At 63.6% G+C, this 55,587-nt stretch carries 56 protein-coding genes and 2 tRNA genes (2 of these 58 running past the window's edge); 34 read left to right on the top strand and 24 right to left on the bottom strand.

The window, feature by feature from the left end:
* Nucleotides 1–544 carry the 3' portion of a hypothetical protein gene (locus AB7535_RS00800; protein ID WP_085399319.1) on the top strand. The gene continues 77 nt to the left of window position 1, outside the view, so 544 of the gene's 621 nt are visible here — the last part of the coding sequence; its start codon lies off the left edge, out of view; it ends in the stop codon at nt 542–544.
* 125 nt (nt 545–669) lie between these two features.
* Here the strand turns inward: AB7535_RS00800 and AB7535_RS00795 are convergent, their stop codons facing one another.
* Complete coding sequence (locus AB7535_RS00795) at nt 670–1,806, bottom strand: alpha-hydroxy acid oxidase (RefSeq protein WP_014492050.1); 1,137 nt, start codon at nt 1,804–1,806, stop codon at nt 670–672.
* Between the two features lie 119 nt (nt 1,807–1,925).
* Between AB7535_RS00795 and AB7535_RS00790 the strand changes: the two genes are divergently transcribed.
* The 12 genes from AB7535_RS00790 (at nt 1,926) to AB7535_RS00735 (ending at nt 15,047) form a co-directional block, all read left to right on the top strand.
* Nucleotides 1,926–2,093: a hypothetical protein gene (locus AB7535_RS00790; protein WP_166103414.1), complete on the top strand. Its 168-nt coding sequence runs from the start codon at nt 1,926–1,928 to the stop codon at nt 2,091–2,093.
* A 218-nt stretch (nt 2,094–2,311) separates the two neighbouring features.
* Nucleotides 2,312–3,655, top strand: a complete 1,344-nt coding sequence (glmM, locus tag AB7535_RS00785) for a phosphoglucosamine mutase (RefSeq protein WP_439037203.1) — start codon at nt 2,312–2,314, stop codon at nt 3,653–3,655.
* A 297-nt stretch (nt 3,656–3,952) separates the two neighbouring features.
* Nucleotides 3,953–5,203 (top strand): MFS transporter, encoded by a 1,251-nt coding sequence (locus tag AB7535_RS00780; protein WP_063985527.1) that lies wholly within the window; start codon nt 3,953–3,955, stop codon nt 5,201–5,203.
* A gap of 229 nt (nt 5,204–5,432) precedes the next feature.
* The gene (locus AB7535_RS00775) at nt 5,433–6,269 is read left to right on the top strand and encodes an outer membrane protein (RefSeq protein ID WP_028151808.1); all 837 of its coding nucleotides are present in this window, start codon (nt 5,433–5,435) and stop codon (nt 6,267–6,269) included.
* Nucleotides 6,270–6,437: 168 nt separating this feature from the next.
* Nucleotides 6,438–7,247: an outer membrane protein gene (locus tag AB7535_RS00770; protein ID WP_193560917.1), complete on the top strand. Its 810-nt coding sequence runs from the start codon at nt 6,438–6,440 to the stop codon at nt 7,245–7,247.
* 72 nt (nt 7,248–7,319) lie between these two features.
* Complete coding sequence (locus AB7535_RS00765) at nt 7,320–7,910, top strand: glutathione S-transferase family protein (RefSeq protein WP_085399312.1); 591 nt, start codon at nt 7,320–7,322, stop codon at nt 7,908–7,910.
* Nucleotides 7,911–7,940: 30 nt separating this feature from the next.
* Entirely contained in the window at nt 7,941–8,405 is a 465-nt protein-coding gene (locus AB7535_RS00760; protein ID WP_085399313.1) for a GNAT family N-acetyltransferase, read from the top strand.
* Nucleotides 8,406–8,578: 173 nt separating this feature from the next.
* Nucleotides 8,579–8,770 carry a hypothetical protein gene (locus AB7535_RS00755; protein WP_014492058.1) on the top strand — a complete coding sequence of 64 codons (192 nt, stop codon included), beginning with the start codon at nt 8,579–8,581 and terminating at the stop codon, nt 8,768–8,770.
* A gap of 79 nt (nt 8,771–8,849) precedes the next feature.
* Nucleotides 8,850–10,022 (top strand): phosphoserine transaminase, encoded by a 1,173-nt coding sequence (locus AB7535_RS00750; RefSeq protein ID WP_085399314.1) that lies wholly within the window; start codon nt 8,850–8,852, stop codon nt 10,020–10,022.
* A gap of 238 nt (nt 10,023–10,260) precedes the next feature.
* Nucleotides 10,261–11,850, top strand: coding sequence for a phosphoglycerate dehydrogenase (gene serA, locus AB7535_RS00745; RefSeq protein ID WP_085399315.1), 1,590 nt, complete (start codon nt 10,261–10,263; stop codon nt 11,848–11,850).
* Between the two features lie 201 nt (nt 11,851–12,051).
* Complete coding sequence (locus tag AB7535_RS00740) at nt 12,052–13,224, top strand: thiolase family protein (protein ID WP_085399316.1); 1,173 nt, start codon at nt 12,052–12,054, stop codon at nt 13,222–13,224.
* Nucleotides 13,225–13,499: 275 nt separating this feature from the next.
* Entirely contained in the window at nt 13,500–15,047 is a 1,548-nt protein-coding gene (locus tag AB7535_RS00735) for an FAD-dependent monooxygenase (RefSeq protein ID WP_085399317.1), read from the top strand.
* Between the two features lie 79 nt (nt 15,048–15,126).
* Here AB7535_RS00735 and AB7535_RS00730 read toward each other — a convergent pair whose 3' ends face one another.
* Nucleotides 15,127–18,579, bottom strand: coding sequence for a PAS domain-containing protein (locus AB7535_RS00730; protein WP_354080188.1), 3,453 nt, complete (start codon nt 18,577–18,579; stop codon nt 15,127–15,129).
* A 737-nt stretch (nt 18,580–19,316) separates the two neighbouring features.
* Between AB7535_RS00730 and AB7535_RS00725 the strand changes: the two genes are divergently transcribed.
* The 6 genes from AB7535_RS00725 (at nt 19,317) to AB7535_RS00700 (ending at nt 24,432) form a co-directional block, all read left to right on the top strand.
* Nucleotides 19,317–19,751: a phasin gene (locus AB7535_RS00725; protein ID WP_063985516.1), complete on the top strand. Its 435-nt coding sequence runs from the start codon at nt 19,317–19,319 to the stop codon at nt 19,749–19,751.
* Between the two features lie 191 nt (nt 19,752–19,942).
* A tRNA-His gene (locus tag AB7535_RS00720) sits at nt 19,943–20,019 on the top strand.
* A gap of 96 nt (nt 20,020–20,115) precedes the next feature.
* The gene (locus AB7535_RS00715; RefSeq protein WP_135216031.1) at nt 20,116–20,925 is read left to right on the top strand and encodes a hypothetical protein; all 810 of its coding nucleotides are present in this window, start codon (nt 20,116–20,118) and stop codon (nt 20,923–20,925) included.
* A gap of 584 nt (nt 20,926–21,509) precedes the next feature.
* The gene (locus tag AB7535_RS00710; protein WP_439037204.1) at nt 21,510–21,947 is read left to right on the top strand and encodes a hypothetical protein; all 438 of its coding nucleotides are present in this window, start codon (nt 21,510–21,512) and stop codon (nt 21,945–21,947) included.
* Between the two features lie 36 nt (nt 21,948–21,983).
* The gene (locus tag AB7535_RS00705; RefSeq protein ID WP_144030685.1) at nt 21,984–23,450 is read left to right on the top strand and encodes a tetratricopeptide repeat protein; all 1,467 of its coding nucleotides are present in this window, start codon (nt 21,984–21,986) and stop codon (nt 23,448–23,450) included.
* Nucleotides 23,451–23,622: 172 nt separating this feature from the next.
* Complete coding sequence (locus AB7535_RS00700; RefSeq protein ID WP_439037205.1) at nt 23,623–24,432, top strand: hypothetical protein; 810 nt, start codon at nt 23,623–23,625, stop codon at nt 24,430–24,432.
* 170 nt (nt 24,433–24,602) lie between these two features.
* On the opposite strand, the gene AB7535_RS00695 is transcribed toward AB7535_RS00700, so the two are convergent.
* The 4 genes from AB7535_RS00695 to AB7535_RS00680 are packed head-to-tail and all read right to left on the bottom strand — an operon-like array spanning nt 24,603 to nt 26,359.
* Nucleotides 24,603–25,250 carry a hypothetical protein gene (locus tag AB7535_RS00695; protein WP_135215184.1) on the bottom strand — a complete coding sequence of 216 codons (648 nt, stop codon included), beginning with the start codon at nt 25,248–25,250 and terminating at the stop codon, nt 24,603–24,605.
* Entirely contained in the window at nt 25,247–25,465 is a 219-nt protein-coding gene (locus AB7535_RS00690) for a hypothetical protein (protein ID WP_085400407.1), read from the bottom strand. Before AB7535_RS00690 ends, AB7535_RS00695 begins: the two co-directional genes overlap by 4 nt.
* 51 nt (nt 25,466–25,516) lie before the next feature.
* The gene (locus tag AB7535_RS00685; protein ID WP_085400409.1) at nt 25,517–25,921 is read right to left on the bottom strand and encodes a nuclear transport factor 2 family protein; all 405 of its coding nucleotides are present in this window, start codon (nt 25,919–25,921) and stop codon (nt 25,517–25,519) included.
* A 21-nt stretch (nt 25,922–25,942) separates the two neighbouring features.
* Nucleotides 25,943–26,359, bottom strand: coding sequence for an AEC family transporter (locus AB7535_RS00680; protein ID WP_244623201.1), 417 nt, complete (start codon nt 26,357–26,359; stop codon nt 25,943–25,945).
* Nucleotides 26,360–26,430: 71 nt separating this feature from the next.
* On the opposite strand from AB7535_RS00680, the gene AB7535_RS00675 reads away from it, so the two are divergent.
* Nucleotides 26,431–27,018 carry a DUF4126 domain-containing protein gene (locus AB7535_RS00675; protein ID WP_085400412.1) on the top strand — a complete coding sequence of 196 codons (588 nt, stop codon included), beginning with the start codon at nt 26,431–26,433 and terminating at the stop codon, nt 27,016–27,018.
* Nucleotides 27,019–27,038: 20 nt separating this feature from the next.
* Here AB7535_RS00675 and AB7535_RS00670 read toward each other — a convergent pair whose 3' ends face one another.
* Nucleotides 27,039–27,983 (bottom strand): AEC family transporter, encoded by a 945-nt coding sequence (locus AB7535_RS00670; protein ID WP_038932208.1) that lies wholly within the window; start codon nt 27,981–27,983, stop codon nt 27,039–27,041.
* A 372-nt stretch (nt 27,984–28,355) separates the two neighbouring features.
* Between AB7535_RS00670 and AB7535_RS00665 the strand changes: the two genes are divergently transcribed.
* Together AB7535_RS00665 and AB7535_RS00660 are read left to right on the top strand one after the other, a co-directional pair.
* Nucleotides 28,356–28,691 carry a hypothetical protein gene (locus tag AB7535_RS00665; protein WP_085400415.1) on the top strand — a complete coding sequence of 112 codons (336 nt, stop codon included), beginning with the start codon at nt 28,356–28,358 and terminating at the stop codon, nt 28,689–28,691.
* Between the two features lie 432 nt (nt 28,692–29,123).
* Nucleotides 29,124–29,801: a ParA family protein gene (locus AB7535_RS00660; RefSeq protein WP_028150667.1), complete on the top strand. Its 678-nt coding sequence runs from the start codon at nt 29,124–29,126 to the stop codon at nt 29,799–29,801.
* A 75-nt stretch (nt 29,802–29,876) separates the two neighbouring features.
* Here the strand turns inward: AB7535_RS00660 and AB7535_RS00655 are convergent, their stop codons facing one another.
* The 5 genes from AB7535_RS00655 to trxB all read right to left on the bottom strand — a co-directional run bounded on the left by AB7535_RS00655 (nt 29,877) and on the right by trxB (nt 33,870).
* Nucleotides 29,877–30,023, bottom strand: a complete 147-nt coding sequence (locus AB7535_RS00655) for a hypothetical protein (protein ID WP_014492080.1) — start codon at nt 30,021–30,023, stop codon at nt 29,877–29,879.
* A 294-nt stretch (nt 30,024–30,317) separates the two neighbouring features.
* Nucleotides 30,318–30,488, bottom strand: coding sequence for a hypothetical protein (locus AB7535_RS00650; protein WP_161495798.1), 171 nt, complete (start codon nt 30,486–30,488; stop codon nt 30,318–30,320).
* Nucleotides 30,489–30,603: 115 nt separating this feature from the next.
* Nucleotides 30,604–31,512 (bottom strand): 4-hydroxy-tetrahydrodipicolinate synthase family protein, encoded by a 909-nt coding sequence (locus AB7535_RS00645; protein ID WP_085400417.1) that lies wholly within the window; start codon nt 31,510–31,512, stop codon nt 30,604–30,606.
* Between the two features lie 463 nt (nt 31,513–31,975).
* Nucleotides 31,976–32,899 (bottom strand): LysR family transcriptional regulator, encoded by a 924-nt coding sequence (locus tag AB7535_RS00640; RefSeq protein ID WP_027534296.1) that lies wholly within the window; start codon nt 32,897–32,899, stop codon nt 31,976–31,978.
* Nucleotides 32,900–32,904: 5 nt separating this feature from the next.
* A complete protein-coding gene (gene trxB / locus AB7535_RS00635) occupies nt 32,905–33,870 on the bottom strand; it encodes a thioredoxin-disulfide reductase (RefSeq protein ID WP_028150669.1) in 966 nt (321 codons plus the stop codon).
* A gap of 265 nt (nt 33,871–34,135) precedes the next feature.
* Between trxB and AB7535_RS00630 the strand changes: the two genes are divergently transcribed.
* On the top strand, nt 34,136–34,615 hold the full coding sequence (locus AB7535_RS00630) for an Lrp/AsnC family transcriptional regulator (protein WP_028150670.1): 480 nt from the start codon (nt 34,136–34,138) through the stop codon (nt 34,613–34,615).
* 119 nt (nt 34,616–34,734) lie between these two features.
* Here AB7535_RS00630 and greA read toward each other — a convergent pair whose 3' ends face one another.
* The 3 genes from greA to AB7535_RS00615 all read right to left on the bottom strand — a co-directional run bounded on the left by greA (nt 34,735) and on the right by AB7535_RS00615 (nt 40,197).
* Complete coding sequence (greA, locus tag AB7535_RS00625; RefSeq protein ID WP_007596674.1) at nt 34,735–35,208, bottom strand: transcription elongation factor GreA; 474 nt, start codon at nt 35,206–35,208, stop codon at nt 34,735–34,737.
* A 210-nt stretch (nt 35,209–35,418) separates the two neighbouring features.
* Nucleotides 35,419–38,883 carry a carbamoyl-phosphate synthase large subunit gene (gene carB, locus AB7535_RS00620; RefSeq protein WP_038942752.1) on the bottom strand — a complete coding sequence of 1,155 codons (3,465 nt, stop codon included), beginning with the start codon at nt 38,881–38,883 and terminating at the stop codon, nt 35,419–35,421.
* A 144-nt stretch (nt 38,884–39,027) separates the two neighbouring features.
* Nucleotides 39,028–40,197: an MFS transporter gene (locus AB7535_RS00615; RefSeq protein ID WP_085400419.1), complete on the bottom strand. Its 1,170-nt coding sequence runs from the start codon at nt 40,195–40,197 to the stop codon at nt 39,028–39,030.
* Nucleotides 40,198–40,309: 112 nt separating this feature from the next.
* Between AB7535_RS00615 and AB7535_RS00610 the strand changes: the two genes are divergently transcribed.
* Nucleotides 40,310–40,681 (top strand): ArsR/SmtB family transcription factor, encoded by a 372-nt coding sequence (locus AB7535_RS00610; RefSeq protein WP_135215185.1) that lies wholly within the window; start codon nt 40,310–40,312, stop codon nt 40,679–40,681.
* A 132-nt stretch (nt 40,682–40,813) separates the two neighbouring features.
* On the opposite strand, the gene AB7535_RS00605 is transcribed toward AB7535_RS00610, so the two are convergent.
* Nucleotides 40,814–40,889: transfer RNA gene (locus AB7535_RS00605), tRNA-OTHER, on the bottom strand.
* A gap of 54 nt (nt 40,890–40,943) precedes the next feature.
* Nucleotides 40,944–41,645, bottom strand: coding sequence for a class I SAM-dependent methyltransferase (locus AB7535_RS00600; RefSeq protein WP_085400422.1), 702 nt, complete (start codon nt 41,643–41,645; stop codon nt 40,944–40,946).
* Nucleotides 41,646–41,760: 115 nt separating this feature from the next.
* Here AB7535_RS00600 and AB7535_RS00595 point away from each other — a divergent pair, with 115 nt between their 5' ends.
* Complete coding sequence (locus AB7535_RS00595) at nt 41,761–42,285, top strand: Dps family protein (RefSeq protein ID WP_063985503.1); 525 nt, start codon at nt 41,761–41,763, stop codon at nt 42,283–42,285.
* 119 nt (nt 42,286–42,404) lie between these two features.
* Here AB7535_RS00595 and AB7535_RS00590 read toward each other — a convergent pair whose 3' ends face one another.
* Together AB7535_RS00590 and carA are read right to left on the bottom strand one after the other, a co-directional pair.
* Nucleotides 42,405–42,932 (bottom strand): cupin domain-containing protein, encoded by a 528-nt coding sequence (locus tag AB7535_RS00590; protein ID WP_085400424.1) that lies wholly within the window; start codon nt 42,930–42,932, stop codon nt 42,405–42,407.
* A gap of 155 nt (nt 42,933–43,087) precedes the next feature.
* A complete protein-coding gene (gene carA, locus AB7535_RS00585) occupies nt 43,088–44,278 on the bottom strand; it encodes a glutamine-hydrolyzing carbamoyl-phosphate synthase small subunit (RefSeq protein ID WP_063985501.1) in 1,191 nt (396 codons plus the stop codon).
* A 146-nt stretch (nt 44,279–44,424) separates the two neighbouring features.
* Between carA and AB7535_RS00580 the strand changes: the two genes are divergently transcribed.
* The 7 genes from AB7535_RS00580 to AB7535_RS00550 all read left to right on the top strand — a co-directional run bounded on the left by AB7535_RS00580 (nt 44,425) and on the right by AB7535_RS00550 (nt 50,110).
* Entirely contained in the window at nt 44,425–45,153 is a 729-nt protein-coding gene (locus AB7535_RS00580; RefSeq protein WP_085400425.1) for an alpha/beta fold hydrolase, read from the top strand.
* A gap of 33 nt (nt 45,154–45,186) precedes the next feature.
* Nucleotides 45,187–45,642: a GatB/YqeY domain-containing protein gene (locus tag AB7535_RS00575; RefSeq protein ID WP_085400427.1), complete on the top strand. Its 456-nt coding sequence runs from the start codon at nt 45,187–45,189 to the stop codon at nt 45,640–45,642.
* A 214-nt stretch (nt 45,643–45,856) separates the two neighbouring features.
* Nucleotides 45,857–46,999: an epoxide hydrolase family protein gene (locus AB7535_RS00570; protein ID WP_085400429.1), complete on the top strand. Its 1,143-nt coding sequence runs from the start codon at nt 45,857–45,859 to the stop codon at nt 46,997–46,999.
* 124 nt (nt 47,000–47,123) lie between these two features.
* Nucleotides 47,124–48,734 carry an acyl-CoA synthetase gene (locus tag AB7535_RS00565; RefSeq protein WP_085400430.1) on the top strand — a complete coding sequence of 537 codons (1,611 nt, stop codon included), beginning with the start codon at nt 47,124–47,126 and terminating at the stop codon, nt 48,732–48,734.
* Nucleotides 48,735–48,747: 13 nt separating this feature from the next.
* Complete coding sequence (locus AB7535_RS00560; protein WP_028159428.1) at nt 48,748–49,215, top strand: MarR family winged helix-turn-helix transcriptional regulator; 468 nt, start codon at nt 48,748–48,750, stop codon at nt 49,213–49,215.
* Nucleotides 49,216–49,295: 80 nt separating this feature from the next.
* Nucleotides 49,296–49,664 (top strand): YybH family protein, encoded by a 369-nt coding sequence (locus AB7535_RS00555; RefSeq protein WP_085400432.1) that lies wholly within the window; start codon nt 49,296–49,298, stop codon nt 49,662–49,664.
* Between the two features lie 2 nt (nt 49,665–49,666).
* On the top strand, nt 49,667–50,110 hold the full coding sequence (locus AB7535_RS00550; RefSeq protein ID WP_028159430.1) for a hypothetical protein: 444 nt from the start codon (nt 49,667–49,669) through the stop codon (nt 50,108–50,110).
* Between the two features lie 2 nt (nt 50,111–50,112).
* On the opposite strand, the gene AB7535_RS00545 is transcribed toward AB7535_RS00550, so the two are convergent.
* Nucleotides 50,113–52,344: an ATP-binding protein gene (locus AB7535_RS00545; protein ID WP_085400434.1), complete on the bottom strand. Its 2,232-nt coding sequence runs from the start codon at nt 52,342–52,344 to the stop codon at nt 50,113–50,115.
* Between the two features lie 299 nt (nt 52,345–52,643).
* Between AB7535_RS00545 and AB7535_RS00540 the strand changes: the two genes are divergently transcribed.
* Nucleotides 52,644–53,417, top strand: coding sequence for a DUF2189 domain-containing protein (locus AB7535_RS00540; RefSeq protein ID WP_085400435.1), 774 nt, complete (start codon nt 52,644–52,646; stop codon nt 53,415–53,417).
* Nucleotides 53,418–53,445: 28 nt separating this feature from the next.
* On the opposite strand, the gene AB7535_RS00535 is transcribed toward AB7535_RS00540, so the two are convergent.
* The gene (locus AB7535_RS00535; RefSeq protein ID WP_085400437.1) at nt 53,446–53,631 is read right to left on the bottom strand and encodes a hypothetical protein; all 186 of its coding nucleotides are present in this window, start codon (nt 53,629–53,631) and stop codon (nt 53,446–53,448) included.
* A complete protein-coding gene (locus AB7535_RS00530) occupies nt 53,631–54,437 on the bottom strand; it encodes a transglutaminase-like domain-containing protein (RefSeq protein WP_085400438.1) in 807 nt (268 codons plus the stop codon). The genes AB7535_RS00535 and AB7535_RS00530 overlap by 1 nt, the downstream gene beginning before the upstream one ends.
* Before the next feature lie 394 nt (nt 54,438–54,831).
* On the opposite strand from AB7535_RS00530, the gene AB7535_RS00525 reads away from it, so the two are divergent.
* Nucleotides 54,832–55,011: a hypothetical protein gene (locus tag AB7535_RS00525; RefSeq protein ID WP_063985493.1), complete on the top strand. Its 180-nt coding sequence runs from the start codon at nt 54,832–54,834 to the stop codon at nt 55,009–55,011.
* Between the two features lie 18 nt (nt 55,012–55,029).
* Here AB7535_RS00525 and AB7535_RS00520 read toward each other — a convergent pair whose 3' ends face one another.
* Both AB7535_RS00520 and AB7535_RS00515 read right to left on the bottom strand, forming a co-directional pair.
* Nucleotides 55,030–55,542, bottom strand: a complete 513-nt coding sequence (locus AB7535_RS00520) for an SRPBCC family protein (protein WP_085400442.1) — start codon at nt 55,540–55,542, stop codon at nt 55,030–55,032.
* Nucleotides 55,539–55,587, bottom strand: the final stretch of a protein-coding gene (locus AB7535_RS00515) for an SRPBCC family protein (protein ID WP_085400444.1). Its footprint extends 422 nt past the window's final position; the window shows 49 of its 471 coding nt (coding positions 423–471); its start codon lies off the right edge, out of view — the gene reads right to left on this strand; its stop codon occupies nt 55,539–55,541. Before AB7535_RS00515 ends, AB7535_RS00520 begins: the two co-directional genes overlap by 4 nt.

The raw sequence follows: 55,587 nt of genomic DNA, 5'->3' as shown, positions 1-55,587 counted from the left end.
GCAGTCGCCGACGGTCCGCATCCGCGGCACCATCGAGAGCGTCGACGGCAACACCCTCGGCATCAAGACGCGCGAAGGCAGCGACGTCAAGGTGCGCATGACCGACAACGTCGCGGTCTTCGCCGTGGTGAAGACCTCACTGTCGGAGATCAAGGAAGGCTCCTATATCGGCGTCACCGGCATGCCCCAGCCCGACGGCACGCAGAAGGCGATCGCGGTGCACATCTTCCCCGAGAACCAGCGCGGCGCGGCCGAAGGTTTTCGTCCCTGGGATGCGCGCGCCAACTCGACCATGACCAACGCGACCGTGGCGCAGACGGTGGAAGGCACCGACGGCCAGAACATCACCGTCAAGTACAAGGACGGCGAGAAGAAAGTGGTGGTGCCGCCGGATACGCCGATCGTCACCTTTGTCGCCAGCGACAAATCCGAGATCAAGCCCGGCGCCAAGCTGATCATCTTCGGCGCGGCGAAGAAGGAGGACGGCTCGCTCGAGGCCAACCGGGTCAATGTCGGTCGCGACGGGATTACGCCGCCGATGTGAGGGACTAGCGCTGAACTCGTAGGGTGGGCAAAGGCGCACTTGCGCCGTGCCCACCACTTTCCCGCGTTTCGCGAAATTGGTGGGCACGCTTCGCTTTGCCCACCCTACGGCGCTGCCGCTACGCCTCACACCGCAATGATGTGATCGTCGATCTCGTCGATCCTGTTGACGCCGCACAGGCCCATGGTCGTGAGCAGCTCCTTCTGGATGATGTCGATCGCCTTGGCGACGCCGGCCTGGCCGCCGGCACCGAGGCCATGGGCGTAGGCGCGGCCGATCATGCAGGACTTTGCGCCGAGCGCGAGCGCGCGCATCACGTCCTGGCCGGAGCGGACACCGCCGTCGAACATGATCTCCATCTGCGAGCCGACTGCGTCGACGATCTCCGGCAGCGCCTCGATCGAGGACGGTGCGCCGTCGAGCTGACGGCCGCCATGGTTGGAGACGACCAGCGCCTGGGCGCCCGTCTTCGCAGCGAGCTCGGCGTCCTCGACGTCGAGGATGCCCTTCAGGATCAGCTTGCCCGGCCAGATGCTGCGGATCCACTCGATGTCGTTCCAGTTCAGCGAGGTGTCGAACTGCGAGTTGATCCAGGTCGACAGCGAGGTGATGTCGTCGCTGACCTTCAGATGACCGGCGAGATTGCCGAAGGTGCGGCGCTTGCCCTGCAGCACGCCCGACACCCAGGCCGGCTTGGTGGCGAAATCGATCAGCTTCGACAGCGACCATTCCGGCGGCACCGTCATGCCGTTCTTGATGTCCTGGTGGCGCTGGCCGATCACCTGGAGATCGACGGTCAGCACGAGCGCGCTGCATTTCGCCGCCATCGCGCGCTGGATCAATTCCTTGATGAAGCCGCGGTCCTTCATCACGTAGAGCTGGAACCAGAACGGCTTCTCGACATTGGCGGCGATGTCCTCGATCGAGCAGATCGACATCGTCGACTGCGTGAACGGGATGCCGGCGGCCTGCGCGGCGCGGCAGGCGTGAATCTCGCCGTCGCCATGCTGCATGCCCAGGAGGCCGACGGGCGCCAATATCAACGGCATGGTCGAGGACTCGCCGAGGATCATGGTCGAGGTGTCGCGCCTGGAGACGTCGACAAGGACGCGCTGGCGGAACTTGATCGCCTGCATGTCCTCGCGGTTGGCGCGCAGCGTTTCCTCGGCATAGGAGCCGCGGTCGCAATAGTCGAAGAACGCCTTCGGCACGCGGCGCTGATGCAGCGTGCGAAGATCGTCGATACAGGTGATGTGCTTCATGAACGTTTCCCCGGCCCGTCTTGCATCAGAAGTCTTGCTTCAGAAGTCTTGCATCGGAAGATCGAGGGGTCATCTAGCATGGTTGGATGCACAGCCAAATCGTTTGGGAGGAGGGCGCCATGAGCAAACCGCGCGGCCAGCCGACACCGGAAGAGATCAAGGAGAAGCAGGATCTCGACGACGCGCTGGAGGAGGGTCTGGAAGAGACCTTCCCGGGGTCCGATCCCGTCAACGTCACCCAGCCGGCGCCGAGCCGCCAGGACGGCCATGTGAAGCGCTCCGACTAGGGGCGGGTTCCGCTCCGTTCCGCCCTGTCGGCCGGAAATATAGTGCTAACTATAAGTTACCGGGGCGCCTTGGGCCCGGTCCCGTAATGATTAATCACATTTTTTGAAGCCAAGTTGGCCGCGAAGGCATTATAACGTCTCAGCAAATCAGGGATGCGGGTCCCTTTCGGGCATCCCGTAGTTGTAGAGGGGTCCCTGGTTGTTGCGTGGGGGACGATATGAGCCGCAAATATTTCGGGACGGACGGGATCCGGGGCCGCGCCAACGGACTGATCACGCCGGAGCTCGCGCTCAAGGTCGGCCAGGCCGCAGGCCTTGCGTTTCAGCGTGGTGACCATCGCCACCGGGTCGTGATCGGCAAGGACACGCGTCTGTCCGGCTACATGATCGAATATGCGATGGTCGCGGGTTTTACCTCGGTCGGCATGGACGTGCTGCTGGTCGGCCCGATGCCGACGCCGGCGGTGGCGATGCTGACCAAGTCGATGCGCGCCGATCTCGGCGTGATGATCTCGGCCTCGCACAATCTGTTCGAGGACAACGGCATCAAGCTGTTCGGCCCGCAGGGCTTCAAGCTCTCCGACGACGTCGAGAAGCAGATCGAGCAGCTGCTCGACGAATCCCTCGACAAGCGGCTCGCTCAGAGCGCGAGCCTCGGCCGCGCCCGCCGTATCGACGGCGTGCATGACCGCTACATCGAATTCGCCAAGCGCACGCTGCCGCGCGATCTCTCGCTCGACGGCCTGCGCGTCGTGGTCGATTGCGCCAACGGCGCCGCTTACAGGGTGGTGCCGGAAGCGCTGTGGGAATTGGGCGCCGACGTCGTGCCGATCGGCGTCGAGCCCGACGGTTTCAACATCAACAAGGAATGCGGCTCGACCTCGCCGGAAACGCTGTCGAAGAAGGTGCGCGAGATGCGCGCCGACATCGGCATCGCGCTCGATGGCGACGCCGATCGCGTCATCCTGGTCGACGAGCGCGGCCACACCGTCGACGGCGACCAGCTGCTCGCGGTGATCGCGCAGAGCTGGAAGGAAGACGGCCGGCTGTCGCGGCCGGGCATCGTCGCCACCGTGATGTCCAATCTCGGCCTCGAACGCTTCCTCAAGGGGCAGGGGCTCGATCTCGTGCGCACGCCGGTCGGCGACCGCTACGTGCTCGAGCAGATGCTGAAAGGCGGCTACAATCTCGGCGGCGAGCAGTCCGGCCACATCATCCTGTCCGACTATGCCACCACCGGCGACGGCTTCGTTGCGGCGCTGCAGGTGCTGGCCGTGGTGCAGAAGCTGCGCCGGCCGGTGTCGGAGGTCTGCCACCGTTTCGACCCGCTGCCGCAGATCCTGAAGAACGTCCGCTACAAGAGCGGCAAGCCGCTCGAGGATTCCGACGTCAAATCGGTGATCTCCGACGGCGAGAAGCGGCTCAACGGCCACGGCCGCCTTCTGATCCGCTCGTCCGGCACCGAGCCCGTGATCCGCGTCATGGGCGAGGGCGAGGACCGCCTGCTGGTCGAGGACGTCGTCGACACCATCGTCTCCGCGCTCGGACAGGCGGCGGCCTGAGGCGCATCGCTACGCGAAGCACGATCGTAGCCCGGATGGAGCGCAGCGAAATCCGGGGATCGCGCCCGCGGACATAGACGTCCCGGATTACGCTTCGCTCCATCCGGGCTACGAAATCCCCGGACCCTGATGGTGAGGAGCCCGCCAACGGCGGGCGTCTCGAACCAAGCGGGGCGTGTCGCCTCGCAGTGAAACCGGCACGTGCATTCCAGCCATCGACGATTGGCGGTGGTTCGACTGCAGAGAGCATCGTAGTTAGGCGGTGCGGCAATCTGCCGTGCCCGCCGGGATGCTCCATTGAACAAGCCTGTCGTCGTCTCCGAGGAAACGCTGACCGAACCGGTCGTCGTCAGCGACGTGGCGCCCGCCGCCCGGGCTGCCGCCGGGCCGGCCTATGTCGTGCTTGCCGGCATCAGCTTCTCGCACTTCCTCAACGACACCATGCAATCGCTGATCGCCTCGGTGTATCCGATCCTGAAGGACACCTACGCGCTCGACTTCGCGCAGATCGGCATGATCACGCTGGCCTTCCAGTTCACGGCCTCGCTGCTCCAGCCGGTGGTCGGGCACTACACCGACAAGAAGGCGCAGCCCTATTCGCTGTCGATCGGCATGGCCTCGACCTTCTTCGGCCTGCTGCTGCTCAGCGCCGCGCACCAATATCTCGTCATCCTGATTGCTGCCGCGCTGGTCGGCCTCGGCTCGGCGGTGTTTCATCCTGAATCCGCGCGCATCGCGCGGCTCGCCTCCGGCGGTCGCTACGGTTTTGCGCAATCGGTGTTCCAGCTCGGCGGCAGCTTCGGCACGTCGATGGGACCGGTGCTGGCGGCGCTGATCGTGGTGCCGTTCGGGCAGGGCAGCATCGCATGGTTCTCCTCGATCGCGTTCCTCGCGATCCTCATCCTCTGGCGCATCGGCCGCTGGTACGAGCCGCAGATCAAGGCGAAGAAGACGGCGACGGTTCAGGCCCATCCCGACGCGCCGAGCTCGCGCCGCGTCGCGGTCGCGCTTGCCGTGCTGGTGGCGCTCTTGTTCTCGAAGCAGCTCTACGTCTCGAGCCTGTCGAGCTACTACATCTTCTATCTGATCGACCGCTTCGGCGTGTCGACGCAGGCGGCGCAGATCTATCTCTTCATCTTCCTCGCCGCGAATGCGGTCGGCGCGTTCTTCGGCGGTCCGCTGGGCGATCGCTTCGGCCGCAAGATCGTGATCTGGATCTCGATCCTCGGCGCGCTGCCGTTCACGCTGGCGCTGCCTTATGCCGGGCTCTATGCGAGCGCGGTGCTGTCGGTGATCATCGGCCTGATCATCTCCTCGACGACGTCGTCGATCATCGTGTTCGCACAGGAGCTGGTGCCGCACCGCTTCGGCATGATCTCGGGCGTGTTCTTCGGTGTTGCCTTCGGCATCGGCGGCTTGGGTGCCGCCGTGCTCGGCAAGCTCGCCGATCACACCTCGATCGAGTTCGTCTACCAGGTCTGTGCCTGGCTGCCGGCGATCGGCCTGCTTGCGGTGTTCCTGCCCAAGCTGCCGCGGCACCTGCGTTAACAAATCCTGTCTCGCTGCATTGCGGCTTCATCAATCGTTAGCAATTGGGGGCGCCGGGGCGCCGCATTTTTGCAACGCTTCTGCTGCATGCGCGCGAGTGGTGAGAAAAAATCAACCTTAAAAATTAGGGTTAAGTGGCGCTTAAACATTTGGTGCCATCGTCCTCCCGTGAGTTTCCAGAACGTGGGGCGTCAGCATTTTGCCTCACCGGCCATAAGGACGAAGCCAAATGCGTAGCGTTAAGTCTCTCCTTGCCGCAGGTGCGGCGACCCTCATCTCGTCGATGGCGTTCGCCGCCGATATGCCGATCGCCGCTCCGCCTCCCATGTACGCGCCGCCGGCTCCGCCCGCCGACTTCGGCGGCTGGTATCTCCGCGGCGACATCGGCATGACCAACCAGAGCGCCAAGCGGATCGACAGCGCGACCGCGCAGACGTTCCCGACCCAGACCGTGGGCCTCGGCTTCGACAGCTCGCCGCTGTTCGACCTCGGCGTTGGTTATCGCTTCAACAACTGGTTCCGCACCGACGTGATCGGCCAGTATCGCGGCAAGGCCAATCTGCACGGTTCGGACAATGTCACGCTCAGCGCGACCGACTTCGAAGCCAACAACTACTCCGGCAGCAAGTCCGAGTGGGTCGTCATGGCCAACGCCTATGTCGATCTCGGCACCTGGTGGTGCATCACCCCCTTCATCGGCGCCGGTGTCGGCGGTTCCTACAACAAGCTCAGCGGCTTCCGTGACGACGGCACCCGGATCAATCCCGGCGGGCTCTCCAACAGCGTGACCTACTTCGCCGACAACGGTAAGTGGAATTTCGCCTGGGCCGCCCATGCCGGTCTCGCCTACAAGGTCAGCCCCGGCCTCACCGTCGAACTCGCCTACAGCTACATGGATCTCGGCGACGCCAATCCCGGCAACTTCCGCGCCTACGACAACAGCATCTCGGGCCCGTCGACGATCAAGGTCAAGGACATCACCTCGCATGACGTGAAGCTCGGCGTGCGTTGGGATCTGAGCAGCCCGCCGGCCTACATGCCGCCGCCGCTCGTCACCAAGGGCTGATCGTCAGCTCCATCGCTTAACGTCTCTTAACGGCGCGGGATCATCCCGCGCCGTTTTGCTTTGCATATTTTTCATGGCGGGCGGCGACGAAAACGTCAGACGCAACCATTGGTTAAGGTTAACGAGCCATGATCACGAGTGAAAGTTCGAGTTCGATGGAGCGTTGCAATGCGTAGGCTGATGTTGGCGGCGGCGATGTTGGGGACGGCGTCTGCCGCGCAAGCGGCCGACATGCCGGATCTGCCCATCCTGCGCGGCTCGTTCACCGACGGCCTGACCAACTCGCGGCCGAATTGGGAGGGCGGCTACGTCGGCGCCCAGGCCGGTTACGGGGCCTCCGACGAGAACTTCAACGGTTCGACCAACAACATGATGGCGGCGCTGCTGGCCGACACGTTGATCGAGTCGGAAATGGGTGTCTCGCAGTGGAATCTGGGCCTCGGCAAGGCCTCCCGCCGCACCACCGGATACGGCTTCTTCGCCGGCTACAATGCCCAGTGGGACGATGTCGTCCTCAGCCTGGAAGCAAGCTACCTCCACGGCTCCTTCGGCGGATCGGCCACGGCCAGCGAAGCCCGCAGCAACCAATTGTCCGACGGTAACGTGCACTCGGTCACGGCGAGCTCGACGTCTTCGATCGCGATCAAGGATATGGCAACATTCCGCGGCAGGGCCGGTTATGCGTGGGGATGCTTCCTGCCCTACATGTTCGCCGGACTCGCGCTCGGAAATGCCGACATCACGCGGTCTGTGAGTGCGCAGGATTTCGTGACCCCGGCCGGCGTTCTGCAGGGGCCGATCTCCTCGACCGACGTGCAGCACAACCATCTGATCTACGGCTACAGCGCCGGTCTCGGCGTGGACATCAATCTCGTGGGCGGTCTCTTCATGCGCGCCGAGTGGGAATATATCCGCTTCGCCGCCCAAGTGGACACCAACATCAACACCGTTCGCGCGGGCCTCGGCTACAAGTTCTGATCTTGTGCGCCGGGGCAATTGACAGGCCCGGTCAGTCCTGATGCTCTGTCGCTCCAAAACGGGGCGACGGCGATGAAGATCTACGGCGACACGAATTCCGGCAATTGCCTCAAGGTGAAGTGGGTCTGCGACAAGCTCGCGCTGCCTTACCAATGGATCGAGATCGACACCCGCAAGGGCGAGACGCGCACGCCGCAATTCCTTAAAATGAACGGCGCCGGCCAGGTGCCGACCGTCGAACTCGACGACGGCCGCACGCTGGCGCAGTCCAATGCCATCATCCGCTATCTCGCCCGCGACAGCGCGCTCGTTCCGCGCGATGCCTTCACTGCGGCCAAGATGGACGAATGGCTGTTCTGGGAACAGTACAGCCACGAGCCCTATATCGCGGTGTGCCGCTTCCAGCTGGTCTATCTCGGCAAGGATGCGTCCGAGCTCGATCCTGACAAGGTCAAGCGCGGCTATGCGGCGCTCGACCGCATGGAGCAGCATCTTGCGGCGAGCCGCTTCCTCGCCGGCGACCTGATTTCGCTCGCCGACGTCTCGCTGCTCGCCTATACCCGCCTCGCGCATGAAGGTGGCTTCGATCTCGGCCGCCATGCCGCCATCCGCCGCTGGATCGGCGAGGCCGAAGCCTGGCTCGGCCTTCCACCGGCGCGCTGAGAGTCGCGCTGATTCTTGGAGTTTCCCGACATGAACGAGAAGTCCGTCTCCATCCGTCCCGCGCGCCGCGAGGACGTTGCGGCGATCGTCGCCATGCTTGCCGACGATCATCTCGGGCGTGCCCGCGAGCGCGTCGAGGATCCCTTGCCTGAGTCCTATTACCAGGCGTTCGAGCAGGTCGCGCGCGATCAAAATCTCACGCTCGTGGTGGCAGAGAGCGAGGGCAGGGTGGTCGGCTGCCTGCAGCTCGCGATCTTGCCGGGCATCAGCACGCAAGGCGGCATCCGCGGTCTGCTCGAAGATGTCCGCGTTGCTTCCGATTGTCGCAGCCGCGGCATCGGCGAGCAGCTGGTGCAATGGGCGGTCGCGGAAGCGAAAGCGCGCGGCTGCAATCTGGTCGAACTGCTGACGCATCAGACGCGAACAGATGCGCAGCGCTTCTACAAGCGGCTCGGGTTCGCTGCGAGTCACGTCGGCATGACTGTCCGCTTTTGACGCAGCTCGTCGCGAGCCTTGCGCGATCAGCAAATTCGGATCGCGCATTCGTTCATATTAAGAGCCGGTAAACTACCCAGCCGTCGTTCACGTTGAGCCGGGAACGAACGGTGCTACGGCAGCGTCAGACACCGGGCTCGGTCGGTTCGGGGATTTCGATGACAAGCTATTCCATGATCAAGGTCGGCAACGATTACGTCGTGCAGGCCAATGACAAATGCATTTTGAAAGTCGGCAGCCGCCGTCGTGCAGCGCAATTGATCAGCGATGCCACGGACTTGCTGAACGCGCTTGCCGTGGTGGAATCCCCCAAGATTGCGCCGGAAGCGCCTTCACTCCAGCGTGAGACGCCGGAACTTCCTTGACGACTCTTCCCGTTTCCCGTATCAGCCGCGGCGGGACACCTCCCCCCAACGGGAGGCTTACTATCTGGAAGGGTAGATCATGACTGTAGCGAAGCCCGCTTCGCGGCCGAACGTGCCGCATTTCTCCTCCGGCCCCTGCGCCAAGCGCCCCGGCTGGAACGCCCAAAATCTCAAGGACGCAGCGCTCGGCCGCTCGCATCGCGCGAAGGTCGGCAAGACCAAGCTCAAGCTCGCGATCGATCTGACGCGCGAAGTGCTTGAAGTGCCCGCCGATTATCGCATCGGCATCGTGCCGGCCTCCGACACCGGCGCGGTCGAGATGGCGCTGTGGTCGCTGCTCGGTGCACGGCCCGTCACCACGCTCGCCTGGGAATCCTTCGGCGAAGGTTGGGTCAGCGACATCGTCAAGGAATTGAAGCTTAAGGACGTCACCAAGCTCAACGCTGCTTACGGTGAGATCCCCGATCTCTCGAAGGTCGATCCCAACAGCGACGTCGTCTTCACCTGGAACGGCACCACCTCCGGCGTACGCGTGCCGAACGCCAACTGGATCAGCGCGACCCGCGAAGGCCTGACCATTTGCGACGCGACCTCGGCCGCGTTTGCGCAGCCGCTCGACTGGGCCAAGCTCGATGTCGTCACCTTCTCCTGGCAGAAGGCGCTCGGCGGTGAAGCCGCGCACGGCATGCTGATCCTGTCGCCCCGCGCAGTGGAGCGGCTCGAGACCTACAAGCCGGCCTGGCCGCTGCCAAAAATCTTCCGCATGACCAAGGGCGGCAAGATCAACGAAGGCATCTTCGTCGGCGAGACCATCAACACGCCGTCGATGCTGTGCGTCGAGGACTATCTCGATGCGCTGAACTGGGCCAAGTCGATCGGCGGCCTGAAGGCGCTGATCGCGCGCGCCGATGCCAACACCAAGGTGCTGGCCGACTGGAAGGCGAAGACGCCCTGGATCGACTTCCTGGCCAAGGACGCCGCCATCCGCTCCAACACCTCGGTGTGCCTGAAGTTCACCGATCCCGCGATCACCTCGCTCTCCGAGGACGCGCAGGCCGACTTCTCCAAGAAGCTGGTCGCGCTGGTCGAGAAGGAAGGCGCGGGCTACGACTTCGCCTACTACCGCGATGCACCGGCCGGCCTGCGCATCTGGTGCGGCGCCACCGTCGAGGCGAAGGACGTCGAGCTGCTCACGCAGTGGATCGACTGGGCGTTTGCCGAGACCAAGGCGCAGCTCGCCAAGGCGGCTTAGTTTTTTTCACCTCTCCCCGTTCTTGCGGGGAGAGGTCGGATCGCGCCTGGCGATGCGAACCATCGTCCAGCAGCAGTCCGGGTGAGGAGCTCTCTCCGCTTGCACCTTCGCCTGTGGCTGCCGCTCACCCCAACCCTCTCCCCGTAAGAACGGGGAGAGCGGGAAGACAAAGCTTCTTCACTCAATTCCGGCCGTCGCAGGCCGATCCTCCCGTTAGGGAAGGCGAAGGATCATCCCCATGACCAAACCCAAAGTTCTCATTTCCGACGCGCTCTCTCCCGCTGCCGTGCAGATCTTTAGGGATCGCGGCGTCGAGGTCGACTTCCAGCCCAATCTCGGCAAGGACAAGGACAAGCTTGCCGAGATCATCGGCAATTACGACGGTCTCGCGATCCGCTCCGCGACCAAGGCGACCGCAAAAATCCTGGAGAAGGCGACCAACCTCAAGGTGATCGGCCGCGCCGGCATCGGCGTCGACAATGTCGAGATTCCCGCCGCCACGGCCAAGGGCATCATCGTGATGAACACGCCGTTCGGCAATTCGATCACGACCGCCGAGCACGCCATCACGCTGATGCTGGCGCTCGCCCGCGAGATCCCGCAGGCCGACGCTTCGACCCAGGCCGGCAAGTGGGAGAAGAACCGCTTCATGGGCGTCGAGATCACCGGCAAGGTGCTCGGCGTCGTCGGTTGCGGCAACATCGGCTCGATCGTCGCCGACCGCGCGCTCGGCCTCCGCATGAAGGTCGTCGCCTTCGATCCGTTCCTGTCGCCGGAGCGCGCCAAGGACATCGGTGTCGAGAAGGTCGAGCTCGACGATCTCTTGAAGCGCGCCGATTTCATCACGCTGCACACCCCGCTCACCGAGAAGACCAAGAACATCATCGACGCATCCGCGATCGCCAAGATGAAGAAGGGCGTGCGCCTGATCAACTGTGCCCGCGGCGGCCTCGTCGACGAGCAGGCGGTGGTCGATGCGCTCAATTCCAAGCACATCGCGGGCGCCGCCTTCGACGTCTTCGTCGAGGAGCCCGCCAACGCGAACGTGCTGTTCGGCCATCCCAACGTGATCTGCACGCCGCATCTCGGCGCCTCCACCACGGAAGCGCAGGAGAACGTCGCGCTCCAGGTCGCCGAGCAGATGTCGGATTACCTGCTCACCGGCGCGATCTCGAACGCCGTCAACTTCCCGTCGATCACGGCGGAAGAGGCGCCGAAGCTGAAGCCGTTCATCTCGCTCGCCGAGAAGCTCGGCTCGTTCGCCGGCCAGCTCACCGAATCCGGCATCCTCAAGGTGCAGATCACCTATGAGGGCCACGTCGCCGAGATGAAGATCAAGGCGATCACCTCGGCCGTGCTGTCGGGCCTGCTGCGGCCGATGCTCGGCGAGGTCAACGTGGTGTCGGCCCCCGTCGTCGCCAAGGAGCGCGGCATGGTGGTGGACGAGATCGTGCGCGCCGCCCAGAGCGACTATGAGAGCCTGATTACCGTCACGGTGGCAACGGAGCGCCAAGAGCGCTCGGTCTCCGGCACCGTGTATCATGACGGCAAGCCGCGCCTCGTCGACGTCAAGGGCATCCGCGTCGACGCCGAGTTCGGCAAGTCGATGATCTACGTGACCAACGAGGACAAGCCGGGCTTCATCGGCAAGTTCGCGAGCCTCCTCGGCGACGCCAAGATCAACATCGCAACCTTCCATCTCGGCCGCGTCGCGCCGGGCTCCGATGCCATCGCGCTGATCGAGGTCGACGGCGTCGTGCCGCCCGATCTGCTCGCCAAGGTGCAGGCCCTGCCGCAGGTCAAGCAGGTCAAGGCACTGACGTTCTGAGGCGCTCGCGCGCCACGGAATGACGGCCGTCATATATTCCGACCTGCGGAACAACCACGCCGCCCTCCCGAGAGGGCGGCGTTTTTGTTGATGCTGCGGCCCGCTTTATTTCTCCCAAGCCAGTCGAACTTTGTGTACCAATGGCGCCCAAGAACGCCTCGTACCAACGCCTCCGTACCATTGTTCGAAAGGGAGAAAACAATGCGTGAAGCCGTCATCGTTTCCTATGCACGCACGGGCCTCGCCAAGTCCGGCCGCGGCGGGTTCAACATCACGCCGCCGATGTCGCTGGCCGCGCATGCCATTCATCACGCGGTCGACCGCGCCGGCGTCGAGAAGGACTATGTCGAGGATTGCTATCTCGGCAATTGCGCCCATGGCGCGCCGAACATCGGCCGCCAGGCCGCGCTGCTCGCCGGCCTGCCTACGACCACGGCCGGCGTTTCCGTGAACCGCTTCTGCTCGTCGGGCCTGCAGACCATCGCGATGGCCGCCAACTCGATCCGCTCCGACGGCGCCGACTGCATCGTTGCCGGCGGCGTCGAGAGCATCTCGATTCCGGGCGGCGGCTCGCCGAAGGAATCGATCGATCCGGAGTTGCTCAAGGTCGCGCCCGATATCTTCATGGCGATGATCGACACCGCTGACATCGTCGCCGAGCGCTACAAGCTCAGCCGCGAATACCAGGACGAGTTCTCGCTGGAATCGCAGCGCCGCATGGCCGCGGCCCAGCAGGCGAACAAGTTCAAGGACGAGATCGTCCCGATGAAGACCAGGATGAAGGTCGTCGACAAGCAGACCAAGGCGGAATCGATCGTCGACTACGTCGTCGATCGCGACGAGTGCAATCGCCCCGAGACCACGCTGGAAGGCCTCGCCAAGCTCGAGCCGGTGAAGGGCCCCGGTAAGTTCGTCACCGCCGGCAATGCCAGCCAACTCTCGGACGGCGCCGCCGCGGTGGTGCTGATGGAAGCCAAGGATGCCGAGAAGCGCGGCCTCAAGCCGCTCGGCCGGTTCGTCGCCTGGGCAACGGCCGGCTGCGAGCCCGACGAGATGGGCATCGGCCCGGTGTTCGCGATCCCGAAGCTGCTGAAGCGCACCGGCCTGAAGATCGACGACATCGATCTGTGGGAGCTCAACGAGGCCTTCGCCAGCCAGTGCCTCTACTCGCGCGACAAGCTCGGCATCGATCCCGCCAAGTACAACGTCAATGGCGGCTCGATCGCGATCGGTCATCCCTTCGGCATGACCGGCGCGCGTCTCACTGGCCACATCCTCCAGGAAGGTGCGCGCCGCAAGGCCAAGTGGGGCGTCGTGACCATGTGCATCGGCGGCGGCCAGGGCGGCGCCGGCCTGTTCGAGATCTACAGCTGAGATAAGCCACATGAATGTGAAAAGGCACGGCGCCGCAAGCGCCGTGCCTTTTTCGTTGCGGATCGATCGTCACGAAACTATACAGTTCGTGTCGGAAAAGGCAGATTTGGTCTGGTAAGCCCAAATCCTTTCGGTAACGAAAGCTCTGGTCTTTGGCCTTGTGCACGAGATCCCCGCGACGAACATCGGACGCCACCAGGGCGCCCAATCGTTCGTCCGTGTGATTCTCAAGCCCAGGGAACGCTCCGGTCGAACATCGACCTCAGGAGCGTCCCATGCACGATCAATCTTCGAATCCATACGACGTCGTCATTGCCGGTGCCGGTCCCGTCGGCCTGTTTCTCGCGTGCGAGTTGCGGCTCGCTGGTCTCCAGGTTCTGGTGCTGGAGCAATCGCAAGATTCGCATTCGGCCCTGAAGCAACTCCCGTTTGGCCTGCGCGGTCTTTCGCTCCCCACACTCGAGGCCTTTCACCGGCGCGGCCTGCTGGAACAGATTGTGGCCGCGCAGCAGCTTGCCTCAGGCGCGATCAAGAGCTCAGCCCACTGGATGCAGCAGACGCGACGGCCCGCGGGTCATTTCGCCGGCATCCAGTTCTATCAGGACAACATCGATGTCACGAAGTGGTCCTGGCGTCTGCCAACGTCGGCCGATGCCAACCTTGCCGTCGATATGGAAACGCTCGAATCCGTTCTGGCTGCGCGCGCATGCAGCATGGGCGTCGAGATCCGGCGCGGTTTTGGCGTGAATGCCGTTGTCGCCTCGAGCAAAGACGTGACAGTGCAGGCGGCCGGCGAGACCTTCCGGGCACGCTGGCTCGTCGGATGCGACGGCGCCCGCAGCACGGTACGCAAGACTGGCGGCTTTGACTTCGTCGGCACCGACCCCGAGTTCACGGGCTATTCCATCGATGTCGAGCTGGCCGATCCGGACAAGCTTCGTCACGGCCGCAACTACACGCTCGCCGGCATGTATACCTATGCGCAGCCCGGGACGATCGCGATGGTCGATTTCGACGGCGGAGCTTTCCACCGGACCGAGCCGATCACGCGCGAGCATGTGCAGAGCGTCCTGCGTCGCGTCTCCTGCACCGACGTCACCGTCACGGCGCTTCGGCTCGCCGCCACCTGGACGGATCGGGCCCATCAGGCAACCACGTATCGCAGAGGGCGGGTGCTCCTCGCGGGCGACGCTGCTCACATCCATTCGCCGCTGGGCGGCCAGGGCCTCAATCTCGGTCTCGGCGATGCGATGAACCTGGGCTGGAAACTGGCGGCGACGATCCGCAGGCAAGCACCGGCCGATCTCCTCGACAGCTATTCGCGCGAGCGGCATCCTGTGGGCGCGCAAATCCTCGACTGGTCGCGCGCGCAGGTCGCGATCATGCGGCCGACGCCGAGCGCCCGCGCACTTCAGGCCATCATTCGCGATCTCGTCGAGACCCGCGACGGTGCCACCTATTTCGCCGAGCGCGTGCGCGGCGTTTCGCTCCGCTACGATCTCGGTGGCAGCCATCCGCTTGTCGGCCGGAGTGCTCCCGATTTCGAATTGCGCGACGGGACGACGGTTGGAGAACGCCTCAGGACGTCGAAAGGCCTGCTGCTGGATTTCGACGCGCGTTCACCGCTTCAGGCGCTGGCAAGTCGCTGGGGCGACCGGATCACCTATGTCGCGAGCGAGGCGAGGGATCGGCTGGGTCTGAGCGCCGTGCTGCTGCGTCCCGATGGCTTCGTCGCGTGGGCCAGTGACGGCATATCCGACGATAAGGAGGCTGCTCAGGCGGCGGCGAGATGGTTCGGTGACCCCACGATCACGTCTGCGTAGCCCGCATGCGCGGAGCGATATGCGGGACCTTCCCGGGTATCGCTTCGCTCACCTCGGCTACGTAGCTGTTCCGCCGCCCCTACGCCCCCACCGCCGCCGGTGCGAACACCACCTCGATCAGCGTGCCGGAATTGGCCGCGCTCTTGATGTTGAACCTGGCGCGGTTGGCTTCGACCAGGGCCTTGGTCAGTGACAGGCTGAGCGCCGAACTGTCCGCGGCATCGCCGGGCGGTGGCGTCCGGAACGGCTCCATCGCGGCGGCGACCTCGCGCTCGCTCAGGCCGTGGCCGGTGTCGCGGATGCGCAGGGCAATCTCGCCGCGGTCGGTGAGCGCGGTCGAGACGATGACCTGGCCGCCGGCGCTGGCGAGCCGGATCGAGTTCGAGATCAGGTTCATGGTGATCTGCCGCATCGCGCGCGCGTCCACGCTCACCTGCGGCAACGCATGCCCGAGCGAGGTACGGATGATGATGCGCTCGCGGTTGGCCTGCGGCTGCATCACCGTGACACAGGCTTCGACGAGATCGTTGAGATTGAGGTTGGCGAAATTGAGATCGAGCTTGCCGGTCTCGATCCGCGACAGCTCCAGGAGATCGTTGATGATGGTGATGACGCGCTCGCCGGAGGCGCGGATGTCCTTCATGTATTCGCCGTAGCGCTCGTTGCCGAGGGTGCCGAAGCGCTCGGAGATCATCACCTCGGCAAAGCCGATGATGGCGTTGAGCGGCGTGCGGATCTCGTGGCTGATCCGCGCCAGCATGTCGGCCTTGGCATTCGCCGCGCCGTCGGCGAGACGGCGGGCGTTCTTGAGCTCGCTCTCGCCCTTCTTGCTCTGCGAGAGGTCGCGGAACACGGCGAAGAAGTTCGGGCCGTCGGGCCTGGTGCGGCCCATGATCATGGCGAGCGGAATGACGCCGCCCTTCTTCTCGCGCCCCAGCACCTCGCGGCCGTGGTCGAGCAGGCTCGCGATGTCCTGGCTCTTGAGGCTTTCGAGATAGTCGACCACGATTTGCTGGCTCTCCGGCGCGAACAGCGTCACCAGGTTCCGCTGCATCAGCGCTTCGCCGTCATAGCCGAACAGCGCTTCCGCGCTGCGGTTGCAGGCGTGGATGTTGCCTTCGGCATCGAACATGACGATGCCCTCGGCGGTGGTGTCGAGGATCGCGGCGAGATCCTGGGCGTCGGCATCGCCGGCCTCGGGCTCGAGTTCGGGCGCGTAGGGGAAGGATTCCGCGACGACGGGTTCGACGACGACAGGCGGCACGATGACTGGCGCAGCAACGACGGGCGCCGCTTGCGGCAGCGCGCAGATCAGCGCATGCGCGCTCGCGCCGTCCCAGTCGATCGTGTGCAGATGCGCTTCGGTGGTCGGAAGCGGCTCTTCGCCGTTCGCCACCGTCGCGCTGATCGTCACCGGCGTGCCGGCTTGCGACGTGCTGCTCGCCGACGATACGCCGGGCTCGACGTAGAGCGCATCGAGCCCGCCGGCATCCTCGAGCGCGCCCAGGCTGGAATAGCCCATGCGCGCGAGGAAGGCGGGGTTGGCGTAGAGCAGCCGGTCGAGCCGGTAGATCAAAATGCCCGTCGGCAGCAAATCGAGCAGCGCGCGGTCGCGCATGCTGTGGCCCTGCGCGGGCGGCGCCGGTTCAGTCAGCCATTCGGCTGGCACGTGCGGCGCCTCGGGCTCCGGCATCGAAGGTTCGGGCGCGGTTCCCGCCATCGGCGGCTCGGCCGTGACGGCGGCGATGGTCTCGCGTTCGCGTTCGAGCCGCTCGGACAATTGCCGGGCGAGCTCGTTGAACGCGCTGTTCTCGACCGGAGTCAGCGTCGGCGATCGCGCATCGCCGGGCGGGCGGAACGGCACGACATTGGGAGGCGTTTCCACTGATGTTTCCGGATCGGTTGGATGTGAATTCGCGTCGGCTACGGGTTCGGGCAGTTCGGGTTCAGGTGTTGGCTCAGGCTCAGGCTCGGGTGCGGGCGGCTCGATTGGCGGAGGCGGTGCCTCCGCCACGGGCTCCGGCTCGGGATCGGGATCGAGTTCGACGACGTCGGCAGAGAGGCCGTGCTGTGCGGGCGGCGCGGCGAGCAGCTCAAAGCGCCTGAGCGCATCGAGCCGGTTCAGTCCGTCGAGATCGCGACAGACGCCAAAACCCCTAAAGCCCGCGAAATTGCGCTCGCGGTCGTAGACCGGCAGGCCCGCGAGTTCGACCGGCAGATGCTCGCCGCCATCGGCCGGCCAGTTCACGGTGATCCCGGCCCAGGTGTCGTGGCTTGCAAGCGCCTGCGCCACGCGGCCATCAGGGTCGAGTGCAAACTCGTCGGCGATCTCGCGCCAGGGGCGGCCGAAGCCGGCGGCGGTGTGCGCGCCGATCAGGTGGATGAACTCGTCTGAGCCGAGCACAAAGCGCCCCTCCGCATCCACCTGCCACAGGAAGCGCAGCGGATGCTGACGCGGTGCGGACGGCTCCGCTGGCGGCGGTTCGACCATGTGTGAGGTGATCGGCGCGGCCTGCGGCGACACAATGGCCTCTCGCGGGTTTTCAACCGGAGTTTTGGGCGCGGCGTCGATCGCTTCGCTGACAGTGTCCTGGACAGGCGCTTCGGCCGCCTCCGGGATCGTGACGACCTCCGGCATCGCGTCGCTCGCGGCGTGCGCGTCCGCGATCGCCGCTGATGGCGGGACGGTCTCGGCCGGAGCCGGCGTTTCGACCGGCTCGGCGAATGCGTCGAACAGCGCGATTTCGGATGCGGCCTCGTTCGGCCGCGCAGGCTGCGCATGGTCTGGCACCGCAGCCGGAGGGACCGGCGGAGCGTCGGGCGCGGGCTGAGCATCTTGTTCGCGCGCGCTATTCCCTTCGACAGCGGGCGCCGCCGGCCGGGCGGCCGGCTCGATCAGCGCGACCAGGCCGACATCAGCGCCGATGCCGACCCGTTGCAGCACCATCTGGCCGATGCCGATCGGCGTCTCGGCGCGGCCTTTCGCCAGCGCATCGCTGCGGGCCTGGTCAAGACCGGCATCGCCGAGATCGCGGAAGCCGAGCAGGGAGCGGGCGGCTTCGCTGGCGCCGACGAACAGGCCGTCGGGCGCGAACGCCGCCATCGGCACCCTGGCGCCCTCGACGAGACGATGCAGGCGTTCGACCAGTGGCATGGAGCGCAGCGTCGGATCCATCGCGGTGACGAGCACGCCGGAGCTTCCATCGGCGAAGTCGAGACGGGCGCAGGCGCAGGTCATCAGCATGCCCAAGCGGGCGCCGAAGCCGTGCAGCCGTTCCAGCCTGATCGCGCCGTTCGGCGCCAGCCGGCGCGCGAGCCGGGCGACCTGGCGGCGATGGCTGTCGGCCGGGCCGAAGGTCCTGTCCGCGAGCGCTGTGCCATGGGCCGCGCCGAACAGCCTTGCGCCGACCGGATTGGCCCAGAGCACGCGCGTGCCGTCGATCGACCAGAGCCAGGCGGGCAACGGAGAGGTCGCGTGCACGGCCAGCCGGGGATCGCCCACGCCTCGCAACTGGAAATCCGAACTCGTCATCCGACCGGCTTCAAGTCTCGCTTGTCAACATCAGGGTGCAAGGCTGCCGGAATGACAGCCTTAAGAAAGGGTTAGTATCGCGCGCAGGCGCAGGCAGGTCCACGGCTCCGGTCTACACGGCCAAGCCTAAAGCCGCGATAACCTTAATGTAGCCGCCCCCGCAAGCTGCAGCCCAACGGCATCCGCAGGATTCGCGGGCGGGCTGCGCGGCGATGGATGCGGCCAAGCCCAAGCCCTGAGACTTTGCCGAAAGAGCAGGCTGGCGCGGCATCACAGGTGCCCATCCTCCCCTGGAGGGGGAGGATCGGTTCGCATGCAGCGAAGCGCAATGCGAACCGAGGTGGGGTGACAGCCTCTCAATGGAGGCGGTGCTCGAGTGGAGAGATCACCCCACCCCGCTCGCGCTTCGCGCGATCGACCCCCGAGCGAGCTCCGCTCGTCTCGACCCCTCCAGGGGAGGGTAAGAGAGCGGCCACAGCAGGCACCAGACTACCTCAACCCAGGGTTCCCTCATGCGGAACCCTCATCCTGACCGCGATTAAATTTCGCGGCGCAGCCCGGATCACGTTTGCGTTGCACAATGTTGACATCTTAGGCGGCGATAGTGATGGGCGCTGGGCGAGCCATCTTTTTGTATCGCGTTCCAGTGTTCGTTCCCGCTGAATTTGAGGCCTAGGTCGGGGCCGGCGGGCGCGCCAGAAGGCTCACTCCATTTTTTCTTTATCGTGAGGGACATCATGACAGGTGCGACTGATCCGTTTTCTGCCTCGATCATTCCGTTCGAGGTTCCCGAGCAGATGCGTGCGTTCGCCGAAAAGGGCGTGTCGCAGGCCCGCGAGAGCTACGCCAAGTTCAAGGACGCGGCCGAGACCCACAACGGCACCGTTGAGGCCGTGTTCACCTCCGCCAACAAGGGCGCGAGCGAGTACACCGCCAAGCTGGTGGAGTTCATGAAGGCCAACACCAGCGCCCAGCTGGACTTCGCCCAGCAGCTGTTCGGCCTCAAGTCGCCGGCGGAAGCGCTGGAGCTGTGGACCGGCCACACCCGCACCCAGCTCGAGACCTTCCAGTCCCAGGCCAAGGAGCTGGCCGAGCTGACCCAGCGCGTCGCCGCCGAGACCGTCGAGCCGATCAAGGCCTCTGCCTCGAAGTTCTACAAGCCCGCCGCCTGATTAGGCCGGCTGGTTTAAATTAAGAAACCCGGGCCTAGAGCCCGGGTTTTGCTTTGGAAATAACCTCGTCGGAAGCGCGATTCTCGGGTTTTGCGGCCTTGCCAAAAACGCCCGTTGCACCTAGTTTCCGCCCCGTCCAGCCCCCCTTAGGTCGACGGCCCGTCCAGGCGCCCAAGGCGGCTCGCAAGGATGCAGTTGTAGCTCAGTTGGTTAGAGCGCCTGTCTGTGGAACAGGAGGTCGGTGGTTCGAGCCCACCCAACTGTACCAAGATTGCGGATAACACCGCGTTCCCAGCATCTTACTGATAGACCAGCAGGATTTGCGCCGCCTAAAATACAAAAGGCTGCACAAATGGCGTTGCGAATGGTCGCGTTGAATCGAGCCGCAGATGGTCGGTGGTTCGCCCGTAAGGGCATCCCCGAGGACGTACGCGAGGACTACCAACGGCTCTATGGGCACAAGCGCGAGGCGCACCTCAAGCTTCCGGCCGGTACGCCTAAGCACGAAGCCAAGGCCCGCCTCGGAGAGTGGGAGGCCGAGGTCGAAACCCGCATCGCGACCCTGCGAGCCCAAAGGAATGGCGAGGGTCAACCACTCACCAAGCTCAACGCAATCGCGCTTGCGGGCCGTTGGTACAACTGGTTCGTGAAGCTGCACGAGGCCGATCCAGGGAAGCCAAAGTACTGGCGGGACTTCAGCGATCACGTCGTGTGGAATGTGATCCGCCCAGAGGCGCCTGACGAGTACGAAGAGGATCCAGGGTCCGACCCTCACGCAGATTGGCAATATGACCCAGAGGTGCGGGAAGCCGTGAGGCCGCAGATTGCCGAATTGGCGCGGGTCGCAACCTTCCTCGCCAACGAGGGGAAGGCGTTGAACCTTACCGCGCATGCGCTGTTCGTGGACGCTGTCAGCGACAATCTGTTGCCCGCAATCCAGCTATTGGAGAAGCGCGCGAATGGCGACTACGCCCGTGACGAGAGGCCCGATACCTTCCCGTCGTTCGCAGACGGGGCGCCGCGCTCGCCCAGTGTGAGTTGCTGGGAGCTTTTTGAGGCTTTCGTGCTTGCAACAAAGCCGGCGCCGAAGACGGTGACCCGTTGGCGGGCCGTTTTCCTTGAGATGCAGCGAGAGTGGTCCCTCCGACCTAGCTCCGGAAGGCCTAGCATGTAGAACGCCGGGCGCACGTTTTAAGGCCGCTAGACCCCTTCCGCCCTCGGCGAAATCATCACCGATACGAGTTTCGAAACGTGTATCCGGGTTGTGGTGGATCAGTTGCTGACCTTGATTGCTGATGATGATCGAAGTGTGCTCAATTGAAAACGCGCTTTGCCATTTCATCGAATGGGACAGCAGTGCTCGCTTGAAGAGCATCGCCGCCAGTCACATCTCATAGGGATCGGGGATCGTTGGCCCGGCACACTGGCAACGCACCCACCGGCCCTCATTGAAGGTCGCGTGCGTCCAATAAGAGCGAGTACGGGCTGCGTTCGAGCACCGCTCGACACAGTACCTCTACGCAAACGCAACGGCACGAGCCGTCGAGGGAGACCTTGGCGGCTTTTGCGTGTGGCAGGCCTCCTGTGATTGACAGTTGAGCGAACCCGTGTCGACCCTTCGGCGCTGTCTGTGGGAACAGGAGGTCGGTGGTTCGAGCCCACCCAACTGTACCACCGTTGCGGATAAGTCCGCTTTCCCAGCAACTTACTGATAGGCCTGATGTATTTGCGCCGCCTAAAATACAAAAGGCGCTACAAATGGCATTGCGGATGGTTGAGTTAGTTCGAGCGAAGGGTGGCGGCTTTATCGCTCGAAAAGGTATCCCGGCCGATGTGCGCGACGACTATGGGCGCTTGTATGGGGTGCGCTGGGAAGCTCAGCTTCGGATACCGAGCGGGACGCCAATCCCCTTTGCGAAGTCACAGCACGGCGAGTGGTTAGCTGAGATTGAGACCCGTATCGCTGCATTACGGGCGCATAGGAATGGCGAAGGCCCGCCTCTCACCCGGCTTAACGCTATAGCGCTCGCTGGGCGCTGGTACGTTTGGTTCGTGAAGCAGCACGAGGCCAATCCTGGTCCCGCGAAATACTGGCGGGAGTTCGGTGACCATCTCGTGTGGAAGGTCATCTACCCCGAGGCGCCCGATAGCTACCACGAAGGCCCTTATATGGACAGCTTTGCAACCTGGTTGTAACTTTCCAAAGGTTGACGTTCGGAGGAACGGTGGACGGTGGCAGACACGCCCCTAAACGACGCTCCGAAGTTGAACGATAGCAAATCCGCATCGTTCTCCACTCGTCTGCGTCTTCGCCTTGGGAAACTCGGCGCGATCATTGCGTCCGTTGCTGCGGTTGGTGCTGTGGTCGGCGGGCTCGCGGGCTACTGGCACGCGTGGGACATTTTGCACAGCCACGTCGGCAGAGATACGACCACGACCACGACTGCCGCGTCCACCGGTCTGATCGTCTCGAAGGGGCCTTCAGTAGCTGTATTGCCTGTTTCGAGCCCCATTGCCGCGCCGGGGCTTGGTTCGTTTGCCGACAGGGTAACCCAACAACTTGCATCCTCCCTCGGGAGGTTCAGCACTTTGCGAGTGATACCGCGCGCAACCGCTGCAAACTTTCTAAAGGAAGGTGATGATGCCATCAAAGCGGCCCGGAAGGCGCAAGTCGACTATCTGGTGAGCGGTGAGGTTCACCCATTGGGCGGCGGTGCTCGCGCGAATATCCACGTTTCGGACCTGCGCACTGGTACAGAGATTTGGTCGAAGTCCTTCGATGCGAATGCCGAAGGCGTGCAAACGGAAACGTCCGCGTACGAAATTGGCGACGCCGCCGCCGTGCAGATTGGTGGCTACCCCGGCGCAATTATGAACGCAGATTACTCGCAATCCCAGAACAAGCCGGTCTTCGAACTCAGTCCATATGAATGTATTGTTCATGCGGTAGTCGGGTCTGTACGTGGATTGTCATCCGCAATTCTGAAAGCGTTAGAGTGCTCCAAGCGACTTACCGAGCGACAGCCGAATAACGCATTCGCGTGGTCAGCACGCGCCACTGTTCTTTTTAACCAAAGAAGCATGGGGATCGGTCTACCTTCCGACCAAATTCAACACACCGATAAGCGTCTGTATTTGAACGAGGAAATCTTACGGGGCGCGACACGCGCCGTTGAGCTTGCACCCGACGATGCGTTCGCTCAAAGAACCTACGCTCTGGCGATGAGTACCAAATGTCAAATCCACCTGTACCGACAAGAATTGGAAAAGGCCCTCGCGCTCAATTCCAACGATGCGCGAACCCTCTCAGGAGGTATGTGGCTCGCCTTCATGGGGGACTGGGATGACGGGACCGCAATGGCCGAAAAGGCCATTCGCTTGGCGGGTCCCAATGCCTCGTTTGCTTGGTGGTTAGCGCCCGCAAAGCGACACTGGTGGAAAGGCGAATATCAACAGGCGCTTGAGGATTTCCGGCACGCCTACCTTGAGGGTTTTTGGCTCAGTCATCTCGATCAGGCGTACGCGCTGCCGTTTCTCGGTCGGTTCGACGAGGCCAAGGCGGAGGTCGGAAAGCTGCTGAAATTGCGCCCGGATTTCACCATTCGCGAGGCCGACAGTTATTATCGAATGTTCTGCTTTCAGCCCGAATACATCGAGAAGATGAACAGCGCGCTACGGCAGGCAGGGCTGCCAGAATAGAGAGGAAGCTCTGGGAGCCGGCGCACAGCAGGCAAGTGCCTTCCCTATTAGATGGTCGTGAAGCTTCAGTGCCAGTCGTGCTCCGGCTACGTCGAGCTGCTCAAGAATACAAAAACACGCTACAAAAGCCGATCTTTGGCGAGCAAAAAAGCTAGGTTTATCAAAGACAAAGTTGAGCGGCGGCAGTACCCACCCAACTGTACCAGTGATTTCAGTTGGTTATTCCAGGATCGTTGAACCGGTGCACTGGGGCGGCTTTTGGTTCGTCTTGCGTCTACCGTTATTGTCCGAGTACCAGTCGATCGTACAGAATTTCGCTGAGCATCGATGGTCGCCTTCGGAGCTCAGCGGCGGCAAGTTTTGCGAGATCGTGTTCACGATCTTAGACGGCTACGCGAAAGGCATTTACTCAATTTCGCCGAAGAAACCGCGTGCCTTCGACCAAGCGTGCAAGCTGCTCGAAAACAATAGCCAGGTCCCACGCAGCTTCCAGATTTTGATCCCGCGACTTTTGCCTGCGCTCTTTGAGGTCCGAAACAATCGGGGCGTGGGGCATGCAGGCGGTGATGTCGATCCCAATCATATGGATGCAGTATTCGTCCTTTCTAGCTGCACTTGGGTCATGGCGGAATTGGTCAGGGTCTTTCACAATGTCTCAATTCTCGACGCGCAGGATATTGTCGATAAATTAGCCGAGCGGCGAATGCCATTGCTTTGGATCGGCGACGGTATGCGGCGCGTGCTCGATCCCAAGATGGGTTTGCGAGAGCAAATTTTGTTGTTGCTCTGCACATCGCCTGGCAAAATCGCGACCGCAGAACTGAAGAATTGGACTGGCTACAAGAATAATACCTACTTTAGGAAGCTTCTTCGCGAGATGCACGAAGAGCGTCAGATCGAATTGGACAGCGATGGCAGCGCGGCGCTCATTTTGCCACCCGGGGACAAGATCGCTTCGGAAATTATAGCGAAGCGAGTTTGATAAATGTCCGATTGGATAAGGGCAGTGCATCTGCGCCGAAATAGCGGACGGCATCTACCTACTGCATCTCCATAATGCCAAAGCAGTGCGAGCACTCGATCCGCAATGAAAGACGCTGAATGTCAGCAACGTTAATGGATTGGCGCCTTGGGCTTCCATAACGGACGACCCTATGGACTGATTGCTAAGAGCAGATTGTCGAGGTCTCGTGGCGACATTCTAATCCCAAAGCGAGATTCGCAATACGACCTCAGCGTGACGCATTTCAGGACAAATACCCTATAAGTTGGATCGCAGTCGTATTGTGTTTTCTCGTCTGCGCTTTCGGGAAAGGAAAGTGATCGGATGCCCCGGTTCGCACGAGAATCATAGATGAAGAAAAGAGTTGGTACGTGGAAGTGGAGATATTTTGAGGCGAGAGATCGCTTGTTGAGTTCGGTAATTTGGCCGAATAAGTCTGTTGTGCGCTTATGAATCTCCAGCATCACTGGAAGCGCAGATGAGCCATAGGGGGCCACTGACTTGGCTTGGCTTATCCACTTGTCCAGCCCAGACTTCATTATCGCGGGTGCCACTCGCTCAAGGTAAAATTTGTCGTTTGTCTCACCGGGCGAGACGACCTTGCGCCGCTCTATTGCTGCTGCATAGACGCGACCGATGATGTTTAGCTTTGCCAAGATTACTTGCTCGTCCGTGTGATACGGATGTTCGCGACAGAGTCGATAAAGGATTTCATTTGTTAGACTCCAAGGCGTCGTCTCTCTAGCGCTTTCGGCTTGTTTGCGCGTTACGCAACTGATTGACCTGAGTTCTTTCATCGCTCAGCTATCCTTACCCCGCAACGATCACCACCAACCACCGGCAACGTCACCGCGGCCAGCAATGTCGCCAGCGTCACCGTGCCCGACACCGGGTTCACCAGCCGCCGATACTGAACCGCAAAGATATACGCGTTCGCGCCGGTCGGCAGCGCCGCGAACAGCACGACGACGCCAGCCGCAAGCAGGGGCAAGTTCAGGCGCTTTGCGAGCACGAAGGCCTCACGCCCTCCTCAACGCGCGATCCAATCCCGTCTCATCGCGCGTCAGGAGACGATGGCCTTGATTTGCGCAGTGTCCGCGAATTCAATCAGCTCAATGATTTTGCCATCCTGAAATTTGAAGAGGTCCAGGACTTCCGTGCTGAAGACTTTCCCGCTTGGACGGTATCGGATGACAAGGCGGGACCGTATTGCAGCACAATTCCCTTCAACCAATTCGCTCAGGATCTCGCGCTTTTCGAAGTCGAAATGGTCAATGAATTGACCGAAGGCGCCACGCAGTGGTTCGTGCCCCTGCACACTTCCTGTCAGGTGCAGTGCGCTTTTGTCGCCCACCAGGTTGAACAGGCCCTCGGGATGAAAAGCGGCCACCAGGCCTGCCGCGTCACCATCACCGCGCGCGGCGTAAGCGCGCTTGATCACGTCGAGCATTTCCTCGCGATGTCCCATATCCGCCTCCTGCTATGGGTATCATCGCAGGATAGCTACCTTTGCGTGCAAAGGCAAAATTAAAACCACCACCATCACCGGCAACGTCACCGCCGCCAGCAGCGTCCCCAGCGCCACCGCGCCCGACACCGGGTTCACCAGCCGCTGATACTGGGCCGCGAAGATGTACGCGTTGGCGCCGGTCGGCATCGCTGCGAACAGCACGATCACGCCGGCTGCGACCGGAGGCAGACCGAGCAGCTTGGCCAGCACGAACGCGGCCGCCGGCGTCGCCAGAAGCTTGAGCGCGCCCATCACTGCGATGCTCCTCGCCTTTGATCTCGAAGCGGAAGAAATGCGCAGAGTGATCGGCTGCGTCAACATTTCTGGCTTGGTTTGCTCATCCTCGGCGATGTAGCCTGATTGCGCATTGCGATCTGCGTCGATGGCCGTACGCATCCCAATGACCTCGGCCGCATCACGTCTGGCCTTTCCGAGGAAATTCGAGCGCAACAATCGTTGGAGATCTCATGTCGAACTCCGATCTCGCGTTGTCGATTGCGCTCGGTGTCGGTCTTGCGGCCGCGACGGGCTTCCGGGTGTTCCTGCCGATGCTGGTTGCCAGCGTGGCCGCTTACTCGGGTTCGCTTCCTTTGGGCGACGGTTTCGCATGGCTTGGAACACCTGCTGCAATGCTCATGCTTGGCGTGGCCGCGCTCCTGGAGGTTGGTGCGTATTTCATTCCCGGCGTGGACAATTTGCTCGATGTCATCGCCGCGCCTGTCGCCGTGATCGCCGGAGCCATCCTGTCAGCGGCGACCATGGCAGATCTTCCACCGATGATGAAATGGACGGCCGCCATCGTCGCGGGCGGCGGCGCGGCCGGCATCGTGCATGGCGTCACCGCGGCCGTGCGGGCCAAATCGACGGTCCTGACGGCTGGCCTCGGCAACTCAACGGTTGCGACCGCCGAACTGGGCGGTGCACTCCTCGTATCGCTTCTTGCCCTGGCTGCGCCGGTTGCCGCCTTCGTGCTCGTCGTTCTGATGCTCTGGCTGGCGATACGTTTGATCCTGCGCTTGCGGAGGTCAGCTCCTCGCGCGGATCTACCGGAATGACCGCGTGACTGCTCGTGCGGCTACCTCGCCCCCGCCACGATCACCACCACCACCGGCAACGTCACCGCAGCCAGCAGCGTCCCCAGCGCCACCGCCCCCGACACCGGGTTCACCAGCCGCTGATACTGGGCCGCGAAGATGTACGCGTTGGCGCCGGTCGGCATCGCCGCGAACAGCACGATCACGCCGGCTGCGACCGGAGGCAAACCGAGCAGTTTTGCCAGCACGAACGCCACCGCCGGCATCGCCAGCAGCTTGAGCGCGCTCATCGCGGCGACGCTCAGCATCTCGCCTTTGACCTCAAATCGAAACAGGTTGATGCCGAGCGCGATCAGCGCTGCCGGCGATCCGGCCTGTGCAAGCAGCTCGATCGTCCGGTCGACGACGGGGTTGAGGCCGAGTCCCGTAAAGCGCCAGACCACGCCAAAGCCGATCGCCAGCATCAGCGGATTGCGCGCGAGATCCGCGAGCACGGGGCGGATGACCGACAGGACCGAACCTGTCCGCTTGCGGCTGACAAGCTCCATCTGCAGGATGCCGCAGAGCCAGAGCAACGGCGTGTTCACCGACAGGATCAGCGACATCGGCCCCGCGGCCTCGTTGCCCAGCGCCGAGAGCACCAGCGGAATGCCGAGCATCACGATGTTGCCGTAGACCGAGCCGATCGCGAACACGACGCCGTCCTCGCGGTCCTCGCGCCGTTCGCGCAAGCATGCCGAGAGCGCCAGCGCCGCGATCCAGGTGATGGCGAGCGCGCCGTAATAGGCGCCCCACATCCGGTAGGGGCTGACATCGGGGAATTCGGACACGACGATGGTGCGGAACAGCAGCGCCGGGATCGCGATGCTGAAGGCGAATTCGGAGATGCCCTTGTGCGCGGTCTCGGAGACGAAGCGAAACAGCACCGACGCATAGCCGGCCGCGATCAGGGCGAACACCGGCGCGACGATCAATACTGTGGCCATGCGCCCCTCATCTCACGGGGACATCACACGACCACCCCACGTCCTCGATCATGCCATCATGCCGCTGTTTTGCCCGACGAGTCAAATCGATTTCGTAAAATCCGTAACTGGCCGCCGTGGCCTGGCTACTGTGCATGGGGTTGTTTTCGCGTTTTTTTGTTGGACCGAAGCTGAAGCCGCGCGCGGACCCGATCTCGCCAGCCCTGCCAAGGGCTTAGCCTGATAGCGCGACATCGTGCCCGGGATGGGACCGCGCCGGGCCGACCGGCCTGTTGCCCGGAGCGCACAGGTGGCCGTTTTCGCTTCAGGCCTCGTTGCCAACGAACGCCCGTTCACCCACTATTCGCTCTGACTCGACATGTGGGGGGATCGATGCCGGCGCTCCGTTTCAAAAAATCCTTGGCTGCTGCGATCTCGGGCATTGCGCTCGCCGTCCTGGTCCATCCCGGCGCCGGCTTCGCCTACACGCAGGAGGAGCAGCAGGCCTGCTCGCCGGACGCGATGCGGCTGTGCGGCGAGTTCGTTCCGAACGTTGATGCCATCACCGCCTGCATGATCCAGAAGAAATCGCAGCTCTCGCCGCAGTGCAAAGTGTTCTTCCGCCAGGGACCCGAGCCCGGCGAGGCCCGCGCCGGTAAGCCGACGGCCAAGAAGAGCACCAAGCCTTCGCAGAAGGCGGCCAAGAAGAAGAAATCCAGCGAAAGCTGAGCGCGGGGCTAGCGTTCTTTCTTTGAAGCTCGTCGCGTCAGGGCAACAGCGCGAAGCGTCTTCGCGTCGGTGTCCCCTGCATGTGTGTTGCCGGCATCAGCTGCGCGCCAGCCTCCGGACTCCTTTTGTTCGCCTCGCCGTGCGGACGCCTGCGACAATTACCAGCGCGTTCGACGGAAAAGAGTCGCGAGAGGGTTTGCGCGGCGAGGTTGCATTCCGTTTTTCCCGCGTTGCTGCCGAAAAAGCGTGGGATTGCCGGCGTGAAGGGCGTTTCGTTGCGATTGGTATCCTGGTCGCGCGAAGCAGTGTGACTCAAAAGCCAACACGTCTTGTTATTTCGTGGCTCTGAGGCAACTGCCGGTAAATTTTTCTTTCCCGAATCAGCGCGGTGATTCATTTTCGTGATCTGGGGTCAATCTGGAGGCCAGAGGTATGAACGTAATTGTTTTTGCATCGCGTAAAGGCGGCTCGGGCAAGAGTACCCTGGCCGCACATCTCGCCGCGCAGATCAAGGCGAGCAAGCAGGTGATGCTCGTGGACGCGGATCCGCAGGGCTCGCTCACGCTGTGGCACAAGCTGCGCGGCACCAACGAGCCGCCGATCAAGGCTGCGGTGAACTCGGTCAGCGGCATCGTCTCCGCTGCCAAGCGCGACGGTTATGAATGGGTGTTGATCGACACGCCGCCGAATCTGTCGGCCGTCGTCGACGACGCGATCAAGAACGCGACCATGGTGGTCATTCCGGCACGTCCCGGCGTGTTCGACGTCAACGCGGTGCAGGAAACCATCCAGATGTGCCGCGCGGCGCGCAAGCCCTACGCGGTCGTGCTCAACGGTGCGCCGGCGCGCCGCGACGAGTCCGAAAGCCCGATCGTTACCATCGCCCGCGAGGCGCTGGCGAAATTCCGCGCGCCGGTGTGGGGCGGCCAGATCACCAACCGTTCGGATTTGCTGATGGCGCTCAGCCACGGCGAAGGCGCGCGCGAGTATCAGGCCGAGAGTCGTGCGGCCCAGGAAATCGCAAGGCTGTGGGCGGCGATCGAGCGTTCAGTGAAGGCTATTCGCGGCACGGCGTCGGCATCCGGCGCAATGCACAAGCAGGCGGCATAATTTTCATAAATCATTCCCCGGACGGAAAGCGCGCGGAAGTCCGCGCGTTTTGCGTTTCGGCCCGGTGGAGACGCGTTATGCCACCATCAGCATGTAGAACACGATGACCGGCGACAGCGTCAGGATCACCGACCAGATGCCGGCGGCCCAGAGAATGTCCTCGGTGGTAAAGCTCTGCTGTCCGGCGTCGTAATGCGACGCCACTTCATTCTGGATATTCACAAAACGCCCCCGCGATTTCTTCGCTTATGGGCGCCAGTGATAGCCGGGATGTTTTAAGAATCCGGGTCGCAATTTCGGGCGCATTCGAACACAGGTGCTACCACGGATTAACCATGCCGGCGCAGTGCGCGCGTTCGCGCGGGGTTAAGCACGGGGCACGTTCTTACCCTCCCCTGGAGGGGGAGGGTCGCTGGGCATTGCGCGAAGCGAAATGCCTAGCGGGGTGGGGTGACAGTCTCTCCGCATCGAATAATGCCCGAGTGGAGAGATCACCCCACCCCGCTCGCGCCGCCGCTAAACCCACTCACTGTATTTCCTTCTGATCTCGTCGATGTAGTCCGCGCGCGATTTCACCTCATCCGCGGTCAATCCGATATCGCGCCGCAGCCAGTCGGATAACTCGCTCGCATATGAAACGCGTTCCCATGCCGCCTTCAGCGCATCGCGCCATTGACGAATGTCCATAGGTCGATCTCTTTTCCGGATTGAGATGGTGTCGAGCGGACACGACGCTGCCTTCCCTCTCCCGCACGGGGAGAAGGGGGTGGCGGCGTGCGTGTGAAGAGAGGAAGCGGAGGCGCTACGCGGCGACTTTCATCCGTCGCTCGATCTCGCGGTCGATCTGGGCTGCGAGCTCGCTGCTCACTTCGACCATCGGCAGGCGCACTTCGGGGCTGTCGATCAGGCCGCACCGCCACAGCCAGTACTTCGCCGGCGCCGGGCTCGGCTCGGTGAACAACAAGCGCGTCAGCTCGGCGACCTCGTGCCAGCGCGCCTGCGCCGCGTCGTGGTTGCCTCGCTTCACCTCGGCATACACGGCGGCAAACGTCGCGGTCTCGACATGGGCGGACAGCACGATGCCGCCGTCGGCGCCGTCGGTGAGCGCCTCAAGGTAGTTCGCGTCCTCGCCGGTGAGCACGCGAAAGCCCTTCGGCCTGTCGCGCAGGAGCGCGATGGATTGCTCGCGGTTCGCGCCGCAATCCTTCAGCCCGACGATGTTCCGATGCTCGGCAAGCCGCAGCAGCGTCTGGTTGGTGATGTTGACCGAGGTGCGATAGGGGATGTTGTAGAGCGCGATCGGCCACGCCGCGTGATCGGCAAGGGCTTCGAAATGAGCCAGGAGCCCGCGCTGCGAGGGCCGCACATAATAGGGGCTCGCGATCAGATAACCGTCGATCGGCCAGTCCGCGGTCTCGTCGAGGCGTTCCTTCAGCCGCGAAGTGTCCGCGCCCGACAGTCCGAGGCAGATCGGCGGCGTGCGGCGCCCCGCCGCCATCTCGTCGCGCACGATGGCGACGAGGCGCTCGAGCTCGGTCTCGCGCAGCGTCATGCCTTCGCCTGAGGTCGCCCCCAGGATGAAGCCGTCGACGGCCTGCCCGCTGTAATGTCGCGTCAGCCGCCGCAGCGACCTCTCGTCGAGAGCGCCGTCGCGAAACGGCGTCACCAGCGGCAGCCAGAGTCCGTGCAAATGATCTTGTAGACCGGTCATGTTCCATCTCCTTCTCGGGAAAAAAACCTGAGACGGAGGGCACATGAAAAAACCCCGTCCAGGCGGCGGGGTTTCGGGATTTGCTTGCGATGACGAAGCTGTGTTAGCGCGCGCAAAAATCCGAGGTCCCCGGATGGGGGCCTTTTTTCGAGGCGACTGCCTTGAACGAGATTGCGCACGACTTCGTGATCATTCGCAAATGATGCGGGGTGTACGTGGAACTGTCAATACACGCGGAACGTGAAACCCGATGGGACAGAAAAAAAGCCGGGCTCAAGTGAGCCCGGCTTAAGGTATTGGCCACGTGAGGCCGACACAATCACCTTCCAAGAGGGATTACTGAACTCCCGCGCCACTGGAGGAGGGGGACAAATGCGCAACGCGAAGGCTCAGCGTGGAAACATTATGGGCTTGCCAAGCGCCATGCAGCAACCGTTCAGGTCGCATGTCAGACATGCGGAAATCAGGAAGGCCAGCGCTGCGCCTTGCTCACCACGAAGTCGCGGAACACCTGCACACGCGCGACCGTCTTCAACTCCTCGGGATAGACGAAATAAGTGTCGAGCTGGATCGAATCCGATTCTCCGAACAGCTGCACCAGGCGGCTCTGTTCCTCGATCAGATAGTCCGGCAGCGCCGCGATGCCGAGGCCCTGCTGACAGGCGCGGACGAGGCCGAGGATGTTGTTCACTCTGAAATAAGCCTCGCGCGGACCAGAGCCGTTGCGGCCGGCTTCGACCAGCCAGTTACGGTTCTGAAGATGCGGCGCGAAGTTGCCGTCGGAGAGCGTGATGATGCGGTGGGAGTCGAGCTCCTCGAGCGTGCGCGGCGTGCCGAAGCGCTTGATGTAATCCGGCGAGCAATAGGCGTGGAAGCCCATCGCGAACAGCTTGCGCTGGATGAGATCCGGCTGCGTCGGCTTGCGGGTGCGGATCGCGACGTCCGCCTCGCGCATCGACAGGTCGAGCTCCTCGTCGGTGACGATCAGCGAGATCCGGATCTCCGGATAGAGCGCAGTGAACTCGCCGAGCCGCGGGATCAGCCAGTTGATGCCGACGCCGGGCGTGGTGGTGATCTTGAGATCGCCGCTCGGCCGCTCGCGGCTGTCGGTCAGCTTGGCGCGCGCCGCCTGCAGCTGCATGAACACGTCATGCGCGGTGCGGAAGAGCAGGTCGCCCTGCTCGGTGAGGATCAGGCCGCGGGCGTGGCGGTGGAACAGCGAGACCGAGAGCTCCTGCTCCAGCGCCGACACTTGGCGGGACACCGCCGATTGCGACAGGCCGAGCTGCTCGCCCGCATGCGTGAAGCTGCCCGCTTCCGCCGCCGCGTGAAACACCTTCAGCTTGTCCCAATCCATATCCGTAAATCCGTCGCGTGTTCGAGGCATGATCTTTATTCCGCTGCAGCGCGCTCGCTGGCGCGCAGGGCCAGGAAACGTTCGGCTTCGAGAGCTGCCATGCAGCCGAGGCCGGCGGCCGTCACGGCCTGACGATAGGTCTCATCGGCGACGTCGCCGGCGGCGAACAGGCCGGGCACCGAGGTGGCGGTCGAGTTCGGGGCAACCTCGACATAGCCCGACCGTTTCAGCTTGACCTGGTCCTTCACGAGCTCGGTCGCCGGCGCGTGCCCGATGGCGATGAAGACACCGTCGGTCTTCACGTTCGTGAGTGCGCCGGTCTTGACGTTCTTCAGTCGCACATGGGTGACCTTGTTCGGGTTCTCGGTGCCGCAGATCTCGTCGACCGCCGAGTCCCAGACCACCTTGATCTTCGGGTGCTTGAACAGACGCTCCTGCAGGATGCGTTCGGCGCGGAAGTGATCGCGGCGATGCACGATGGTGACCTGCGAGGCATGGTTGGTGAGGTACAGGGCTTCCTCGACCGCGGTATTGCCGCCGCCAACCACCACGACTTCCTTGTTGCGGTAGAAGAAGCCGTCGCAGGTGGCGCAGGCCGAGACGCCGCCGCCCTGGAATTTCGTTTCTGACGGCAGCCCGAGCCAGCGCGCCTGGGCGCCGGTGGCGAGGATGACGCTGTCGGCGAGATAGACGTCGCCGCTGTCGCAGGTGAGGCGGAACGGCCGCTGCGTCGTCTCCAGCTTGGTGACCAGGTCGGAGACGATCTTGGTGCCGACATGGACCGCCTGCTTCTCCATCTGCTCCATCAGCCAGGGGCCCTGGATCACGTCGGCGAAGCCCGGATAGTTCTCGACGTCGGTGGTGATGGTGAGCTGGCCGCCCGCCTGGATCCCCTGGATCAGGATCGGCTCGAGCATCGCGCGCGCGGCGTAGATCGCCGCCGTGTAGCCGGCGGGGCCGGAGCCAATAATGACGACCTTTGCATGAACAGTGGCAGACATTTTGACGGACGCCTTTCACGGGGGATCTGCAGCGCGGGTGCGGAACGTGCCGGGAGGCGTCGCGGAAGCGCTGAAATATCAGAGCTAATCTAAGCCTTCTGGTGAGCTATGCAAGAATTGCATTCCCTGTCGGCGGATTTTTCCAACAGGGAACAAAAGTCGATTGCGCTGCACGCGCAATAAAATTGCGCAATTGCTGCGGACTGGCTATGAGGATTGCGTCAAATCCACCAATACAGCCGCAAAGGCCAGGAGTTCCAATCACGTGTCGCGGAACCTAGACGAGATCGACCTGAAAATTCTCACCGAGGTCCAGGCCGACGGTCGAATCACGAATGTCGAGCTGGCCAAGCGCGTCGGCATCTCGCCACCACCTTGCCTCCGCCGCGTCCGGGCGCTGGAGGAGGAGGGCTATATCCACGGCTATCGCGGCCTGCTCGACGCCCGCAAGCTTGGCTTCGACGTCACCGTATTCGCCGCGGTGCACCTGTCCAGCCAGGCCGAGGCGGATTTGCGTGCCTTTGAGGAGTTCGTCCGCGCCGAGCCGCTGGTGCGGGAATGCTGGATGCTCTCGGGCGAGGTCGATTTCATCCTGAAATGTGTCGCGCCAGACATGGCCACCTTCCAGGATTTCGTGACGCACCTCACCGCCGCGCCCCATGTGCGCAACGTGCGGACGTCGCTGGTGCTGCATAATTCGAAATACGAGGCGGCCGTGCCGCTTGATGTGAAGGGAAGAAGGTAAGCCTTCTCCCTCTCCCGGTTCTTGCGGGGAGAGGCACACGGCTCTCGCAATACCCCGAAACAAAAAGGCCGCGCAGGGCGCGGCCTTTTCGAAATATCATCGCGCCTTGCGGCAAATGCTTACCGCCACTCCACCTTGGTGATCTCATACGCCTTGGCGCCGCCGGGGGCGTTGACCTCGACCGTCGAACCCTTCTTCTTGCCGATCAGCGCGCGCGCGAGCGGCGAGGTGATGGAGATGCGGCCCTTCTTGGCGTCGGCCTCGACCTCGCCGACGATCTGCCACACCGTCTTCTTCTCGGTATCCTCGTCGACCAGCGTCACGGTGGCGCCGAACTTGATGGTGTCGCCCGACAGCTTGGAAATATCGATGATGTCGGCGCGCGCGAGCTTGTCCTCGAGCTCGGCGATGCGGCCCTCATTGTGGGACTGCTCTTCCTTCGCGGCATGATATTCCGCGTTCTCCGACAGGTCGCCGTGCGAGCGCGCTTCCGCAATATGCTCGATGATGCGCGGACGGTCCTCGGACTGGCGCTTCTTCAATTCTTCCCCGAGCGCGGCAAAGCCGCCCGCTGTCATCGGAACCTTTTCCATCTCTTCTCTCGTCCTTCGGCCGCGCGCCCCGGCAAGACACAGGGCGCGGCAACCTTGATTCGTCAGTACTTCCGGGGCTGAATATACGGCCACCGGAACGGTTATGTGGGTCTGGCGCCGGAACAGAACAACCACAACGGCCGGACAGTTCCTCCGGCCATTGTGGCTTCATTGCCAGTCACTTAGCGGAAGCGTCGCCGTTGCTAGCGATCAGGTTTCCGAAAAGTAGCTCTGCAGGGTACGAACCTCAAGGTCCCCGCCCAGATAGGCGCGGATGCCCTGCGCGGCCGCCACGGCCCCGGAAAGAGTGGTGTAATACGGCACTTTATGCAAGAGGGCCGCGCGCCGCAGCGAGCGGCTGTCGGCGAGCGCCTGCGGGCCCTCGGTGGTGTTGAGGACGAGCTGGACGTCGCCATTGGTGATGGCATCGACGATGTGCGGCCGTCCCTCAAGCACCTTGTTGACCCTCTCGGTCGGGATGCCCTGATCGGTCAGGAAGCGCGCCGTGCCCGATGTCGCCAGCACCTTGAAGCCGAGCGAATGCAATTCGCGAACGGCCTCGGCGATGCGCGTCTTGTCGCTCTCGCGAACCGAGACGAACACCGTGCCCTTGCGCGGCACCCGCGTGCCGCCGCCGAGCTGACTCTTGGCAAAGGCTATCGCGAAGGAGCTGTCGATGCCCATGACCTCGCCGGTCGAGCGCATCTCGGGGCCGAGCACCGTGTCGACGCCGGGGAAGCGGGCGAACGGAAACACCGATTCCTTCACGCCGACATGCTTGAAGTCCGCCTTCTTCAGCTTGAAGTCGGCGAGCTTCTCGCCGGCCATGATGCGCGCTGCGATCTTGGCGACCGGCGTGCCGACCACCTTGGCGACGAAGGGCACCGTGCGCGAGGCGCGCGGGTTGACTTCGAGCACGTAGATCTCGCCGTCCTTGATCGCGTACTGCACATTCATCAGGCCGACGACGTCGAGGCCGAGCGCCAGCTCACGCGTCTGCCGCTCCAGCTCCTCGATCATCCTGGCATCGAGCGAGTGCGGCGGCAGCGAGCAGGCGCTGTCGCCGGAATGGATGCCGGCTTCCTCGATGTGCTCCATGATGCCGACGATGAAGGTGTCCTTGCCGTCGCAAAGGCAGTCGACGTCGATCTCGGTGGCATCGGACAGATAGCGGTCGAACAGCAGCGGGTTCTTGCCGAGCACGGTGTTGATCTGCCCGGTCTTGTCGTTCGGGTAGCGCGCCTTGACGTCCGCCGGCACCAGCTCCGGCAGCGTGCCGAGCAGATAGTCGCTGAGCTGGTTCTCCTCGCGGATGATCTGCATCGCGCGGCCGCCGAGCACGTAGGACGGGCGCACCACCAGCGGCAGGCCGAGATCGGTTGCGACCAGGCGCGCCTGCTCGACCGAATAGGCGATGCCGTTCTTCGGCTGCTTCAGCCGGAGCTTGTCGAGCACGCGCTTGAAGCGGTCGCGGTCTTCGGCAAGGTCGATGGCGTCGGGCGAGGTGCCGAGGATCGGCACTTCGGCGGCTTCCAGCGCACGCGCCAGCTTCAGCGGGGTCTGGCCGCCGAACTGCACGATCACGCCGTGCAGCGTGCCGTTGGTGCGCTCCTTCGCGATGATCTCCAGCACGTCCTCGGCGGTGAGCGGCTCGAAATAGAGCCGGTCGGCGGTGTCGTAGTCGGTCGACACCGTCTCGGGGTTGCAGTTGACCATGATGGATTCGTAGCCGGCGTCATGCAGTGCGAAGCAGGCGTGACAGCAGCAATAGTCGAACTCGATGCCCTGGCCGATCCGATTGGGCCCGCCGCCGAGGATGATGACCTTCTTCTTGTCCGACGGCGAACTCTCGTCCGCGGGCGCGCCTGCAAACAGCGCCTCATAGGTCGAATACATGTAGGCGGTCGGCGACGCGAACTCGGCCGCGCAGGTGTCGATGCGCTTATAGACAGGGCGGACACCGAGCGCGTGGCGCTTCGCCGTCACGTCAGCTTCCGTCGTCTCGGCGAGCACAGCGAGCCGCGCATCGGAGAAGCCCATGGCTTTGAGCGTGCGCATGCCGAAGGCGTTGCCCGGCAGGCCGTTCTTCCGGACCTTCTCCTCCATGTCGACGATGCCGCGCATCTCGCTGAGGAACCACGGATCGATCTTGCAGGAGTTGAAGATGTCCTCGTTCGACCAGCCGAGCCGCATGGCCTGGGCGACCTGGAGCAGCCGGTTCGGCGTCGGCGTGCCGAGCGCGGCGCGGATCGCGTTCTTGTCGTCGTGCTGGCCTAGCCCCTCGATCTCGATCTCGTCGAGCCCGGTCAGGCCGGTCTCGAGTCCGCGCAGCGCCTTCTGCAGGCTCTCCTGGAAGGTACGGCCGATCGCCATCACTTCGCCGACCGACTTCATCGACGTGGTCAGCGTGGTCGACGCGCCCGGGAATTTCTCGAAGGCGAAGCGCGGAATCTTGGTGACGACGTAGTCGATGGTCGGCTCGAACGAGGCCGGCGTCGCTCCGCCGGTGATGTCGTTGGCGATCTCGTCCAGCGTGTAGCCGACCGCGAGCTTGGCGGCGACCTTTGCGATCGGAAAGCCGGTGGCCTTCGAGGCCAGTGCGGACGACCGCGACACGCGCGGATTCATCTCGATCACGACCATGCGGCCGTCTTCGGGATTGACGCCGAACTGCACGTTGGAGCCGCCGGTCTCGACGCCGATCTCGCGCAGCACCGCCAGCGAGGCGTCGCGCATGATCTGGTATTCCTTGTCGGTCAGCGTCAGCGCCGGCGCGACCGTGATGGAGTCGCCCGTGTGCACGCCCATTGGATCGAGGTTCTCGATCGAGCAGACAATGATGCAATTGTCTTTCTTGTCGCGCACGACCTCCATCTCGTACTCTTTCCAGCCGAGCACGGATTCTTCGATCAGCACTTCGTTGGTCGGAGACGCATCCAGGCCGCGCTCGATGATGTCGAGGAATTCTTCCTTGTTGTAGGCGATGCCGCCGCCGGTGCCGCCCATCGTGAAGGAGGGACGGATGATCGCGGGCAGGCCGATCTCGGACAGTGCCATCAGCGCCTGGCCGAGCGCGTATTCCTGGTAGCGCTTGCGGCGGTCGCTTTCGCCGAGCACCCATTGCCGTTCGTGTTCCTCGAGGGCGGCACCCGACAGCTTCTCGCGTTCGGCCCGGTGCTTGTCGCGGAAGGACTTCTTCAACTCGGACGCGTTGGCGAGCCGCGACTTTGGCGTCTCAAGTCCAATCTTGGTCATGGCCTCGCGGAATAGCTGACGGTCTTCCGCCTTGTCGATCGCATCCGCGGTCGCGCCGATCATCTCGACGTCGAACTTTTCCAGCGTGCCCTGCCGGCGCAGCGACAGCGCGCAGTTCAGCGCGGTCTGTCCGCCCATGGTTGGCAGCAGCGCGAAGCCGCCGGGAATGACGTGACGTTCCTTCTCGATGATCTTGGCGACGATCTCGGGCGTGATCGGCTCGATGTAGGTGGCGTCGGCCAATTCCGGGTCGGTCATGATGGTGGCCGGGTTGGAATTGACGAGGACGATGCGATAGCCCTCCTCCTTCAACGTCTTCACCGCTTGCGTGCCCGAATAGTCGAACTCGCAGGCCTGGCCGATCACGATGGGGCCGGCGCCGATGATCAGGATGGTGGTGATGTCTGTACGTTTGGGCATCAACTCTCGCCGAAGTGGATTTTGGGCACAAAAAAAGGGCGCGCTTGCCGCGCGTCCCCTTGAGCCGAGAGCGCGGGGTCTCCCCTCGCGCGCGGGTGGGTCTTAGACCAGTTTTCGGGGCGGCGAAACCCCGAAAAACGCCCATCAACCGGCAATTTTGACGGGTTTTGGCCGTGCCTGCCAGCCACGGGCGAGATGCACCAGCAGCGAGGCCGCAACGCTCGATCCGCCGATCCAGCCAAGGTCGGTTGGCGAGAGGGTGGCCAGCACCGCGCCGCCCAGGGCCCCGCCGATGGCGAAGCCGAGATACATCGCGGAGGCGTTGAGCGAGAGTGCGATCATCGAGGCCTGCGGCTCGATCCGGATGATGCTGGCGATCTGAGCCGGATAGAACGCCCAGCCCGAGATGCCCCAGAGGAAGATCGCGCCCAGCACCGCATAATGCGCCTGTCCGGGCATCAACTTCAGGACCAGCGAATGCAGGATCAGGGCGCTCGCCATGCCGGCGAGCCCGAGGCCTGCGGTGGCGAGCGTGCCGAGCCGGTCGGCCAGGACACCGCCCAGCATGTTCCCGATGGCGGCGGCGCCGCCGAACACCAGCAGCGCGAGGCTGATCTGCGCGGCGTCGAAGCCGAGGCCGCGCAGCGGGACCGCGAAGTAGGTGAACACAGTGAAGCCGCCGAGCGCCCATAGGATCGTGATCAGAAGCGCGATCACGACATTGCTGTGACGCGCCACCGCCAGCCGTTCGCTGAGCGAGGCGGTGTTGCGCGGCAGGCCGCGGGGCAGGCCAAGCAGCAGGCCGGCAAGCGCAACCGCGCCGATCAGGGCCACCATGGCAAAGGTCGCGCGCCATCCGAGCAGGCTGCCGACGAGATTGCCGAGCGGGACGCCGATCACGGTTGCAACCGTGAGGCCCGAGGTGACCAGCGCCACCGCGCGGCCGCGCCGTTCGGGCGCGGCGACCGCCACCGATACGGCGAGCGCCGTCGGCATGCACAGTCCGGAGCCCAGCGCCATCAGCATGCGGGAGGCCAGCAGCAGGGCGTAGCTGGAAGCCACCGTCGCGACGAGATTTCCGGCAATGAAGGTCGTCAGCGCGAGGGCCAGCACGGTGCGGCGGTCGATATTGTTCAGCGTCACCGCCAGGATCGGCGAACCCACCGCATAGGTGAGGGCGTAGGCGGTGACCAATTGGCCGGCGGCAGGGACGGAAATCGAAAGATCGGCGGCGATCGACGGCAAAAGCCCTGCAATGACAAAGCCTTCGGTACCAATCGCGAAGGCCGCGAGAGCCAGCCAGAACACGCTCATTGGACAATATCCCTATGTTCAACGTTTATTGAACTATTGAATGCAAAGGCTAAGAAGTCAATTGGTTCAAGAACTATTGAACAACGCGGCCAATTTGCTATGATTCCTCACCATGAGCCGCACACCCCTTCATCCCACCCGCGAGCAGATCGAGCTGCCGATGGTTCTGGATTGCCTGAGCGATCCGATCCGGTTGGCCATCGTCTATCAGCTCGCCCAGCAGGAACGTGTCAGCAGCGAACTCTGCTGTGGCGACTTCAGCGGCCTTTCCGGCAAATCCAACCTCGCCTACCACTTCGCCAAGCTGCGCGAATGCGGCCTGATGCTGACGCGCGTGGCGGGCACCAACCGCTTCATGCGGCTCCGCCGCGAGGATCTGGACGCGCGCTTTCCGGGGCTGCTCGATGCTGTGCTCAGCTCCGCAGCCAAGGATGTCGACCGGCTACAGCTGCTGTCGGAGTGCGAAACGGTTGAAATGGATTGAAGTTTGCGAGTTTTCGAGAATTTGCTTTGGGCGGTCCGTCGAAGCGTGCCCGTCTTCGCCCTTCGGGCTTCGCCGAGGCAGCCTTCGCACGATACGGCTTGCCTAGCCGAAGCTGGCGGAGCCAGCGAAGGCTGGAGACCCGGCCTGGATTTGAACCAGGATGAAGAGCGTTGCACCGCCCTCGCGTAGACGCTTCCGCCACCGGGCCGCGGCGATCTTTACCTATCAGCGTGTGACAAGCCACCTCGGGCAGTCATTATGCTTAACGGACCAGAGGCGGCCGCGCGATGAAGGTCATGCGCCAGCGATTATGGCCGATATTGGTGTGGGCGCGCTGGACAGAGAAGCCCGCCGCGGTCAGCTTGGCGACGATCTCGTCCTCGCCATAGCGCTGAAGCCCGATGCGCGTGCGCAGATGACGGTAATCTGACAGCGCGGTGCTGATCAGCCCGATCAGCGCGTCCTTCAGGAAGCCGTGACGCAGGCCGAAGCTGAGCAGCGCCATCACATCCCTGAACATGCCGACATTGGGCTGCAAGATATCTCCGAGCACGAGCTTGCCGGACGGGGTCAGCAATCGCCGGATGTTGACAAGCGCGGCATCGAGCTCGTCCGGCGTCATGTATTGCGCGACCGAGTTCATCACCGCGAGGTCGATCGACTGGTCCTGCATTTTGCGGACGTCGTCGAGGGAGCGGACGCGGATCTTGGTGTTCGGGGCAAATCGCGCGATCAGCCGGCCACGCACGCCGGGGGCGGGCTCGGCGAGAATCAGCTTGCCGCAGGCCGCGGCCACCTGGCTCGCCGACAGCGCCTCGCCGCAGGCATAGTCGAGCACGGTCGCCTCGGGCGATGAGATGTAGCCGATGATGTCCCGCGCGATGATCTGGAAGTGCAAGTCGCGATGCAGCTTGCTGACATAGATCGTATGCGTGGAGTCGTAATAATCGATCCAATCGTCCATGGTATTTCGTAGGTCCCGGCCAAACGGTTCCTGTCAAGGAACCGGCGCTGCCCGCCTTGCGTTAGGGGTGCGACGGCGCGCCGTCAATGTCCGCGTCCTAACAGGAAGGTTTCCCGTGAGCAAAGCCCCCACCAAGGTCTCGCCCGATCTCGATACCCCCACCGATCTGTCGCCCGATGGGGTCAAGAAGGTCTCTGAGGCGCTCAACGTGCTTCTGGCCGATGCGTTCGCGCTCTATCTGAAGACCAAGAATTTCCACTGGCACATCAGCGGCCGGCATTTCCGCGATTATCATCTGCTGCTCGACGAGCAGTCCGACCAGATCTTCGCCACCACCGACCAGCTCGCCGAACGCGTCCGCAAGATCGGCGGCACCACGCTGAAGTCGATCGGCCAGGTCGCCAAGCTCCAGACCATCAAGGACAACAACGAGGACTACGTCCCGCCACGCGAGATGCTGCGCGAGCTGATGCAGGACAACAAGCACGTCGCAAGCGCGATGCGCAAGGCGCACGAGGTCTGCGACGACGCCGGCGATGTCGCCAGCGCCAGCATCCTCGAAAACTTCATCGACGAGACCGAGCGCCGGACGTGGTTCCTGTTCGAGGCCACCCGCCAGGAAGGCGGCAACGAGGCGTAAGGGACATTGCCGTAGGGTGGGCAAAGGCGCGCTTCTTGCGCGCCGTGCCCACCATCCGTCCTTGCGGCTTGAACTGATTGGTGGGCACGCTCCGCTTTGCCCACCCTACGGCGTCGCGCTTATGGCCGGCTCCACAGCCTCATCAACGCCCCGTTCTTGCCCGTCACCGGATCGGCCGGCGGCAGCGCGACCTCGGGAATTGTCTTCAGTGCCCTGGCGTGGTTTTCCGGCGTTGCCCGCGTCACCACCATCTTCGATCCCGGCGGATAGGCCCCGATGATGCAGAAATCGTCGCTCGCACTGATGCACTGATGCCCCGTGCCGGCCGGCAGGATCGCGATGTCGCCCGCCTTGATCTCCAGCTCCTGGCCATGGTCGCCGCCGAAGCGGACGCGGGCACTGCCACGCGCGACGCCGAGCACCTCATGCACCGTCGCGTGATAGTGCAGATAGTCGTAGACGCCGTTGCGCCACGTGCCGCCCCAGCTATTCGCTTCGAACAGGTTTTCGATGGTCGCCTCGGGGCGCCTGGAATCGAGCTTCACCGCATCCCGATAGACCAGGAAGGGAAGGATGTTGTTCGGCACGAGCCCGTCATCTTTGAACACGATGGCGCGTGGCTCGGCATTGTCGCGGACAACGAACATGGCAGGGCTCCTGCGTGAGCGTAGCAGGAATCAACGAGGGGCGTGAGACGACGTTCCTTGCGTCCAGGCGAACCGCAGCGTCGAGCCCGGAACGACAAGAGCCCGGGTCAAGGCCCGGGCTCGATGTCGTCAAGGCAACTGCAGGAGAGCCAGCGTTACGCGCTCTTCTTCTGCCGCATCAGGTCCGCGAAGCGCTGGAACAGATAGTGCGAGTCGCGCGGGCCCGGCGAGGCCTCGGGGTGGTACTGCACCGAGAACACCGGCTTGCCGTCGAGCTGAATGCCGCAATTGGAGCCGTCGAACAGCGAGATGTGGGTCTGCGTCGCGCCCTTCGGCAGCGTCGCCTCGTCCACCGCAAAACCATGGTTCATCGAGGTGATCTCGACCTTGCCGGTGGTCTCGTCCTTCACGGGATGATTGGCGCCGTGATGGCCCTGATGCATCTTCTTGGTCTTGGCGCCGACGGCAAGGCCGAGCATCTGGTGACCGAGGCAGATGCCGAAGGTCGGTGTGCCCGACTTGATCACGTCCCGGATCACCGGCACCGCGTATTTGCCCGTCGCGGCCGGATCGCCAGGGCCGTTGGACAGGAACACGCCGTCCGGCTTCATCGCCAGAATGTCTTCCGATGAGGTCGTCGCTGGCACCACCGTCACCTTGCAGCCGACGCCGGCGAGCAGGCGCAGGATGTTGCGCTTGATGCCGTAGTCGATGGCGACGACGTTGAACTCGGGCTTGTCCTGGCGGCCAAAACCCTTGTCCCACAGCCAGGGCGTCTCGTCCCAGGTGAAGCGCTGGCCCGAGGTGACCATCGGCACGAGGTCCATGCCCTCGAGGCCCGGCCATTCGCGCGCTTCTTCCTTCATGCCATGCAGGTCGAACTCGCCGTTCCTGGCATGCGCGATCACGGCGTTGGGCATGCCCTTGCTGCGGATCAGCGCGGTCAATGCGCGGGTGTCGATGCCGGAAAGGCCGATGATGCCGCGCGCCTTGAGCCAGGCGTCGAGATGCTTGGTGGCGCGGTAGTTCGAGGGATCGGTGATCGCGGTACGCAGGATCACGCCACGCGCACCCGGCGTCGCGGCCATGTTCACCGTCTCGATGTCTTCCTCGTTGGTACCGACATTGCCGATATGCGGGAAGGTGAAGGTGATGAGCTGGCCGGCATAGGAGGGATCGGTGAGGATCTCCTCATAGCCGGTCATCGCGGTGTTGAAGCAGACCTCTCCGACGGCATGGCCTTCGGCGCCGAGACCGAAGCCTTCAAGCACCGTGCCATCGGCGAGCACGAGGAGCGCGGTCGGTTTGTGGTCCGGCCAGGCGGTATCGTTGTCATGTTGTGTCATGAGCCCGGTTCATAGTCCGGGCCGGCGCCGCCGTCAAAGCGGACGAGCGCCGATTCACATGCGTTTTTGCATATTTGACAGGTCCCCTCAGGCACTTAAGCTTGGGAGGATAATTTCCGCCAATTTCCCGGGCTCGCGAGGCAATAATGGACCAGACCACCCCGCTTCTGCTGGTTCCGGGGTTGGCCTCCTCGGCCCGGATCTACGCCCCGGTTGTCCCGGCACTCTGGCGGTTCGGCCCGGTGATGATTGCCAACCATATCCGCGACGACAGCATGGCGGCGATCGCCCGGCGCGTGCTGAGCGAGGCCCCGCCGCGCTTTGCGCTCGCCGGCCACTCCATGGGCGGCTATATCGCGCTCGAGATCATGCGCCAGGCGCCCGAGCGGGTTTTGAAGCTCGCGCTGATCAACACCCAGGCCCGGCCCGATACACCGGAAGCGACCGCGCGCCGCCGCGGCCTGATGGAACGGGCGAGGCGCGGCGAGCTGAGCGCGGCGCGCGAGGAGATGTTTCCCGAGCTGGTGCATCCCTCGCGCCACGACGATGCCGGCATTCGGAAGCTCGTGCACGAGCAGGGCGAGGACGTCGGCGTCGAAGGCTATCTGCGGCAGCAGACCGCGATCATTGCGCGGGTGGATTCACGGCCGACGCTGGCGACGATCAAATGCCCGACGCTGGTGCTGACAGGCGATCAGGACAACACGATTCCGAACGCGTTCTCCAAGGAGATGGCGGAGGGCATAGCGGGCGCGAGGCTGGTGATCCTGGCCAATTGCGGACATCTGCCGCAGCCGGAGCAGCCCGAGGCGACGACGCGAGCGCTGGTCGAATGGCTGGGAGCCCCGGTTGTCTCGGGGCCGCGAACGGCCTAGATCAGGCGTCGGATATTCGAAGGGATCACGATCATGCTGCGCGACGACATCAACAACGCGGTCAAGGAGGCCATGAAGGCCAAGGAGGAGCGCAAGCTCTCCACGCTGCGCATGGTCAACTCGACCATCAAGAACGCCGACATCGAGGCGCGCGGCAACGGCAAGCCGCCGCTGTCGGACGCCGACCTGCTCGGCGTGTTTCAGAAGATGATCAAGCAGCGCCAGGAGTCGGTCGAGCTCTACGACAAGGGCGGCCGTGCCGAGCTCGCTGCCCAGGAGCGCGAGGAGATCGCGGTGATCTCGGCCTATCTGCCGAAGCAGATGTCGGACGACGAAGTGAAGAAGGTGATCGCGGATGCGATCGTGGAGACGGGCGCTGCCGGCATGAAGGACATGGGTAAGGTGATCGCGGTGTTGCGCGCGAAGTACGCCGGCCAGATGGATTTCGGCAAGGCCAGCGGCCTGGTGAAGGCCGCGCTGACGGGCTAGCTTCTTCCCTCTCCCCTTGCGGGAGAGAGTGCCTCGCGAAGCGAGGCGGGTGAGGGGTCTCTCTCCGCGGGCGACCCTCTCGCAGTAGTTTCCGCGGAGCGAAACCCCTCATCCGGCGCTTCGCGCCACCTTCTCCCGCAAGGGGAGAAGGGGCACCTTTGATGGCGCTGCAATCCGGTCTACTCTCTCCCGCAGAAACAATCGGGGGCAACCGATGACCGGCGCCATCAAACCGTTTCGCATCGCCATCAGCGACGACATTCTCACCGACCTCAAATCCCGCCTCGCCCGCACGCGCTGGCCGGAGGCGGAGCTGGTCGAGGACTGGAGCCAGGGCGCGCCGCTGAAATGGATTCAGGAGATCTGCGCCTACTGGGCCAACAGCTATGACTGGCGCGCCCGCGAGGCAAAGCTCAACCGCTTCGACCAGTTCACCACCGAGATCGACGGGCTCGACATCCACTTCCTGCATGCGCGCTCGAAGGAGCCATCGGCGCTGCCGCTGATCATCACCCATGGCTGGCCAGGGTCGATTGTCGAATTCCAGAAGGTGATCGCGCCGCTGGTCGATCCTGCCGCGCATGGCGGTAATCCTGCGGATGCGTTTCACGTGATCTGCCCGTCGCTGCCGGGCTTTGGCTTCTCCGCCAAGCCAAAGACCACCGGTTGGGGCGTCGACCGCATCGCCGCGACCTGGGCGAAGCTGATGGATCGGCTCGGCTACGCGCGTTACGGCGCGCAGGGTGGCGACTGGGGCTCGGCGGTGACGACATCGCTGGGCGCGCAGGACGCCGAGCATTGCGCCGGCATTCACATCACGCTCGCCTTCAACGCGGCACCGAAGGTCGAGGGCGAGCCGACGGCGGAAGAGAAGAGCGCGCTCGCCGGCCTGAAGCATTATGTCGATCTCGATTCCGGTTATTCCAAGCAGCAATCGACGCGGCCGCAGACGCTCGGCTATGGCCTGACGGATTCGCCAAGCGGGCAGGCGGCCTGGATTTTGGAAAAATTCTGGGCCTGGACCGATTGCGACGGCCATCCTGAAAACATTTTTGACAAGGACGAGCTGCTCGACAACGTCATGCTCTATTGGGCGACGGAGACGGCGACCTCCTCAGCGCGGCTCTACTGGGAGAGTTTTGGCAAACGCCGCACCACGCCTAGGGTCAACGTGCCGACCGGCGTCGCCGTGTTCCCCAAGGAGATCATCACGCCGGTCAGGCGCTGGATGGAGCCGAACTTTCCCAACATCACGCACTGGAGCGAGATGGAGAAGGGCGGGCATTTCGCCGCATTCGAGCAGCCGGAGCTGTATGTTGGCGACGTCAGGAAATTCTTCCAGACGGTGCGCCGTTAGGGGATGCCTCCGCATCGTCATGCCCGGGCTTGTCCCGGGCTCCCACGCGCTTAAACTCAGGTCGAAACAAGAACGTGGATGGCCGGGACACGCCCGGCTGTGACGACGCTGCCGGGAAACGACCATGCTGACCGAAGCCGCAACCTACGACGAGCTCTATCGCAACTTCCGCTGGGACGTCCCGGCGCGCTTCAACATGGCGGAAGCGTGCTGCGACCGCCATGCCGACGGCACGGGCCGCCTCGCGCTGCTCTATGTCGACGAGAACGGCGCAACCACGCGCACCTCGTTCGACGAGGTCGCGGAGATGTCGCGCCGCTTCGCCAATGTGCTGAAGGCCGATGGGCTCGTGCGCGGCGACCGCGTCGCGGTGTTCCTGTCGCAGTCGCTGGAGCTGCCGATCGCGCATATGGCCGCGTTCCGATCCGGGCTGATCTCGATCCCGCTGTTCGCGCTGTTCGGCGAGGACGCGCTGGAATTCCGCCTGTCGAATTCGCAAGCAAGGGCCATCATCACTGATGAGGCGGGCTGGGAGAAGCTCACGAAGATCCGCGATCGGCTGCCCTATCTGCAGGACATCTATGTCACGAGCGGCGCCGTCCATGCCGGTGCAAAACCGTTCTGGTCGGCGATCGAAACCGCGTCCGAGGACTTTGCGACCGTCGACACCTCCGCCGACGACCCCGCCCTGATCATCTACACGTCAGGCACGACGGGCAATCCGAAGGGCGCGCTGCATGCGCATCGCGTCGTGCTCGGCCACCTGCCGAATGTCGAGATGTGCCACAACTTCCTGCCGCGCCCCGGCGATCTGATGTGGACGCCGGCGGACTGGGCGTGGATCGGCGGCCTCGTCAACGGCCTGTTCGCGTTCTGGTATCACGGCATCCCCCTGGTCGGTCACCGTGCGCGAAAGTTCGAGCCGCAGGCGGCGATGCAGATGATGGCCGACCTCGGTGTCCGCAACGTCTTCCTGCCGCCGACCGCGCTGAAGCTGATGCGGCAGGCCGGCGTGAAGCATCCGGACGTCAAGCTGCGCAGCATTTTCACCGGCGGTGAATCGCTCGGCGGCGAGCTGCTCGGCTGGGTGCGCGAGACATTCGGCATCGATGCGCATGAAGTGTTCGGTCAGACCGAGTGCAATCTCGTGATCGGCAGCAACTCCAACCTGTTTCCGATCCGCCCGGGTTCGATGGGCAAGGCGACGCCGGGCTTCGACGTCCGCATCGTCAACGACAAGGGCGAGGAGCTGCCGACGGGGCAGCGCGGCATCATCGGCGTGCGCCAGCCATGCCCGTGCACGATGCTCGAATACTGGCGCAATCCGGACGCGACGGCGAAGAAATATGCCGGCGAATTCCTGCTGACCGGCGATCTCGGTACGCGGGATGAGGACGGCTATTTCTGGTATGTCAGCCGCGAGGACGACGTCATCACCACCGCCGGCTACCGCGTCGGCCCGTCCGAGATCGAGCACACGCTGATGAAGCATCCGTCGGTGGCGATGGCGGCGGTGGTCGGCATCCCCGATTCGATCCGCACCGAATCGATCAAGGCCTGGATCGTGCTGCGTCCCGGCTTCGCGGCAAGCGACACGCTCGCGCGCGAGATCCAGGAGTTCGTGAAGGTGCAACTCGCCGCGCACGAATATCCGCGCTTCGTCGAGTTCGCGGAGACACTGCCGATGACGGCCACGGGCAAGGTGCTGCGGCGCGAGCTGCGGGCGCGAGGTTAGGCTCTTTCAGACAATGGCAAAGACGTCTCAAGCTGCGGGGCTTCACCGCGCCTCACTTCCGAAACTGCACGATCTCGATGCGGCGCTGGAGCTGATGTATTACGGCTGGCGCGGGATGACGCTGGAGGCCGATGAATATCTTGCGAAGCAGGGCCTGTCGCGTCCACACCACCGCATCCTCTACGTGGTGGCGCGCCGTCCCGATATCGCGATCGGCTCGCTGATCGAGATCCTCGGCATCTCCAAGCAAGCCCTGAACCGGCCGCTCAACCTGCTGCTGGAGCGCAAGCTCCTGACGTCGAAGCGGGCACCCGAGCAGCATCGCTCCAAGCTGCTGCGCCTGACGGAGGCCGGGCGACGCATCGAGCAAAAGGCATCGGATCACGAGCGCAAGGTCCTGCGCGAAGCGTTCGACCGTGCCGGGGCTTCGGGTGCGGCGGCATGGATGGCCGTCATGGGGGCGATCGCCGACAACAACTGACGATTCTTGAAGTCAACATAGTTGACATGAGGTGCGAGCTTTGCCACTTTCCCGGCAACGAGCCAGGGGAGGGCTCCGCCATGAGCGGACGGACAATGGATCGCGCAGCCGCCGAGCGCTTCGTCGCGGCATGGTGTGCGAGCTGGTGCCGGGTCGATATCGACGCGGTCGTCGCGCATTTCGCTGACGATGCGCAGATGCGCAGCCCTCTGGCACTATCACTGACCGGTTCTCCGGTCGTCACCGGCGCCGAGAACATCCGCGCTTATTGGCGCGAGGCTTATGGCCACATCGAAAGCGCCGACCTCAAGATCCTGAGCTGGAGCTGGGACGAGGCGATCGCGCGCGTGACGGTGTGGTGGCAGCTCGGCGACACGCGCGCCAGCGAGTTCATGGATTTCGACGATGCGGGCCGTGTGGTGCGCAGCGAAGCCTTCTACGGAAAATGATCATGCACCTTTCGGATTTCGTCCTGCTCCTCAACACACTCTGGTTCGGCGGCGCGTTCATCCAGTTCAGCGTCGCGCAGGGCAATACGCTGAAGATACTCCTGCCGCGCGAAGAGCGCAGCAATCCGATCGCGCCGACGCTGGCGGCCAGCGTGGCGTTCCTGGGCGGGATGAATCTGCCGATCGGGCTTTTGTCGTTCTACCTTCTGGCCGCTCGTCCGGCTTTCTTCCAGCCGATCGAGGCCCAGCTCGCGCTGTTCCTGTTCTTTGCCGCCTGCCACTTCAGCCAGTTCGCCTATAACCTTCCGGTCCTGATGCGCGGTGGGCGCGTCGGGGTGGCCTACTGGCCTGTGCTGAAAGGTCCGATGCTCAGGATCTTCGTCATCGACGCGGCTCTGTTCGTAGCCAATCTCGGCGTAGCGCTCCGGCTGGCGTTCTCTTCCTGATTTCAGCGCGGCGACGCCGACAGGGCGGACCGCAGCATCGCGGCAAGATCCTTCCGCCGGAACGGTTTTGTCAGGATGCGGGCGTCGCCGACCCCGTCGGGCGTCTTGACGGGATTTTGGGTGTAGCCCGAGGTGAAGAGCACCTTGAGCCCGGGCCGCAAGCTGGTCGCTTGCCTGGCAAGCTCCGGCCCGAACATGCCGCCGGGCATCACGACGTCGGTGAGCAGCAGGTCGATGTCGCCGGGGCGGCGCAACAGTTCGAGAGCCGCGGGACCGTTCGACGCCGCGATGACGCGATAGCCGAGGGTCTTCAGCTCGCTCTCGACATAGGCCCGAACCATGTCGTCGTCCTCGACGACAAGAATGGTCTCGCTTCCGTCGGGGGCGACGATCCGTTCCGCGGGTGACGGCTGCTCGTTCGGTGGCGTTGCAAGGCGGGGAAAGAACAGCCTGACGACGCTGCCTTGTCCCGGTTCGGACTGCATCTGCACAACGCCGCCGGATTGCCGCACAAAGCCGTAGACCATGCTCAGGCCGAGCCCGGTGCCCTTGCCGACCTCCTTGGTGGTGAAGAACGGCTCGAACGCCCGGCTCGCCACCTCGGCGGTCATGCCGCTGCCGGTGTCGGTCACGGCCACCATGACGTAGTCGCCCGGCCGCGGTTCGCCGTTGACGTCAAGGTCGGATTCACCGAGCGAGGTGTTGCGCGCCTCGATCGTCAGCTTGCCGCCGAGCGGCATGACGTCGCGCGCGTTGAGCACGAGATTGAGCAGCGCAGTTGTCAGCTCGCCGGGATCGACGCTGGTCAGCCACACATCCGGTTCGAGCGCGAAGGTGCATTCGATGTGCTCGCCCAGGGGCCGGCGCAACAGCTGCTCCATCTCGTGAATCTTCGCGGCGATGTCGATGTCTCGCGGCCTCAGGGGCTGCTTGCGCGCGAAGGCGAGCAGGCTCCGCGTCAGGTCGGAGCCGCGCTCGGCGGCGGTCGCGATGTCGTTGGCGATCCGGTGCAATTCCTCGTTGCCGGCCAGCCTGTCGGCAAGATGCTCGGAGTTGCCGAGAATGACGGTTAGAAGATTGTTGAAATCGTGCGCCACGCCGCCGGTAAGCTGGCCCATGGCTTCCATCTTCTGGGACTGGCTGAGCTTGTGGCTGAGGTCGGCGATGGCGGCGCGTTGCTGCTCGAGCGACTCGGCGGTGTCGTTGAGCAGGGTCATCAATCCGCCCAGTTCGCCGCCCGGGTGGGGAGGCGGAATTCGCGCGCTGAGATCTCCGAGCCCAAGTTTCTTCGCCATGGTGGCGAGACGTCCGACCTGGCGCCCGACGCTCACGGTTGCAAGGATCCAGACGGCCGCGAGCAGCAGCAGCGAGGCCACCGCGAGTATCGCCACATCCTCGTAGAGCCGGCGATTCGCCGCGGCGACCAGTCCGTCCTTGGACCGTCCGACCATGATGTAGAGGCCGGCATCGCGGGTCGAAGGCGAGCGCGCGGCGACAGCCCAGACATGCGTCCGGCCGTCGCGATCGGTCACCTCCTGATACGCCTTCCGGTCCGGCGTTGCAGCGAAGCGGAGCAGATCGGATCCCGCGACCGACGTGCCGACCGGCTCGGTCCATCCTCCGCGGGAGGGGGCGACCAGAACCGTTCCCTTGCTGTCGAGGAGCAGGATCTCCTTCTGGCCGAGCAGCCGCTTGTCGTGAAACTCCGCGAATTTGCGCAGGTTGAAGGATGCGAGCAGGATCAGCTTCAGGGCGCCCGTCTCCGATCGCACCGGATAGGCGATCTGGAGCACCGATAGGCCGGTCAGCCGGCCGAATACCGGCTCGAGCGCGATGCCGCGCGACGCCAGGGCCTGCTTGAAATAGGCGCGATCCCGGAGGTCGAGGGTGCGGTTGGTCCGCAGCGAATCGCAGAACAGGCTACCGTCGGGATCGATGGTCAATATCCCGGTGAACTGTGGGTATTCCTCGCGCACTTCCGACAGGAACGCCGAGCACGCCGCCTTGTCGCGCGTGTCGAGATCGCGTGCACGGGCGAGACCATAGTGAAGCTGGGCGGTGCCCTGGATCTTCTCGTCCAGGTCGCTCGCAATGTCGTCGGCTGTCGCGGTCAGATTGGCCAGGGCCGCGTTGATTTCGCTGCTGCGATTTTGCACGAAACGTAAGCCGACGAGGATGGCCGGCACCAGCATGGCCGCAATGACGAGTATCAGTAGCCGGGTACGCAAGCTCATCGGTCGGGCGGTCCAATTTGGTCGTCGCGCGTGCTGGTTCGAAGATGCAATCTGCGGCACCACCCTCCGCCCAGTCCATAGGCATCGCGCCGAAAAAGCCCTCGCGCGGAAAATTTCGGCCGCGCACATCACGGATGAGTCCCCGGAAGGTTCGCCCGCGAGGCTCTGTCGGGCTGGTGTCGGGCCTCCCGGGATACCGTCATCCCGCAATCAACGCGCGCGTGCGCGCAGGTCGCGAGGGCGCTAATATCGGGATCGCGCGCGACGGAGATCGTGCCGGTGACGAGGAGAGGAGCCGCATGTCGATCTCGGGCAAAGTCGATCCGGTGGTGCGTCCCGTGGCGGCGACCGACATCGCCGAGGCGCTGGTCGAGGGTTTGCGCGATTTCCAGGCGCTGCCGCTCTACGGACTCTGCTTCGGCGCGCTCTACGCAGGCGGCGGCATCGCCATCATGCTCTGCCTCACCGCCTTCGGCATGGTCTATCTCGTCTATCCCCTTGCGGCCGGCTTTGCGCTGATCGGGCCGTTCGTGGCGATCGGCCTCTACGAGGTCAGCCGCCGCCGCGAGCGCGGCGAGCCGGTCTCCTTCGGCGCGATCTGGTCGGCGATACGCGCGCGCAGCGAGATCGGCTGGATGGCCTTCGTCACGCTGTTCGTGTTCGTGATCTGGATGTACCAGGTGCGGCTGCTCATCGCGCTGCTGCTCGGCCTGCACGCCTCGTTCTCTAGCTTGCAGGAATTCATGACGGTGGTGCTGACCACGAATGAGGGCCTGCTGTTCCTCGTCATCGGCAACGCGGTCGGTGCCGCGCTGTCGCTGATCTTGTTCTCGCTGACGGTGGTGTCGTTTCCGCTGCTGCTCGACCGCGAGGTCGATTTCGTCACCGCCATGGTGACGAGCGTGCGTGCGGTGGTGACCAGCCCGCTGCCGATGATCTCGTGGGCCGCGGTGATCGTGATGCTGCTGATCGTCTCGGCGCTGCCGTACTTTCTCGGACTGGTCGTGACGCTGCCCGTGCTCGGGCATGCGACGTGGCATCTCTATCGGCGGCTGGTGGTACCGGTGCCGTAAGAGGGGAGCCGGATGCAACGGAAGCGAGCTATTCGCCCGTTGCCAGGCGGCGAGCGCCGGATGAAGTCAGCTCGAGTTCGCCGAGCCGCCTGATCGCATAACCCAAATTGGCCAGACGTTCGCCGTGCGCGTGCGGAATGTCGCCTTGACCCTTGCCGACCAGGGCCAAGGACGCAAATTCATCGGCGGTGAGCGCTGGGGTGCTGTCTGTCATCAGGCAACCTCGTCGGTCCATACCTTGAAATTGAGCAGGGTATTCGGACCGAAGGTCTGGACGATCGGGACGTCTGCGGCATCGCGCCCCTGCGCAATCAGCACGCGGCCGATCCGCGGCGTATTGTTGCGCGGATCGAACATGTGCCAGCTTCCACCGACGAAAGCCTCGAACCAGGCGGCGAAATCTCCAGCAGGCCACGGTTGTGGGGTGCCGATGTCGCTGAGGTAGCCGGTGCAGTAACGCGCCGGAATGTTCATGCTGCGGCAGAACGCGATGGCGAGATGGGCATAGTCACGGCACACGCCCTTGCCTTCGTCGTAGGCTTCCCGGGCTGTCTTGGTCGCGCGCGCGTGCTCATGGCCGAACGTGATGTGGCGATGAACAAAATCGCAGATGGCCTGGACCCGCGCCCAGCCCGGCGGCGTGTGTTCGAACAACTTCCATGCGATATCCGACAGGCGATCGGTCTCGCAATAGCGGCTGCCGAGCAGATAGACGAGCGTGTCGGCCGGCAGCGCTTCGACGGCGTGCTGAAACGCGTTCGGAAACACCGGGTCGGGCAGGCCGCTGTCGCGAACGACGCCATCGCCGGCAAGACGGAAGGCGCCGGCCGGCGCAACGATGCGGCTGCACCAATTGCCGAAGAGGTCGCGATAGGGATTGATCGCCACCGAAGGTCGGGTGGTCAGCAGGTCGGGCACGACGATATCTGAGGCGCGCGTGAAGTGCGTGCCCAGCACCATGATCATAGGCGTCGGCTGCGGGAACTCGTACAGCATCTCGAACCCGACGCGGAGCTTCATACGAACTTCTTTCTCTTGGCTAAGCTCCCAACATGGCTACGAAGCGATCGAACACAAGGCATTCACGGCCTTATTCGATCGAGAGCGGCATTTGGCGCTTCAAAAGCGCGGCGCGGGCGAGAAAACGATAGCTAATTGCGGCGATTGCGCGCACGGTGCGCCAATGTCGGAAAGAGCGGTCGTCTGTGCGCACACGCTGCGTCACGACGATCCGCGCGCGATTTGAAACGACTGATTCTTCGCACCGGCGGAGCCTTCTCATCGCGACGTCGTAACGGCGATCGTCGCGCCTATTGCCACTTCCCGCGGGCGAGCCGGACGCAGCAGGCGTGCCGCGGACGCCTGAAAGATTCCACCGCGGTTCGATACGAGATCGAACGCCAACCGAAAGCACATGATGCAAACTCTCTCCCCACGGCACGTCAAGACAGACGAAGCGCTCCGGCTCGGCGTGGAGTCAGGCTGGTACGCGATCAAGGTCAGCGGGACCTTCGTCTCGGGCCCGCACGACTCGGAAGGGGATTGCCGTCGCAAGATCGACGAGATTCAACCGCCGGTGAAGAAGAAGCGATAACAGCGCCGATTTCGGCCGCTACGGCGTCTTGATCCCCATCGCCTTCAACGCCGCCAGCATCTGCGCTGGCGGTGTCATTTTGATCTGCGGCGCCTTGCCGGTTTCCAGCAAACTCTTAAGTCCCGACAGGATCGCGGGCCAGCCGGTGCGGCCGCCGGAGAGGATGTCGTCGCCGAGCGCACGGTCGTGGCGTTCGCTCATGGTGAGGCGGACGGCCTCGCCGGCTTGCTCGATCTCGTAGGTGACGAGCGTGGTGCCGAGCTTTGCGACGAGGTCGGGCCAGTTGACGTTCCACGTCACCGTCAGCTTGTTCGGCGGATCGTATTCGAAGACTTCACCGGAGATGTGCTCGGAACCGTCGGGCGCGCGCACGATGAAACTGCCGCCGAGCCTCCGTTCCATCTCCACCGCAAAGCCGGAAAAGTACCTCCTGCTGAACTCGGCCGAGGTCAGCGCTTCCCACACCTTCTCCGGCGTGGAGACGATGTAGATGGTGTAGACCGTCAGCGGCTTGAACTGATCGAGGTTCATTTTGCGTCGAATCCCTTGTTGAGGGCTGCGCGTGGAATGCCGAGC

It is taken from the genome of Bradyrhizobium sp. 956_D2_N1_4 (assembly GCF_052076025.1).
GTDB classification, from domain to species: domain Bacteria; phylum Pseudomonadota; class Alphaproteobacteria; order Rhizobiales; family Xanthobacteraceae; genus Bradyrhizobium; species Bradyrhizobium barranii.
Note: the sequence above shows the minus strand (reverse complement) of the source record. Positions and strands in the feature narration are given on the sequence as shown.

Bases quoted from the DNA above. Each gene is read 5' to 3' on its own strand.
- AB7535_RS00760 (WP_085399313.1), top strand. From the start codon at position 7,941: ATGAACGAGAAGTCCGTCTCCATCCGTCCCGCGCGCCGCGAGGACGTT.
- AB7535_RS00615 (WP_085400419.1), bottom strand. From the start codon at position 40,197: ATGAGCGTGTTCTGGCTGGCTCTCGCGGCCTTCGCGATTGGTACCGAA.
- AB7535_RS00715 (WP_135216031.1), top strand. From the start codon at position 20,116: ATGGTCGCGTTGAATCGAGCCGCAGATGGTCGGTGGTTCGCCCGTAAG.
- AB7535_RS00775 (WP_028151808.1), top strand. From the start codon at position 5,433: ATGCGTAGCGTTAAGTCTCTCCTTGCCGCAGGTGCGGCGACCCTCATC.
- AB7535_RS00675 (WP_085400412.1), top strand. From the start codon at position 26,431: ATGTCGAACTCCGATCTCGCGTTGTCGATTGCGCTCGGTGTCGGTCTT.
- AB7535_RS00650 (WP_161495798.1), bottom strand. From the start codon at position 30,488: ATGGACATTCGTCAATGGCGCGATGCGCTGAAGGCGGCATGGGAACGC.
- AB7535_RS00640 (WP_027534296.1), bottom strand. From the start codon at position 32,899: ATGCCTCGAACACGCGACGGATTTACGGATATGGATTGGGACAAGCTG.
- AB7535_RS00695 (WP_135215184.1), bottom strand. From the start codon at position 25,250: ATGAAAGAACTCAGGTCAATCAGTTGCGTAACGCGCAAACAAGCCGAA.
- AB7535_RS00740 (WP_085399316.1), top strand. From the start codon at position 12,052: ATGCGTGAAGCCGTCATCGTTTCCTATGCACGCACGGGCCTCGCCAAG.
- AB7535_RS00590 (WP_085400424.1), bottom strand. From the start codon at position 42,932: ATGTTCGTTGTCCGCGACAATGCCGAGCCACGCGCCATCGTGTTCAAA.
- AB7535_RS00575 (WP_085400427.1), top strand. From the start codon at position 45,187: ATGCTGCGCGACGACATCAACAACGCGGTCAAGGAGGCCATGAAGGCC.
- AB7535_RS00725 (WP_063985516.1), top strand. From the start codon at position 19,317: ATGACAGGTGCGACTGATCCGTTTTCTGCCTCGATCATTCCGTTCGAG.
- AB7535_RS00540 (WP_085400435.1), top strand. From the start codon at position 52,644: ATGTCGATCTCGGGCAAAGTCGATCCGGTGGTGCGTCCCGTGGCGGCG.
- AB7535_RS00545 (WP_085400434.1), bottom strand. From the start codon at position 52,344: ATGAGCTTGCGTACCCGGCTACTGATACTCGTCATTGCGGCCATGCTG.
- AB7535_RS00665 (WP_085400415.1), top strand. From the start codon at position 28,356: ATGCCGGCGCTCCGTTTCAAAAAATCCTTGGCTGCTGCGATCTCGGGC.
- AB7535_RS00735 (WP_085399317.1), top strand. From the start codon at position 13,500: ATGCACGATCAATCTTCGAATCCATACGACGTCGTCATTGCCGGTGCC.
- AB7535_RS00570 (WP_085400429.1), top strand. From the start codon at position 45,857: ATGACCGGCGCCATCAAACCGTTTCGCATCGCCATCAGCGACGACATT.
- AB7535_RS00520 (WP_085400442.1), bottom strand. From the start codon at position 55,542: ATGAACCTCGATCAGTTCAAGCCGCTGACGGTCTACACCATCTACATC.
- AB7535_RS00795 (WP_014492050.1), bottom strand. From the start codon at position 1,806: ATGAAGCACATCACCTGTATCGACGATCTTCGCACGCTGCATCAGCGC.
- AB7535_RS00755 (WP_014492058.1), top strand. From the start codon at position 8,579: ATGATCAAGGTCGGCAACGATTACGTCGTGCAGGCCAATGACAAATGC.
- AB7535_RS00535 (WP_085400437.1), bottom strand. From the start codon at position 53,631: ATGACAGACAGCACCCCAGCGCTCACCGCCGATGAATTTGCGTCCTTG.
- AB7535_RS00730 (WP_354080188.1), bottom strand. From the start codon at position 18,579: ATGACGAGTTCGGATTTCCAGTTGCGAGGCGTGGGCGATCCCCGGCTG.
- AB7535_RS00580 (WP_085400425.1), top strand. From the start codon at position 44,425: ATGGACCAGACCACCCCGCTTCTGCTGGTTCCGGGGTTGGCCTCCTCG.
- AB7535_RS00660 (WP_028150667.1), top strand. From the start codon at position 29,124: ATGAACGTAATTGTTTTTGCATCGCGTAAAGGCGGCTCGGGCAAGAGT.
- AB7535_RS00525 (WP_063985493.1), top strand. From the start codon at position 54,832: ATGATGCAAACTCTCTCCCCACGGCACGTCAAGACAGACGAAGCGCTC.
- carB (WP_038942752.1), bottom strand. From the start codon at position 38,883: ATGCCCAAACGTACAGACATCACCACCATCCTGATCATCGGCGCCGGC.
- AB7535_RS00710 (WP_439037204.1), top strand. From the start codon at position 21,510: ATGGCATTGCGGATGGTTGAGTTAGTTCGAGCGAAGGGTGGCGGCTTT.
- AB7535_RS00765 (WP_085399312.1), top strand. From the start codon at position 7,320: ATGAAGATCTACGGCGACACGAATTCCGGCAATTGCCTCAAGGTGAAG.
- AB7535_RS00680 (WP_244623201.1), bottom strand. From the start codon at position 26,359: ATGCGTACGGCCATCGACGCAGATCGCAATGCGCAATCAGGCTACATC.
- AB7535_RS00610 (WP_135215185.1), top strand. From the start codon at position 40,310: ATGAGCCGCACACCCCTTCATCCCACCCGCGAGCAGATCGAGCTGCCG.
- carA (WP_063985501.1), bottom strand. From the start codon at position 44,278: ATGACACAACATGACAACGATACCGCCTGGCCGGACCACAAACCGACC.
- AB7535_RS00600 (WP_085400422.1), bottom strand. From the start codon at position 41,645: ATGGACGATTGGATCGATTATTACGACTCCACGCATACGATCTATGTC.
- glmM (WP_439037203.1), top strand. From the start codon at position 2,312: ATGAGCCGCAAATATTTCGGGACGGACGGGATCCGGGGCCGCGCCAAC.
- AB7535_RS00750 (WP_085399314.1), top strand. From the start codon at position 8,850: ATGACTGTAGCGAAGCCCGCTTCGCGGCCGAACGTGCCGCATTTCTCC.
- AB7535_RS00560 (WP_028159428.1), top strand. From the start codon at position 48,748: ATGGCAAAGACGTCTCAAGCTGCGGGGCTTCACCGCGCCTCACTTCCG.
- AB7535_RS00530 (WP_085400438.1), bottom strand. From the start codon at position 54,437: ATGAAGCTCCGCGTCGGGTTCGAGATGCTGTACGAGTTCCCGCAGCCG.
- greA (WP_007596674.1), bottom strand. From the start codon at position 35,208: ATGGAAAAGGTTCCGATGACAGCGGGCGGCTTTGCCGCGCTCGGGGAA.
- serA (WP_085399315.1), top strand. From the start codon at position 10,261: ATGACCAAACCCAAAGTTCTCATTTCCGACGCGCTCTCTCCCGCTGCC.
- AB7535_RS00790 (WP_166103414.1), top strand. From the start codon at position 1,926: ATGAGCAAACCGCGCGGCCAGCCGACACCGGAAGAGATCAAGGAGAAG.
- AB7535_RS00555 (WP_085400432.1), top strand. From the start codon at position 49,296: ATGAGCGGACGGACAATGGATCGCGCAGCCGCCGAGCGCTTCGTCGCG.
- AB7535_RS00645 (WP_085400417.1), bottom strand. From the start codon at position 31,512: ATGACCGGTCTACAAGATCATTTGCACGGACTCTGGCTGCCGCTGGTG.
- AB7535_RS00670 (WP_038932208.1), bottom strand. From the start codon at position 27,983: ATGGCCACAGTATTGATCGTCGCGCCGGTGTTCGCCCTGATCGCGGCC.
- AB7535_RS00770 (WP_193560917.1), top strand. From the start codon at position 6,438: ATGCGTAGGCTGATGTTGGCGGCGGCGATGTTGGGGACGGCGTCTGCC.
- AB7535_RS00565 (WP_085400430.1), top strand. From the start codon at position 47,124: ATGCTGACCGAAGCCGCAACCTACGACGAGCTCTATCGCAACTTCCGC.
- trxB (WP_028150669.1), bottom strand. From the start codon at position 33,870: ATGTCTGCCACTGTTCATGCAAAGGTCGTCATTATTGGCTCCGGCCCC.
- AB7535_RS00685 (WP_085400409.1), bottom strand. From the start codon at position 25,921: ATGGGACATCGCGAGGAAATGCTCGACGTGATCAAGCGCGCTTACGCC.
- AB7535_RS00550 (WP_028159430.1), top strand. From the start codon at position 49,667: ATGCACCTTTCGGATTTCGTCCTGCTCCTCAACACACTCTGGTTCGGC.